At 39.6% G+C, this 44,425-nt stretch carries 43 protein-coding genes and 3 pseudogenes; 19 read left to right on the top strand and 27 right to left on the bottom strand.

Translation table 11 applies throughout. The features are described from left to right. The first annotated feature begins 289 nt into the window (after positions 1 to 289). The 7 genes from CDG59_RS12805 (at position 290) to CDG59_RS12775 (ending at position 5,348) form a co-directional block, all read left to right on the top strand. Positions 290 to 1,174, top strand: a complete 885-nt coding sequence (locus CDG59_RS12805) for a VacJ family lipoprotein (protein ID WP_087545640.1) — start codon at positions 290 to 292, stop codon at positions 1,172 to 1,174. A 131-nt stretch (positions 1,175 to 1,305) separates the two neighbouring features. Continuing rightward, positions 1,306 to 2,274, top strand: coding sequence for an RsbU family protein phosphatase GigA (gene gigA / locus CDG59_RS12800; RefSeq protein WP_034602948.1), 969 nt, complete (start codon positions 1,306 to 1,308; stop codon positions 2,272 to 2,274). Positions 2,275 to 2,376: 102 nt separating this feature from the next. Continuing rightward, complete coding sequence (gene gigB / locus CDG59_RS12795) at positions 2,377 to 2,898, top strand: anti-anti-sigma factor GigB (RefSeq protein WP_004664261.1); 522 nt, start codon at positions 2,377 to 2,379, stop codon at positions 2,896 to 2,898. A gap of 28 nt (positions 2,899 to 2,926) precedes the next feature. Then, positions 2,927 to 3,751, top strand: coding sequence for a carbon-nitrogen hydrolase family protein (locus CDG59_RS12790; protein WP_087545639.1), 825 nt, complete (start codon positions 2,927 to 2,929; stop codon positions 3,749 to 3,751). A gap of 202 nt (positions 3,752 to 3,953) precedes the next feature. Then, complete coding sequence (locus CDG59_RS12785; RefSeq protein ID WP_087545638.1) at positions 3,954 to 4,307, top strand: DUF4951 domain-containing protein; 354 nt, start codon at positions 3,954 to 3,956, stop codon at positions 4,305 to 4,307. A gap of 80 nt (positions 4,308 to 4,387) precedes the next feature. Continuing rightward, a complete protein-coding gene (locus CDG59_RS12780; RefSeq protein ID WP_087545637.1) occupies positions 4,388 to 4,825 on the top strand; it encodes a MarR family winged helix-turn-helix transcriptional regulator in 438 nt (145 codons plus the stop codon). Between the two features lie 88 nt (positions 4,826 to 4,913). Continuing rightward, positions 4,914 to 5,348, top strand: coding sequence for an organic hydroperoxide resistance protein (locus tag CDG59_RS12775; protein WP_046738486.1), 435 nt, complete (start codon positions 4,914 to 4,916; stop codon positions 5,346 to 5,348). Positions 5,349 to 5,413: 65 nt separating this feature from the next. Here CDG59_RS12775 and gspE read toward each other — a convergent pair whose 3' ends face one another. Further along, the gene (gspE, locus tag CDG59_RS12770) at positions 5,414 to 6,904 is read right to left on the bottom strand and encodes a type II secretion system ATPase GspE (RefSeq protein ID WP_005164434.1); all 1,491 of its coding nucleotides are present in this window, start codon (positions 6,902 to 6,904) and stop codon (positions 5,414 to 5,416) included. A 93-nt stretch (positions 6,905 to 6,997) separates the two neighbouring features. On the opposite strand from gspE, the gene CDG59_RS12765 reads away from it, so the two are divergent. Both CDG59_RS12765 and CDG59_RS12760 read left to right on the top strand, forming a co-directional pair. Further along, positions 6,998 to 7,819: a hypothetical protein gene (locus CDG59_RS12765; RefSeq protein WP_087545636.1), complete on the top strand. Its 822-nt coding sequence runs from the start codon at positions 6,998 to 7,000 to the stop codon at positions 7,817 to 7,819. A gap of 9 nt (positions 7,820 to 7,828) precedes the next feature. After that, positions 7,829 to 8,746 carry a mechanosensitive ion channel family protein gene (locus tag CDG59_RS12760; RefSeq protein ID WP_087545635.1) on the top strand — a complete coding sequence of 306 codons (918 nt, stop codon included), beginning with the start codon at positions 7,829 to 7,831 and terminating at the stop codon, positions 8,744 to 8,746. Here the strand turns inward: CDG59_RS12760 and CDG59_RS12755 are convergent. Both CDG59_RS12755 and CDG59_RS15785 read right to left on the bottom strand, forming a co-directional pair. Beyond that, positions 8,747 to 11,026, bottom strand: a pseudogene (locus CDG59_RS12755) (DUF2339 domain-containing protein); the annotation flags it as partial. A gap of 74 nt (positions 11,027 to 11,100) precedes the next feature. Beyond that, positions 11,101 to 11,614, bottom strand: a pseudogene (locus tag CDG59_RS15785) (DUF2339 domain-containing protein); the annotation flags it as partial. Between the two features lie 189 nt (positions 11,615 to 11,803). Here CDG59_RS15785 and polA point away from each other — a divergent pair. Then, complete coding sequence (gene polA, locus CDG59_RS12750) at positions 11,804 to 14,569, top strand: DNA polymerase I (RefSeq protein WP_087545633.1); 2,766 nt, start codon at positions 11,804 to 11,806, stop codon at positions 14,567 to 14,569. Positions 14,570 to 14,629: 60 nt separating this feature from the next. Here the strand turns inward: polA and CDG59_RS12745 are convergent, their stop codons facing one another. Genes CDG59_RS12745 through ppx form a run of 5 tightly spaced genes read right to left on the bottom strand, consistent with a single transcriptional unit; the run spans position 14,630 to position 19,765 of the window. After that, positions 14,630 to 15,199 carry a YggT family protein gene (locus CDG59_RS12745; protein WP_005164419.1) on the bottom strand — a complete coding sequence of 190 codons (570 nt, stop codon included), beginning with the start codon at positions 15,197 to 15,199 and terminating at the stop codon, positions 14,630 to 14,632. Positions 15,200 to 15,215: 16 nt separating this feature from the next. Beyond that, positions 15,216 to 16,055 carry a pyrroline-5-carboxylate reductase gene (gene proC / locus CDG59_RS12740; RefSeq protein ID WP_087545631.1) on the bottom strand — a complete coding sequence of 280 codons (840 nt, stop codon included), beginning with the start codon at positions 16,053 to 16,055 and terminating at the stop codon, positions 15,216 to 15,218. 3 nt (positions 16,056 to 16,058) lie between these two features. Continuing rightward, a complete protein-coding gene (gene tilS / locus CDG59_RS12735) occupies positions 16,059 to 17,450 on the bottom strand; it encodes a tRNA lysidine(34) synthetase TilS (protein WP_087545630.1) in 1,392 nt (463 codons plus the stop codon). Further along, on the bottom strand, positions 17,387 to 18,211 hold the full coding sequence (locus CDG59_RS12730; protein WP_087536611.1) for an acetyl-CoA carboxylase carboxyltransferase subunit alpha: 825 nt from the start codon (positions 18,209 to 18,211) through the stop codon (positions 17,387 to 17,389). Before CDG59_RS12730 ends, tilS begins: the two co-directional genes overlap by 64 nt. 33 nt (positions 18,212 to 18,244) lie before the next feature. Then, entirely contained in the window at positions 18,245 to 19,765 is a 1,521-nt protein-coding gene (gene ppx, locus CDG59_RS12725) for an exopolyphosphatase (RefSeq protein WP_087545629.1), read from the bottom strand. Between the two features lie 273 nt (positions 19,766 to 20,038). Here ppx and trxA point away from each other — a divergent pair, with 273 nt between their 5' ends. From trxA to CDG59_RS12710, 3 genes are all read left to right on the top strand, one after another. Next, the gene (gene trxA / locus CDG59_RS12720; RefSeq protein WP_004675702.1) at positions 20,039 to 20,365 is read left to right on the top strand and encodes a thioredoxin; all 327 of its coding nucleotides are present in this window, start codon (positions 20,039 to 20,041) and stop codon (positions 20,363 to 20,365) included. Positions 20,366 to 20,692: 327 nt separating this feature from the next. Beyond that, complete coding sequence (gene rho, locus CDG59_RS12715; protein ID WP_004664227.1) at positions 20,693 to 21,961, top strand: transcription termination factor Rho; 1,269 nt, start codon at positions 20,693 to 20,695, stop codon at positions 21,959 to 21,961. 393 nt (positions 21,962 to 22,354) lie between these two features. Further along, on the top strand, positions 22,355 to 22,603 hold the full coding sequence (locus CDG59_RS12710; protein ID WP_087545628.1) for a hypothetical protein: 249 nt from the start codon (positions 22,355 to 22,357) through the stop codon (positions 22,601 to 22,603). Between the two features lie 102 nt (positions 22,604 to 22,705). Here the strand turns inward: CDG59_RS12710 and CDG59_RS12705 are convergent, their stop codons facing one another. The 3 genes from CDG59_RS12705 to pheS are packed head-to-tail and all read right to left on the bottom strand — an operon-like array spanning position 22,706 to position 26,394. Continuing rightward, positions 22,706 to 23,002 (bottom strand): integration host factor subunit alpha, encoded by a 297-nt coding sequence (locus CDG59_RS12705; protein ID WP_087545627.1) that lies wholly within the window; start codon positions 23,000 to 23,002, stop codon positions 22,706 to 22,708. Beyond that, the gene (gene pheT / locus CDG59_RS12700; RefSeq protein ID WP_087545625.1) at positions 22,999 to 25,380 is read right to left on the bottom strand and encodes a phenylalanine--tRNA ligase subunit beta; all 2,382 of its coding nucleotides are present in this window, start codon (positions 25,378 to 25,380) and stop codon (positions 22,999 to 23,001) included. Before pheT ends, CDG59_RS12705 begins: the two co-directional genes overlap by 4 nt. Before the next feature lie 33 nt (positions 25,381 to 25,413). Further along, positions 25,414 to 26,394: a phenylalanine--tRNA ligase subunit alpha gene (gene pheS / locus CDG59_RS12695; RefSeq protein WP_005164386.1), complete on the bottom strand. Its 981-nt coding sequence runs from the start codon at positions 26,392 to 26,394 to the stop codon at positions 25,414 to 25,416. A gap of 231 nt (positions 26,395 to 26,625) precedes the next feature. Between pheS and CDG59_RS12690 the strand changes: the two genes are divergently transcribed. Further along, positions 26,626 to 27,627, top strand: a complete 1,002-nt coding sequence (locus CDG59_RS12690) for a hypothetical protein (protein WP_087545624.1) — start codon at positions 26,626 to 26,628, stop codon at positions 27,625 to 27,627. Between the two features lie 53 nt (positions 27,628 to 27,680). Here the strand turns inward: CDG59_RS12690 and CDG59_RS12685 are convergent, their stop codons facing one another. The 3 genes from CDG59_RS12685 to rpmI form a co-directional block, all read right to left on the bottom strand. Then, positions 27,681 to 27,878 carry a hypothetical protein gene (locus CDG59_RS12685; RefSeq protein ID WP_087545622.1) on the bottom strand — a complete coding sequence of 66 codons (198 nt, stop codon included), beginning with the start codon at positions 27,876 to 27,878 and terminating at the stop codon, positions 27,681 to 27,683. A gap of 184 nt (positions 27,879 to 28,062) precedes the next feature. Beyond that, positions 28,063 to 28,422 carry a 50S ribosomal protein L20 gene (rplT, locus tag CDG59_RS12680; protein WP_004675688.1) on the bottom strand — a complete coding sequence of 120 codons (360 nt, stop codon included), beginning with the start codon at positions 28,420 to 28,422 and terminating at the stop codon, positions 28,063 to 28,065. An 11-nt stretch (positions 28,423 to 28,433) separates the two neighbouring features. Further along, positions 28,434 to 28,628 carry a 50S ribosomal protein L35 gene (rpmI, locus tag CDG59_RS12675; RefSeq protein WP_004637967.1) on the bottom strand — a complete coding sequence of 65 codons (195 nt, stop codon included), beginning with the start codon at positions 28,626 to 28,628 and terminating at the stop codon, positions 28,434 to 28,436. Positions 28,629 to 28,864: 236 nt separating this feature from the next. On the opposite strand from rpmI, the gene CDG59_RS12670 reads away from it, so the two are divergent. Beyond that, positions 28,865 to 30,118 (top strand): MFS transporter, encoded by a 1,254-nt coding sequence (locus tag CDG59_RS12670; RefSeq protein WP_087545621.1) that lies wholly within the window; start codon positions 28,865 to 28,867, stop codon positions 30,116 to 30,118. A gap of 32 nt (positions 30,119 to 30,150) precedes the next feature. On the opposite strand, the gene CDG59_RS12665 is transcribed toward CDG59_RS12670, so the two are convergent. Continuing rightward, on the bottom strand, positions 30,151 to 30,576 hold the full coding sequence (locus CDG59_RS12665) for a YqaA family protein (RefSeq protein ID WP_087545620.1): 426 nt from the start codon (positions 30,574 to 30,576) through the stop codon (positions 30,151 to 30,153). 26 nt (positions 30,577 to 30,602) lie between these two features. Continuing rightward, positions 30,603 to 31,220, bottom strand: coding sequence for a glutathione S-transferase N-terminal domain-containing protein (locus tag CDG59_RS12660; RefSeq protein ID WP_087545619.1), 618 nt, complete (start codon positions 31,218 to 31,220; stop codon positions 30,603 to 30,605). A gap of 289 nt (positions 31,221 to 31,509) precedes the next feature. Here CDG59_RS12660 and CDG59_RS12655 point away from each other — a divergent pair, with 289 nt between their 5' ends. Then, on the top strand, positions 31,510 to 31,983 hold the full coding sequence (locus CDG59_RS12655; protein ID WP_087545618.1) for an Hsp20 family protein: 474 nt from the start codon (positions 31,510 to 31,512) through the stop codon (positions 31,981 to 31,983). Between the two features lie 60 nt (positions 31,984 to 32,043). Here the strand turns inward: CDG59_RS12655 and infC are convergent, their stop codons facing one another. Together infC and thrS are read right to left on the bottom strand one after the other, a co-directional pair. After that, positions 32,044 to 32,595 (bottom strand): translation initiation factor IF-3, encoded by a 552-nt coding sequence (gene infC / locus CDG59_RS12650; protein ID WP_081399795.1) that lies wholly within the window; start codon positions 32,593 to 32,595, stop codon positions 32,044 to 32,046. Positions 32,596 to 32,600: 5 nt separating this feature from the next. Continuing rightward, positions 32,601 to 34,523, bottom strand: coding sequence for a threonine--tRNA ligase (gene thrS / locus CDG59_RS12645; RefSeq protein WP_087545616.1), 1,923 nt, complete (start codon positions 34,521 to 34,523; stop codon positions 32,601 to 32,603). A gap of 264 nt (positions 34,524 to 34,787) precedes the next feature. Between thrS and CDG59_RS12640 the strand changes: the two genes are divergently transcribed. Beyond that, complete coding sequence (locus tag CDG59_RS12640; RefSeq protein WP_087545615.1) at positions 34,788 to 36,431, top strand: acyl-CoA synthetase; 1,644 nt, start codon at positions 34,788 to 34,790, stop codon at positions 36,429 to 36,431. A 45-nt stretch (positions 36,432 to 36,476) separates the two neighbouring features. On the opposite strand, the gene yjgA is transcribed toward CDG59_RS12640, so the two are convergent. The 9 genes from yjgA to mazG form a co-directional block, all read right to left on the bottom strand. After that, entirely contained in the window at positions 36,477 to 37,016 is a 540-nt protein-coding gene (gene yjgA / locus CDG59_RS12635) for a ribosome biogenesis factor YjgA (protein WP_005164369.1), read from the bottom strand. Positions 37,017 to 37,018: 2 nt separating this feature from the next. After that, positions 37,019 to 37,288 (bottom strand): HPr family phosphocarrier protein, encoded by a 270-nt coding sequence (locus CDG59_RS12630; protein ID WP_087545614.1) that lies wholly within the window; start codon positions 37,286 to 37,288, stop codon positions 37,019 to 37,021. Next, on the bottom strand, positions 37,285 to 38,136 hold the full coding sequence (gene rapZ / locus CDG59_RS12625; protein ID WP_087545613.1) for an RNase adapter RapZ: 852 nt from the start codon (positions 38,134 to 38,136) through the stop codon (positions 37,285 to 37,287). The genes CDG59_RS12630 and rapZ overlap by 4 nt, the downstream gene beginning before the upstream one ends. A 23-nt stretch (positions 38,137 to 38,159) precedes the next feature. Then, a complete protein-coding gene (gene panC / locus CDG59_RS12620; RefSeq protein ID WP_005164365.1) occupies positions 38,160 to 39,005 on the bottom strand; it encodes a pantoate--beta-alanine ligase in 846 nt (281 codons plus the stop codon). 3 nt (positions 39,006 to 39,008) lie between these two features. Then, the gene (gene panB, locus CDG59_RS12615) at positions 39,009 to 39,818 is read right to left on the bottom strand and encodes a 3-methyl-2-oxobutanoate hydroxymethyltransferase (RefSeq protein ID WP_087545612.1); all 810 of its coding nucleotides are present in this window, start codon (positions 39,816 to 39,818) and stop codon (positions 39,009 to 39,011) included. Positions 39,819 to 39,857: 39 nt separating this feature from the next. Further along, positions 39,858 to 40,346 (bottom strand): 2-amino-4-hydroxy-6-hydroxymethyldihydropteridine diphosphokinase, encoded by a 489-nt coding sequence (gene folK, locus CDG59_RS12610; RefSeq protein WP_087545610.1) that lies wholly within the window; start codon positions 40,344 to 40,346, stop codon positions 39,858 to 39,860. Then, positions 40,343 to 41,797: a polynucleotide adenylyltransferase PcnB gene (pcnB, locus tag CDG59_RS12605; protein ID WP_087545609.1), complete on the bottom strand. Its 1,455-nt coding sequence runs from the start codon at positions 41,795 to 41,797 to the stop codon at positions 40,343 to 40,345. The genes folK and pcnB overlap by 4 nt, the downstream gene beginning before the upstream one ends. Positions 41,798 to 41,936: 139 nt before the next feature. Next, positions 41,937 to 42,365, bottom strand: a complete 429-nt coding sequence (locus CDG59_RS12600; RefSeq protein ID WP_087545608.1) for a ComEA family DNA-binding protein — start codon at positions 42,363 to 42,365, stop codon at positions 41,937 to 41,939. Beyond that, positions 42,334 to 43,140 (bottom strand): nucleoside triphosphate pyrophosphohydrolase, encoded by an 807-nt coding sequence (gene mazG, locus CDG59_RS12595; protein WP_087545607.1) that lies wholly within the window; start codon positions 43,138 to 43,140, stop codon positions 42,334 to 42,336. The genes CDG59_RS12600 and mazG overlap by 32 nt, the downstream gene beginning before the upstream one ends. Before the next feature lie 93 nt (positions 43,141 to 43,233). Between mazG and CDG59_RS12590 the strand changes: the two genes are divergently transcribed. Further along, complete coding sequence (locus tag CDG59_RS12590; RefSeq protein ID WP_087545606.1) at positions 43,234 to 44,007, top strand: SDR family oxidoreductase; 774 nt, start codon at positions 43,234 to 43,236, stop codon at positions 44,005 to 44,007. A gap of 199 nt (positions 44,008 to 44,206) precedes the next feature. Continuing rightward, positions 44,207 to 44,425 (top strand): annotated as a pseudogene (locus tag CDG59_RS15535) (hypothetical protein); the annotation flags it as partial.

Here is a 44,425-nt window from a genome sequence, read left to right as displayed (position 1 = left end):
ACCTAACTAATCTAGCCAAATCCTTGTTTCTCAACAAGTTTTTATCTGCATCACCGCCGATGGATGTGCATTCTACACCATTCCTCTCCCAACACAACCCCCTTCCCTAATCTTTTTATTTAAGTGGACGTTTTTAAACCAAAATCACAATTTTTCTTATATTTTTCGACCGAATTTGTTTTAATAAGAAGAGAACAACTAAACTGTATACCTTATATCTATGTTTTGCGTCATGCAGCGCAATCATTCTAATGACTGTATTTCGCTCTAATGGCGACGAAGGACTTATATGCATTACTCAAATTACATCTTGCTGGGGCTGTTAACTGCTGGGGCATACTCACCTGTATTAGCACAAGAAGTTCAAAACGAGCCATCTATTCAAACAAGCTCTGTGGCAAATACCAACAATCAACAATCGACATCGACGATTCAAGCCATAAAAGATTTAAAACATATCACTAGAAATGATTTAAAGATCAATGCAAACGCTGCCCAACCTGATGCTGTAAAAGATCCTTTACAACCATTGAATAGACAGATCTTTGCTTTAAATGATGCTTTGGATCGTAATTTATTAAAACCTGTTGCAATACAATATGTGGCAAAAGTTCCAGAAGAAGTCCGTACTCCTTATCGCCAATTTAGGAAAAATCTAGGTGAACCTTGGAATGCAGTCAACCAATTAATCCAAGGACGACCAACTCGCGCTGCCAAGACATTAGGTCGTTTCACGATTAATACGCTTACAACACTAGGTTTTGCTGATCCTGCCCGTCGTTTAGGCCTAACCACTGAAGAGGAAAGTTTTGGCGTCACTTTAGGTTACTACGGTGTACCATCAGGTCCTTACGTGATGCTGCCATTTTTTGGTCCAAGCACATTCCGTGACGGTTTTGGTTTAGCAACAGATAGTTTTGGTCGCCCACAAAAATATTTATTAGATGATCAAGAAGGTATTTATTGGTCTACTAATTTATTACAAGCAATTGATGCTCGCTCACAAATTTTGGATATTGAAGAAAGCTTAAAAGGCGATAAATATTCAATGATCCGTGATTTTTACTTACAACGTAAAGCCTTCCAAATCGCTGAAAAGCATGGAGATTCGGCAGATGTTTCATTTGTAAGTGACGAAGATGATAATAACGATCAATCAGGTGATGACAAATAATCTCTTAGGAACTTTAAATGATAGACTTATGTATTAATTTAAAGTTTTAGCAATACTATGTTTTTCATCATATTTCATCTATGATGAATTAAAAAATGATCATACAAATACAAAAGGTCGGCTGTTTATCTATGTATTTTATTCAACCCACACGCTCAATATCTTATTTAGAACAAGCACTAAATGAGTTACCGAGTTTACAAATCATTCATATCGATGATTTAGATTTGTATGATCAAACAATAATTGCTATTGCCGATGTACAAGATTTTTTAAAATACCAATGGAAATTACCTACAATTGTTCTTGCTTTTGAACATGAAGGAACTGCATTAGCTCAAGCATGGGAAATGGGTGCGTTGGCAGGATGGATTTGGAGTGAATTACCCAAAAATCCTGTTCACTCATTGTTTAAAATCGATGCTCAATATAAACGTAATCAAGATAGTAGAGATTTACCTTCCGCCGCAGAACTACAAAAAAGATTATTACCAAACCCGATCGAATTACCAAACTATCAATTTGAATCATTTTTTCAGCCTTCAGCTTACCTGTCAGGAGATTGGTATGATTACTGGAGATTAAATGATGATGAAGTCTTGTTTTATTTAGCAGATGTTTCAGGCCATGGGGTAACAAGTAGTTTACTCACATCTTGGATGGCGGCATTTCATGGCCGATCAAAAACACCTAGTCAATTGATTCAAAAACTAAATGCAATGTTAGTACAAGAAAATATTGAAAAGCATATTACTATGGTGGCGGGAATATTAAACTTAGCAACTCATGAAGTATGTTGGTCTAGCGCTGGTCACTACCCTCCTCCAATTATTTTTGAGCCCAACCAACCACCACAAATCCTTACAACAAGTAGCTTTCCATTAGGTCTTACTGAAGAACTAGAAGTTGAAGAACATTGTTGTACGCTGAGCCGTAATGCTCGTTTTATATTATGTTCTGATGGTGCACTTGAACCATTTGATGGCGGTTTGAATGATCAATTTAATCAATTGGTCGAACATCTTCAGCATGACGCTTTCAAAGCACCAGATCATGTTGCTGACGATATTGCAATATTAAGCATATGTCGAATGAATTAACTCTAAAATCAATATTTTAATTAGATCACAGCATCCAACCACTTGTGTCTAGAATATCACTATGGGATAATTTTATATCCTTTCTCTGAAAATGGCATTTATATGTCAACAGGTCATGTTGAATATGCAAGTTTGAACGGAACGCATATTTTCAAGCTTATTGGCGAAGTGCGCGCTCACTCTTGTATAAGTTTAGACAAGTTACTCAACAAAATTGAACAGCAACAGAATGTTGTCGGTGCAATTGTTGATTTAACTGAAACTACATTTATTGACAGCACAGTCTTGGGTGTACTTGCAAAACTAGGTCTTAAGCTTAAACAAGTTCATCATATTCAAGCTGTTATGCTCTCGACAAATCCAGATATTACAACTTTAGCCAACAGTATGGGGCTAGGTCAGGTATTTGTGATTTTAAATTATTGCGGTGATCCAAACGTATGCACTTTAGAATTAACTGAAGAGCACGTTACACATAGTGCAATGCTCAACACTGTGTTAGATGCGCATAAAACACTAATGCGTTTAAATGAAAACAACCAAAATATGTTTGAGCCACTTGTAAAGCAATTGCAAAAAGAACAAGAGTGTTTATCTCTTGATTCACAAAAACAAAATGCATAATTGCTGAAAACTAAATTGTGATGCTTGTATGACCTTACTTTCTGTTGCACAAATGAACTCTCAAAATGACATTGAAGCAAATTTCATCGTCATTGAGTCATTGATCCAACAAAGTAAGGCTCAAGCTGCTGAGCTTATTGTTTTCCCAGAAAATTTTGTTTGTTTTGCAGCAGGGAAACAACGCGAGACAGCAGCACAATTCGAGAGCATCCAAAAACGATTGGAACAATTGGCTCATCGTTATCAAATCTGGATTATCGCAGGTACCCTCCCTTGCCCGTTTCGTCCTGATGGTTCAATCATTGATGATGGTCGTGTGCGTACTGTCAGTTTATGCATTAGCCCTGAAAGAACTGAAGCGCGTTATGACAAAATCCATTTATTTGACGTTCAGGTCAGTGATGCTGTCGGTGGTTATCAGGAATCAAGATTCTTTGAACCTGGTGATGAAGTTGTAGTTGCCAAAACACCTTTTGGCAATATCGGACTGATGGTGTGTTATGACCTGCGTTTTCCAGAACTCTCGTTGATGTTACGCACCAAAGGAGCAAATATCCTAACCGCTCCTGCCGCATTTACCTACACCACAGGCAAACTGCACTGGCAACTGCTGCTACAGGCACGTGCCATGGATAGCCAATGTTATGTGCTTGGTGCAGCTCAGCAAGGCTGGCATGGTGAACAGCGTCAAACTTGGGGGCATGCAGGAATTACAAATAGCCGAGGGCAACTATTAGAAATGATTACGGTTGAAGGACATGGTTTAATTACATCTTCATTTGACCGAGCAGAACAAAACGATATTCGACTAGCAATGCCATTGATGCAGCATCGCAAACTTATCAATTATTAAAAATAATCGTTTTATCTGAGCATACTTTTGTTCAATTTATCCTCATATGACATCACTTTGACTGTTATAGTCAATTTTCATAAATGTATGTTTTGTAGGATCATGATTTAATAGGCTTTATTTATCATGGTAGAACAAGATCAAATGGTCGTATTCTATACTTGATGTAATATCCTCAATTCATTCGTATTAAGTTTGATTTATGTTTAAAGTAATTTTCATTTTTTTATTTTTTATAGGAGCAATTGCACAACTTCATGCAGCAATCGTTGAAACCAATACCAGTCCACAAAGTGTCTTATCTACACCGCAAAATTTATCATTAAATTCTTTTGGGCAATGGGTAATTGGTTGGGGAACGGGTTCTGAAGGTGCGAGACAAAGATTAGATAATATCCAGCGAGAAGACGTGCTTATTATCAAACAAAAAGGTGCAACTTTAGACATGATTGTTGCTTGGCAACAATATTATGAACAAGAAGCGCTTAATAACCCTAATAATCCAACAGCACGTTATAGGGCGCGTTTGATGAAAAAAATCACTGAGCTTTGGTAATGATTGATATGAAATCTGCGTAACTAATCATAAGCAGATCACGATATACTGATCACATGAATATACTGTTTGAGAAGCGCATGGGTGATGAACATAAGCAATTACTATTAGATAATCAGCTTTGTTTTCTGATTTACTCAACCAACCTTGCCTTAAATCAAGTCTACCGTCAATTGCTCTCTCCTCTCGGATTAACTTACCCTCAATATCTGGTAATGTTAGTGCTTTGGGAAAGGGATCAACTCAGTGTTTCTGAGATCGGTGAAAGATTATTCTTAGAATCTTCCACACTCACTCCATTATTAAAAAAACTTGAAGCCTCACAACTAATTTCACGCAAACGCTCAGTCGAAGATGAAAGACAGGTTATTATTTCTCTTACATCACAAGGTCATACTTTAAAATTACAAGCAGTCGATATTCCATCCAAAATTTCAGAAGCAGCGGCCTGTTCAACCACATCACTTACAGAGCTTAAAGATCAGCTTGCGATATTACGTCACCATCTCACGCAATAGAACCTAAGTTTACAAATCGATAACTTGCATTCCTATATATATCGTGTACGATTTAATTGTACACAATATTTATTCAGGAATAAGAATCATGTCTCTAGAACAAGTCGTTTATCGTGCAAAAGCAAAAGCTACAGGTGGCCGTGATGGTCGTGCAACTTCATCAGACGGTGTCTTAGATGTAAAATTAGGTGTGCCAAAAGAAATGGGCGGTGCTGGTGGTGAGGTGACCAATCCTGAGCAGCTCTTTGCGGCGGGTTATTCAGCATGTTTCTTAGGTGCAATGAAATTTGTTGCAAATCGAGATAAATTTAAAATTACGAAAGATGCTTATGTTGAAGGTGAAGTGGGAATTGGTCCAATTCCAAATGGCTTTGGTATCGAGGTCACTTTAAATGTTTATCTAATTGGTATGGAACAAGCAGAAGCAGAGCAATTGGTTGCTGCTGCACATATCGTTTGCCCTTACTCAAACGCGACTCGTGGCAATATCGATGTGAATTTTAATATCGTAACCACTGAATAATGATTTCAGATTTTACAAAGAAAAACAGCATGGTGATCCATGCTGTTTTTTTACTTATATCGTATTTACACTTCCGCAGCTTCATTCGTCACACGCAATACTTCTTCTAATGTGGTTTTTCCAGCTAACACTTTCAATAAACCATCATCACGAATCGAAGCAGCATGGCGACGCGCATGATTTTCTAATTCAAACTCAGCTGCATTACCATGAATCAAACGGCGCATCGAATCATCTACTGGCACAATTTCATAAATTGCAGTTCGTCCGCTAAAGCCAACATGTGAACATTTTTCACAACCATGCGGTTCAGGTAACTGCATATATTCATCAACTTTGAGATGTTGGAACACTTGTCGCTCAAAATCATCTGCTTTTCGCCAAGTCACACAATGTGGACACAAGGTACGCACTAAACGCTGTGCAATAACACCTATCAAAGAACTTGCCAACAAGAATGGTTCAATCCCCATATCTTTTAAACGTGTTACTGCACCAATCGCGGTATTGGTATGTAGTGTAGAGAGCACCAAGTGCCCTGTTAAAGATGCTTGTACCGCAATTTCAGCAGTTTCAAGATCACGAATCTCACCGACCATTACCACATCTGGATCTTGGCGTAGCATCGCTTTTAATGCACGTGCAAAGGTCATATCAACTTTAGTATTGACCTGCGTTTGACCGATCCCTTCCAATTGATATTCAATCGGATCTTCGGCAGTCAAAATATTACGTGTATTATCATTAAGATCAGACAATGCAGCATATAAGGTTGTCGTTTTACCCGAACCTGTTGGGCCTGTAACTAAAATAATGCCATGTGGGCGATGTACCAATTGCGTTAAACGTTCATAGTCATTTTTCATTAAACCAAGATGAGTCATATTTAAACGCCCAGCTTGCTTGTCTAGTAAACGCATGACCACTCGTTCACCATGCGAAGAAGGTAAAGTCGATACACGCACATCGACCTCACGACCTGCCAAGCGCAGTGAAATACGACCATCCTGAGGAATACGCTTTTCTGCAATATCCAGTTTCGCCATGACTTTAATACGTGACACCAACAACGGCGCAAGTTCACGGCGTGGCTGTACAATTTCACGCAGTTGACCATCGACACGTAAACGTACCGAAAGTTTTTTCTCAAAAGCTTCAATATGAATATCAGATGCGCTGACACGAATCGCTTCAGACAATAAGGCATTAATTAAGCGAACAATTGGTGCATCATCCTCTTGATCCATCAAGTCTTCAGCTTCAGGCACTTGGTCTGCCAAACTTAATAAATCTGGATGATCTTCTAGACCCGCAGCCACTTGTTGTGACTCACCTGTATCCCCTGCATAGCTAGAACTGAGTAAGGCATGGAACTCTTGATCAGTACATAATTGATCGTGAGCCGATTTCCCCAAAATTCGACGTGCTTCCTGCAAAGCAATACGCGCGGTGTCCTTCCGTCGCACAATAAAAATTTGATCACCTTCATAACGTAATAAAACGCCATGTCTTTTGGCAAAACTATAAGGAATTTGTATTTGTTTAAGTATTTGCATTATACAAATAATGATAAAAAAGATGCTTGAGTGTACTCTAAGCAGGTTACAGCGTGAAGTCTGTTTAGCATACTCACACAGGAATTTTGCATCTTGTCTCAAAATAATCAATCTCAAGCTCCACATGCCAACGAATTGAAATGGTGGGGCGAACAACAATTTGAAATTCAACAAGCCAAAGCTTGGCAATTTGGTTCATTATTATTTCGTCTAACACGTGGCATTAAAGAATGGCGATTGGAATATCATCGTCCTCAATCTCAACATGATTACGAACAGCAATGGCAAGTTCTAAATGACACGATTTTTGCAATGCCACAACCTGCAAAAATCGAACGCTACATGTTTCATAACACACAGAGTACATTCCATTTAATGCCGCGTTTAGCAGATCGCTCTGTAGTGATTAAACCCGTTGACCCAATTTATATTCCAGCAGGCCAACGTGGAACCTTATATATCAGTACGCCCCTATGGATTGCAGGTCTGGTTGAGGGATTGACTGAGCCTTTATTTGATATTCCTGTGATTCAACCGAAAGATACTTGGTTCGGGAAAGACCCTCAGCATGGTGAAATCTGTTATGCCACCTCAGTGGATGGTCGTACCGACTTAAATCTGCTCAAACCGCGTGCATTCCGTGCTGTCACCCCGATTGAGTTTCATAATACCAGCCAGCATCAGCTTCGTTTTGACCGTATGAATGTACCCGTTCCTGCTCTTCCCCTTTTCTATAGTGAAAGTACAGGTCGTTTATGGACTTCACAAATCAAAGTCTATTATGAAGGTATGGATCATCCAGCACGTATTCGGATTGAGAATAGAACCCCAACTCAAGCGGGTGAAGTGATTTATGTACATCCTCCTCGTGCGCCTGGAAGTACATTATTCAATATGTTTGATTCATTCTTTTAAGAGGTTGCTATGCCTGATTCGAATATTCCAAAGGATATTGCTAGCAGTCTCGCCAGTATTTTCACCAATATTAACTTCGAACGTTTAAGCGAAATCGTTGTTGCGATTATTTTAGCGTTTATTGGTTTTGTAATCGCAAGACTGGTATCGAATGCCTTTATTCGTACAATTGGAAATCGTTTTAATGCCCATCAACGCTTGCTATGGCGTAGAGGGATTTTTTATTTTATTTTCCTGTTATTTATTATGACCAGCTTAAGAGAGGCTGGATTTAAACTCAGCGTGTTCTTGGGTGCAGCAGGAATTCTGACCGTTGCTTTGGGTTTTGCATCACAAACATCGGCAACCAACTTGATCAGTGGTTTATTTTTGATCGGCGAAGGTTCATTTGAAGTTGGCGATACAATTCAGATTACCTTAATTCGCGGACAAACGATTGAAGGACAAGTCATTTCAATTGACCTGTTGTCGGTGAAACTGCTCACGCTGGATAATGTCTATATCCGCCTGCCCAATGAGCAACTGATCCGAACCCCTGTGATGAACCTGTCCAAATACCCAATACGGCGCATTCCCATCACGCTGGCGATTAATTTCCATGAAGACATTATCAAAGTACGACAAGTACTTTTAGATGTTGCCGCTAAATATCCTTTGGTCATGGATGATCCGAAAGCAACCGTTACTGTAACAGCATTTAGGGAGTCATCGATTGAACTTCTCTTTGCGGTATGGTGTAGACAGGAAAATGCATTGAAAGTTCGCGATGAAATGCAAGAACGTGTACGCAATGGTTTCTTAGAAAATCAAATTGAGATTCCTGTACCTAAAATGGGTTTAATTGACCGTCCTTTACCATTAGAGGATGATGAGGTCGATCAATATGCACATCAGAAAGAACTTAAAAAAGGGCAGAAAGAGAGTTGATTAACCCTCTTTCTGATTTTCCTCAAGCGCAGGTGGTAAAGGTGCAAGATAGGCAATCACAAGCATGATTGCACCTGACCCAATAAATGAAATGACACGAGTCAATGTGCCACTTTGCGATAGATCAAGCAGCAATAATTTAGCGACGACAATTGCCAATAATGCAGCTCCAACAAACCAGATTTGTCGAATATGGCGGCGACTGGAAAACGTCATCAGGATAAATGCCAGAATCACCCATAATAAAGTCAGACTGAGTTGCACATCACCATTTGACCAAATGTCCAACCCCCACAATGGTGTACCCAGATAATGATGCATCGCACGTACCACCACACTACTCAACACCAATAAGCCAATTAAAATAGTGGTGATCTTTACGCCTGCTCTAAGTTCTGGTGGAATCATCATTTGCCGTTGATAAATCGTCCATAACACGGCTGCCAACATAAATAAAGAAGTTGCATCTGTATAGTTTAAAATTGGCAAGAGATAATAATGCTCAGCAGAATAGTAATCTAAGCTAATCAACATTAACCAAATCAGATTTAAACCGATCACAGGTATTTGTACCAAGATTTCAGAATCTTTTCGCATAAAGGCAATATGATAACCAATTGGTAATATTGCCAAACCAACCAATGGTAAGATTGGAAAAATTGCCAGGCCCATACTGGCTGAGCCTAACCATAATAAGGTTGACCATAGACTTAGATGTTTTTTGTAATCCGCAATCGTTGTTAAAATAAATACCAACCCGAATGCAGCAACCATAAAACAACTTTGTTGTAAGATACTCTGCCACTGGTGTTGAGTATAAATTTCAATCGCAAAACTTTCGCCATAGATCAAACATAGTAATCCTCCGATTAAAATTAGTTTGACATTATCCCACTCTAATTTTGATTTAAACTGTATAAACACATTAAATAAAGTGAATAAACCCACTGCAATCGCTAAATAAGGACTCAGTCCATGTTGTTGCCACTGCATCAATTCAACGCCTGCAATCGCTCCTGCATACATGCCCAATGCTAAAAAAATTCCACTGAGCATTCGAGCACTAAAATATTTTTCAACTTGTTGATAATTTAATAAATAGTAAGCTGAAATAAACTGAGCGATTGCATAGATGACTGTACTGAGTATCGGAAAGTGGTCATTTGACCAAACTTGGAAAATGAGTGCCACTGAACTTAACAGCACCAATACAACACCCACATAACGACTTAAACGATAACGTTCAGTTACTCCCCAGACAATTAATGCTGTACCTTGAATCACCCAGCCTGTGGAAGTCCAGTGCGCTCCTTTTGCCAACGGAAAAATCAGGGCAACAAAAACCACTGCAAGAATAAAGAAACTTTTTGCCAAGATAGATAATTGTGGATGCCGACGTTTAATCCATAGATTTAATGCGATATACACAATAGCTAATGCAACAGCTCCCCAAGTTAATGCTTGAGTCGAGTTATGCATTAAATATGCATGCAGGGAAAAACCAAGTACAGGAACACTAAAAATAAGCCCAACATCTAAGATAGGCTGTAAACGTTGACGACTTTGAGGAACTGTCTGATCGATGCTTATATCTTGAGTTTGTGTCCGTAACATTAGTTGGCTATAGCGAATGCTTAACCAAATAAATAAAGCAATATGCAACCATAAAATCATATCCAAGGTGTCAAACTGATATGTTTTTGCATATATCCCAATCGTTGCGCCACCAATAAACATGGTGGCAAAAAATGCGATTTGATGCAAAATTTTCCATGGCTGAATAAAATTAACCGCAGCAACAGCTAAATTAATTACAAAGTAATAGCCAAATAAGAAAATCACGTCAGGATGATTTTGTGGAATCACCAGTGGTGCAAGATATGCCATGCTCAAAGCTAACATTGCTAAATACAAGGCTTGTTGTTTTAAACTGAGATAAACCGTCGCTAATAATAGAATTACAAATAAAATACTCGCTGTACTTAAGCTAGCAATCACGGCGAAGTGATGAGAGAAAATCAAGGTCAAAAAAACGACTGCTAAACCTACGCCTTGTAAAGCTACAGCAAATAATTGGTTTTTCTTTTGTAGTAAATAACCTGCAATGGTCGTGATAACACCAGCAACAGCAATAAAACTCAGTTTCACCCCCAAGCTTAATTGCCAATGCTCGCTAGCAAAGCGTAACAGTAACACCACGCCAACCATTAATATCGCAACTGCAACGCGTAAAATCGGATTGCCATGCATCATCCAATCAAGTGCAGGTTGCCACCATGATACTGTTTGAGTTGTTGCTTGATGCTCAAAATCAACAGGTGACTGACTATTTTGATTTTGTATCGTCTGATCATCAGCTTTCATCCACGCAGGATGTTGTTCAAAAACTGGTGTCTGAGTTTCTGTCTTCTTGGCTTCATCAAGATACCGTTCAATATTTTGGGCGTTGATCTTTTGCTGAGCTAAAGCCTCTATGTCAGTCTCTACATTTGCATATTGTTCTAAATGAGTCAGTCGCGTTTGAAATACACTGATCGTTTGGATTAAACATAGCATGAATACCAATAATGCACCGCCAGCTAACCACATCCACGTATTGGCGTAAGCAAAAAGTGCCACGAGTGCCGCAGCATAAATAATAATTTTTTGCCCATTTATATTCGCTGATTGTGCAAAAAAACTTGGCGCGGCCTGCTCTAGCTGGCGTAAGCGCTGATGAATTTCTGAAATAACGTGCACAATAACAACTGTTAATCCAATTGTTGCAGCAACAATCGCTCCATGCCATTGAAATGCAATTGCGCAAGCAAGCAGCACAGTCAAAGCAACTAAAACGATAATAATTCCCTGTTTATTTTTTTTATACATAGACTTAGATCAATTATGACAGCTTCATTTAAGTTATCTTACTTGATCACTTGATAAGCAGCCATTTTTACATACAAAATACTGCAATTATTTAACGCGACACAGTTTGCCACTGCTCTACAAGACAACAAGGACAGCCACTACTTTTTCACGTAAAATGGCATTTAGTTCATAATAAGGATTTGCATAATGCCACCTTTTGTCTTGGTTGACGGGTCTTATTTTTTATTTCGTGCTTTTCACGCTTTACCGCCATTAACAACCTCTACAGGTTTACACACCAACGCAATCCGTGGCGCAATTTCAGCAATTCAAAAGTTAATGCGTCGTACTCAGCCTACTCATATGGCTGTGATTTTTGATACACCAGAACCAACTTTTCGCCATAAATTATCACCTATTTATAAAGGTGACCGTCCAAGCATGCCAGAGGAACTGTCACAACAGATTCCGTATTTGCATGCCTTAATCAAGGCACAGGGTATTCCACTGTACAGCCTGCCAGGTGCGGAAGCCGATGATATTATTGGCACACTCACTAAACGTGCATTGGCTGAAGGTCACCATGTCTTGATCTCAACAGGTGACAAAGACATGGCACAATTGGTCAATGAGCACGTTAAACTCGAAGATAGTTTTAAAGAACGCGTGTTAGATGAAGCTGGAGTATTAGAAAAATTTGGGGTACATCCACATCAAATTATTGATTATCTCACCCTGATGGGAGATGCTTCTGACGGTATTATGGGAGTGCCAGGTGTCGGCGCAAAAACTGCCGCAAAACTACTGACTGAATATGGTTCATTAAATAATATTATTGCCAATGTTGATCAACTGAAAGGCAAAATCAGCCAAAATATTAAAGACAATTTAGAGAATATTAAGATTGACCATCAACTGGCCAGTATTGTCTGTGATCTAGATTTAGCTTTAGATTGGCATGATTTAAAACTAAGCAATCCAAATGTAGATCAATTACGTGACCTCTATACAGAACTAGAATTCCGTAACCAATTACAATCTTTAGACCATCCTAACAATCCAAATAATTCGGCTTACCAACAAACATCTCAAAGTATTGTCAAAGCCGAACAGAAAGTTGAGCAAGTGATCACTGAGGATCATGCCAACCTTTCTAGTCAAGATGATCAACTCGGAACTGCAACCTATCACACTGTATTAACCCAAGATGCTTGGGATGCTTTATTTCAACGTATGCAGCATGCTGATCATTTTGCCATTGATACTGAAACTACTCATCTAGATTATCGTGTTGCTGAGTTAGTCGGCTTCTCAATCGCATTCGATGCTCATGATGCTTACTATGTACCTGTTGCACATGACTATGAAGGTGCACCTGTTCAACTCAACCGTGAAACATTATTAGCTCAAATCAAGCCAATTTTAGAAAATGAGCAAATCAAAAAAATTGGTCATCACTTAAAATATGATGCGCATATTTTTGCTAATCACGGTATCACAATTCAAGGCTGGTATTTCGATACCATGCTTGCCTCGTATGTACTCAATGCAGCGGCAACCCGTCATGGGATGGATGATGTAGCTCGTGTTTATCTCAGCCATTTGACCACCACTTTTGAACAAATCGCAGGTAAAGGCGTAAAGCAAAAAACCTTTAATCAGATTGAATTAGAAATAGCGGCACATTATGCTGCTGAAGATGCACATGTCACTTATCGTCTTTATGAAGTATTAAAAGCAAAACTTCAAAGCCATCCTGAGCTTGTTCATATTCTACATAACATTGAAATGCCTGTAGCACGCGTGCTTACAGCTATGGAAGAAGATGGAATTAAACTGGATCATCAATTTTTGGATCAACTCAGTGTCGAGTTCTCTGAAACGATTCAAACTTTAGAAAACCAAGCAACTGAATTAGCAGGTGAAGCCTTTAATATCGCATCACCTAAACAAGTGGGTGAAGTCCTATTTGATAAGCTTGGACTCAAAGGTGGTAAGAAAACTGCCACGGGTCAATACAGCACTAGTGAAAGTATTTTAGAGAAAATCGAACATCCTTTAGCTGAAGTCATTTTAGAACATCGTGGATTAGCAAAACTTAAAAATACCTATACTGATCGCTTGATCGAGCAATCACATGACGCAACGCATCGTGTACATACCAGTTATCACCAAGCACTCACGGCAACAGGTCGCTTATCTTCAACTGACCCTAATCTGCAAAATATTCCAATCCGTACGCCAATTGGTCGTCAAATTCGTAAAGCCTTTATTGCCCCTGAAGGTCGTGTGTTACTAGCAGCCGATTATTCGCAAATTGAGCTACGCTTAATGGCACATTTTTCGCAAGATGATGCTTTAGTGCATGCTTTCCAACAAGGCCAAGATGTACACCGCCGTACTGCATCGGAAGTCTTGGGAATTGCGATTGAAGATGTCACTCATGATCAACGTCGACAAGCTAAAGCCGTTAACTTTGGTTTACTTTATGGAATGTCTGAGTTTGGGCTTACTCGTCAACTAGGCTTTACACGCGAAGAATCTCGTAGCTATATTGCACGCTATTTCCAACGCTATCCAGGTGTACTCGACTATATGGAACGTACCCGTCAGATTGCACGTGAACAAGGCTTTGTTGAAACCATTTTAGGTCGTCGTCTTTATACACCCGACATTATGGCAACCAATAAAATGATCAAACAGGCAGCCGAACGCGCAGCAATCAATGCACCATTGCAAGGAAGTGCTGCTGATATCATTAAACTTGCCATGATTGCAGTTGATAAAGTCCTACCAAAAAATCAGGCTAAGCTGTTATTACAAGTTCACGATGAATTGGTATTTGAAGCAGATGTCGCTATTGCAGATGAACTTTCAAAACAAATTGCTGAGGTGATGCAGTCTGTATTAGAAATTTCAGTGCCATTTGTGGTTGAAGTTGGACAAGGTCTTAACTGGGATGCTGCTCACTAAAATAATGTAAATAAAAAAGGGACTGTATCAACTACAGTCCCTTTTTTATTTTGAAGCAGATTAAAGACCTGTTAAAAGAACTTTAGCCGCTTCATTCATTAAGATCTCAGCAATATATAAAGCTAAGAAAGCCAAAATTGGAGATAGGTCAATCATTCCCATATTCGGTAACAGACGACGAAATGGTGCAAGTAAGGGTTCTGCAAGCTCTTGAATCACTTCAATATAAGGTGATCGTGACTGCGTAAACATCACCACCCAACTCAAAATGATGGTTGCAAAAATCAAATAACGACAGAAACGAATTAAATCTTGGATCATTGTCACAAATGTCGTGATCACAAGATACACCGCGCTATGTGGCATTTGTCCTGACAAATACATCAACCCAAAAATTTTCAGTAAGTACAATACCACCAACAAAGCAACTGCGGCTAAATTGACACGCCCTTTGCCTAGAGTAGGAAAAATACGGCTAAAAACATCCACAATCTTGGTCGCTTTCACGGTTGAAAGAACCACAGGATTGTATGGACTGACTGCCGCTAATTGCATTAAAAAACGGAAAAAGATCAATAAAATTGCAACATTGATCAAAACACCAAAAATTAGCGCAGAACTTGCACCCATAATTGTCTTATCCTACTTAAACCGATTTAGTCTTGTCACTCAACTCTTGTGCAAGCTCTTGGCTACGCTTCTGAGCTGCTGCAAGCGCTGCTTGAATATTTTGTGAAATCTGCGCACGATCAAACACTTCTAAAGCTGCTTGCGTTGTACCATTTGGAGAAGTCACATTTTTACGTAATTCTGTTGGAGAATTTGAGCTAGTAATCGCCATTTGTGCCGCACCCAATGCTGTTTGCAGGGTCAATGCCGTCGCGACTTTCTCATCTAAGCCCAAGTTTTTACCTGCACGAATCATACTTTCCATCAAGTAAAAGAAATAGGCTGGACCAGAACCAGAAACTGCTGTTACTGCATCAATTTGCGCTTCATTGTCTACCCAAATGGTTAAACCTGTCGCAGCCAAAATTTGACTGGTTAATTCACGATCTTGAGCATTTACTGCTTCAGATGCATAAATACCATGTGCACCCGTTTGTACCAATGCTGGCGTGTTCGGCATGACACGAACAATACGCTGACTACCGCCAATTAAATCTGAAATCGTTTGAATTTCAGCACCCGCAATAATTGAGATCACGAGTTTATCTGACAATAAACCTTTTAATGGTTGTAATACCGTTGCCAAAACTTGTGGTTTGACCGCCAATACCACAACGTCCGCGTGTTTAACTGCTTCGACATTATCGACTGTGGTTTGAATATTTTTTTCTTCTAAGATGTGACGAATTTGTTCAACTGGATCAGAAACGGTAATGCGGGTCGTCGGTAAACCACGCGAAAGTAGCCCACCAATCAAGGCTTGCGCCATGTTACCACCACCAATAAAACAAATATTTTGATTCAATGTTGTCGCCATGTCCTACTCATCATATGAAAAAGACTGCTGAAAAAAGTCATTGCAGTCAGAAATTAAACTTGGTTGCCAACCGCCCTGCTCTAAATAATCAGATTGCGCCAACCAAAAACCCTTTGGGCTAAAAACCCCAAGCATAACATTATCTACGACCAATATTTGAATTGTATGACGTAACCAAGGCAAAATCTGTGCATCTTGAATGGCTTTTTTCAGTGGCCAATGGCCAACTCGACCATAGAGATGAATTTTTTCCCCTCCTAGGCGTTTCAGCAGCTTTAACTCTCGCCCTAAAAGCTGGGGTGAAAACCCAATCGCTTGAGATTCGATCTTAAACGTTCCAGCCGCAACTTTGATCGTTTCACCCATCTCATATCGCTGTAATAATGCAGGCAGAATGGTAGATTGTTTTTCTGCATATAATTGGTTGTGAGTTAAACGATATAATTTTTTCTGATAGCGAACAAAATAGTGTTGATTGATATGTAAAATTGCCTGAGCATCTGGTTTTGTCAGAATAACCTCTTGTTGTAAGCGTTGTACCATATCGTAGCTTGGGCGATATTGATCCTTACCTTTTATCCAAGCAGACAGCAATTGACGTTTTCGTGCATCAGATAGCTCCAACAGACAAGTTAAATCCAGCTCATTCTCAGTTGCACATAATTTCCAATCACTTTGCAGCACATCATCTAAAATTTCTGCAGCATCTTGCATCAGATAACTCGTTCTTGACACAGCTGACTGCATTTTAGGGAAGCGTTTTTGTAAAACACCCCATAACTCTTCTCGACACCATGCCCGATCATAGTGCGTATCGTGATTGGTTTGATCATTCACATAATCAAAACCCAGTTGCTGTGACCATTGCTCAATTTGCTCACGACTGAGCTCCAGAAACGGACGCCAAATGGTCATCTCTTGACGAATATCAATTTGCTGCATCGCGGCCAAACCATGCACACCTGCTCCGGAAAACAAGCGTAATAATAGCGTTTCCGCTTGATCTTGCTGATGATGCCCAAGTACTAAAATGTCATTCTCAGTTAAATGTCTATGATAAGCTTGATAGCGCGCATCTCGTGCTTGTTGCTCTAGATTACCTGACTCGACGGAGACTTTTTGCAAAACACAAGGAATCTTTAGCGCATCAGCGTGTTTTTGTACTAAATTGCCCCATTCTTCACTCATCGATTGAAGTTGATGATCAATATATATCGCGCGGGTTCGGGTGGGGAAAAGTTCAGACATCAGATACAGCAACAGCATGGAATCCATGCCGCCGCTGCACCCAATTAAGAATTGAGTATCTTTAGAAAAATGCTGTGTTTGTGCTAAGACGCGATACCTAAATTGCTGCTGCCAAACTTCATTAAACGTTGATAACGTGCTTCGCATCGTGCTTGAGCATCCATCGGTTGCAATTCTTCTAAGGCTTGTTTGAGTACATCTTTCAAATCATGCATGACTTTTTCAGGTTGTAAGTGAGCACCCTCACCCTCATCCACCACATACTCAACAATACCTAAAGCTTTCAGCTTGTCGGCAGTTAATGCGAGCGCTTCACTGGCTTGTGCAGCTTTGTCCGCAGTTTTCCATAAAATCGAAGCACAGCCTTCAGGTGAAATGACTGAGTAAATACTATGCGATAGCATAATCACGCGGTCAGCGACACCAATACCAAGTGCCCCGCCAGAACCGCCTTCACCAAGTACAGTCGCAATCACAGGTACTTTTAAACTAGAAAGCTGCGCTAAACTTGTTGCAATTGCTTCTGCTTGACCACGCTCTTCAGCACCAACACCAGGATAAGCTCCCATGGTATCGACAAAAGTAAATACTGGAAGATTAAAACGTTCAGCCATATCAAGTAAACGCTGTGATTTACGATAACCTTCTGGATTACACATACCGAAGTTATGTTGTAATTTTTCACGCGTACTGCGACCACGATGTTGACCAACCACCATCACGGGCTGCCCATCGAAACGAGCTAAACCGCCAATCATAGCACCATCGTCACCATATAAACGGTCACCATGAAGAGCATCAAATTCAGTAAAGATTTCACTGACATAATCTAGAAATTGCGGACGTTCAGGATGTCGTGCAATTTGAACCGTAGCCCAAGACTTGGACTGAGTCGCTTTATTTTTCATAAGTCGTAGATAATCCCTAACAAGGATATATTGTTAATCAACAAAATTGTCTGACTGAATATTTAACTCAATGTCCCAATTCTTAAACTGCACTTGCTCATCATGCAAATCAGCAACCAATAAAGGCCATTGTTTAGCATCGCCAGAAACGCTGAGTTGCCATTGTTGACCATTTACAACACTCAGTTCAATGGCAGGAAGCATCTGATCACTACGACTATGGTTCAGCAAAACAGCGAGACGAAGCAACAAGCAGAGATACAATAAATGACTACCACCAACTTTTAGAACGTCATTTTTTGCATCTGCACGTAACTTACGACGATGATGTGAAACTAAATGAGATAGATGATTTTGATCAATTTGTGAAAAACCGGGAATATCGGAGTGCTGTAATAAATATGCACCATGACGATGGTAGCCACCATGGCTAATTGCTAAACCGATTTCATGCAAATAAGCTGCACGACGCAGTAAGTCACTGTCTTCAGTCGTTAAATTTAAAGCATCCGCGACGCCATCAAATAACTGTTGTGCTGTATTTACGACACGTTCCGCTTGCTTTGGGTCTGCATTATAACGTCCCATTAAGGCTTGCACACTTCGGTCACGAATATCTTCATGTTTGAAGCGACCAAGTAAGTCATACATCACGCCTTCACGTAAAGCACCATCAGAATATGCCAATTTATCAAGCTCTAAAACTTCAAAAATGGCATATAAAATCGCAAGACCTGCTGGCAAAACTGCTCGTCGATCTTCACGTAGACCTTCAAAATCAATTTCAGAAATATGTTTAAATTTGAGCAAACGATCTTTTAACTTATATAAACCTTCACGAGTTAAATTTTCTTGTTCATCGCTCAAACCAAGATTTACAGTAATTTGACGACAAGCTTTGATTGTTCCACTTGAGCCAACAACAGTATCCCAACCTTCTGCTTTATAGGTATTTGCAATCGCAGAGAGTTCTTTACGCGCTGCGACAACAGCTTTATCAAAAGCCTTGCTTGAAATCTCACCATCAGCAAAATAAGCTTTACTGTAAGCGACACAACCCATTTGCAACGATTCAGTGTGTAGCGGTTCAAACTCTTCGCCAATGATGAACTCTGTTGAACCACCACCAATATCAATCACTAAACGTCGACCACCATTGGCCATCGTGTGTGAAACGCCTAAATAAATCAGACGTGCTTCTTCACGTCCAGCAATAATCTCAATGGGTTTTGGTAAAATTTCAGCTGCTTTTTGAATAAATTCATGACCATTTTTTGCTTGTCTTAAAGCATTTGTCGCCACAATTCTTAGACGATTTGCTTGAACAGAGCTTAAACGACCTACAAAACGAGCCAAACACGCAAGTCCACGCTGTTGCGCAGCTTCAGTTAAATTTTTATTTTCATCCAGCCCAGCTGCTAATTGTACTTTTTCTGACATTGAAGCAACTTTTTTCACTTCACCGTGATCAACACGAGCAATCGCCAAGTGGAAACTATTCGACCCCATATCAATTGCAGCAAGTAACTCTTCATCAATCAGAAAATCAGACATTATTCATATAAACCTATGCTCAATTCACGCATTAGAGTAATTCACACGCCAATAATTTTAAAGTCATTTTAAGCAATAATAGGTGCGTATTTTCGCTTTTAAGCTATAAATGATTGTAGAAGCCGATAATCAACATCGTGAGCATCCATTAGACTTTTCATTTTGAAACTTGAATAATCAGAACAAACCCTTACATTGAGTAAAGTAGCAATGTAATATTCATGCTGATGATGAACGAATTTGCACTTTATTTATTAAATTTGGAGTAACCTTATGTCTGCGACTATTGTTAATACAACTGATGAAAACTTCCAAGCAGATGTTTTAGATGCTGAAACTCCTGTACTTGTTGACTTCTGGGCTGGCTGGTGTGCACCATGTAAAGCTATTGCACCAGTGCTAGAAGACCTTTCAAATGAATATGCAGGGAAAGTCAAAATCGTTAAAGTTGACGTGACTGCATGTGAAGACACTGCCGTGAAATACAACATCCGTAATATTCCAGCATTATTAATGTTTAAAAATGGCGAAGTTGTTGCGCAACAAGTCGGTGCAGCACCTCGTTCTAAACTTGCAGCATTTATTGATCAAAATATCTAATGAGATTTTGACCGTATAAGTAAGAGAAATACGTCTAAATCAAGCGACGTATTTCTCAGTAAAAATTGACAAATTTCTTAGTTTCGCTTATATTCTTGGATCAAGAAGCTTTGAATGGAATCTACTTCATCGCGTTTCTTACAAGACACAAACATAAGATCGCCGCTCGGCAATAATAATTGTTTTCACATTTCTCTCTGAAACAATGAACCAGACTACTGAATTGTGGTTGTGTAACTATACAATTACATCAGCATGTATGTATGCGGTCGATTTTTTTATTCTTTCCAAACACTCCTCCACTTATTCCATTCTGTCTGACCACTTATGAACTTAACTGAACTCAAGAAAAAACCCATTGGCGAACTCATTAAAATTGCGGAGTTTATGGGCCTTGAAGGCATGGCACGTAACCGTAAACAAGATATTATTTTTGCCATTTTAAAACGCCATGCCATGAATGGCGAAGAAATTTTTGGTGATGGTGTTCTCGAAATTCTTTCAGATGGTTTTGGCTTTTTACGCTCTGCTGCTGGTTCATATTTAGCAGGACCAGATGATATCTATGTCAGCCCATCACAAATTCGCCGTTTTAACTTACGCACAGGCGATACCATTACAGGTACTATTCGTCCACCAAAAGAAGGCGAACGTTACTTTGCATTACTCAAAGTTAATCAAATTAACTATGACACACCTGAGAACTCGCGTAATAAAATTTTATTCGAGAACTTAACGCCTCTCTTCCCAACAGAACAACTGATTATGGAATTGGGCAATGGTACAACTGAAGATCTCACAGCTCGTGTGGTCGATTTGGTTGCTCCGATTGGTAAAGGTCAACGTTCTATTATTGTTGCACCGCCTAAAGCGGGTAAAACAATGCTATTACAAAACATTGCTCAATCCATTGTGCGTAATAATCCTGAAGTGTTCTTAATCGTACTTTTGATTGACGAACGTCCTGAAGAAGTTACAGAAATGGAACGTACTGTTCGCGGTGAAGTTGTGGCATCAACATTTGATGAAGCACCTGCTCGCCATGTTCAGGTTGCAGAAATGGTGATTGAGAAAGCAAAACGTTTAGTTGAGCATAAAAAAGACGTTGTGATTTTACTTGACTCAATTACTCGTCTTGCCCGCGCCTACAACACTGTGATCCCATCATCAGGTAAGGTATTAACCGGTGGTGTGGATGCTCATGCATTAGAACGCCCTAAACGTTTCTTCGGTGCTGCGCGTAACATCGAAGAAGGTGGTTCTCTAACCATCATTTCAACTGCTTTGATCGAAACAGGCAGTAAAATGGATGATGTAATTTACGAAGAATTTAAAGGTACAGGTAACCAAGAAATTACGCTTGATCGCCGTATCGCAGAGAAACGAGTATTCCCTGCAATGAATATCAAAAAATCTGGAACTCGTCGTGAAGAGCGCCTAATGAGCGAAGAAAATCTACGTAAAGTTTGGATTTTACGCAAATTGCTTCACCCTATGGATGAACTTGCTGCAATGGAATTCTTATTAGATCGTATGAAGGAAACCAAAACTAATGATGACTTCTTTGATCAAATGAAACGTAAAGCATCGACATAAGATAAGTGCATAAAAAAAGGCTGCCTTTATGGTAGCCTTTTTTATTTGGTTGACAAACTTACATAATATTTACAGATTATTTTAAAATTCCAATAAAACAATAAACCTTTGTTTTTAATAAATTTAAAATTAATTTCAATGATAAAAACAATAAAATACCGATTTTAATTTTAATTTCCATAGTTTTTTTCTATCAAAAAATAACCAAATTCTGCCCATTTTTGTCGTTTTGTTGGACAGAACAGTAGTAATTCATGATCTGCTTTGATAGGATAGCAGCAGACCAGTTAGGCTGCTCCCTGCGTTGTTACCTAAAGCGTTTAGGAATAATAAAAGCACAAACAGACTAACTCTAGGTTTTTTTTAATCTCACAATTTTATGAGAGTGATGCCATGTTATTCAAAAAATTCGCTGTTGCTGCTGCTATTGCTACTACTTTAGCTTTCGTTGGTTGCTCTAAGAAAGAAGAAGCTCCTGCTGCTGATGCTAACGCTGCTGCGTCTGAAGCTGTAGCTGCTGCTTCTGAAGCGACTACTGCTGTTGAAGCTGCTGCTTCTGACGTTGCTGCTGCTGCTTCTGACGTTGCTGCTGCTGCTTCTGACGTTGCTGCTGAAGCTGCTCCAGCTTCTGCTGCTCAATAATCTAATATTTTTAGATTATCAAAAAGAGAACCATTATAGGTTCTCTTTTTTTACGCCTAGATTTTTAATCAAATAAAAATATCGCTATAAAAAAAAAGCAGATCAATCGATCTGCTCATTTCCAACGCGCTGTCTAAATTTTTGACCCGCTCTAAACGTAACCACTCGGCGGGCAGAAATCGGGATTTCTTCACCCGTTTTTGGATTGCGTCCTGGACGCTCACGTTTATCACGTAATTCAAAATTACCGAAACCAGAAAGTTTGACTTGTTCACCCGTAATTAATGCTTGGCTGATCTCATCAAAAAACAACTCAACCATCTGTTTTGCTTCACGGCGATTTAAGCTAGTAAGCTCACTTAAATGGTCCGCCATCTCTGCTTTTGTTAATGCTGTCATGAGGCCCTCAATGTCGCTTGGTAAGTGTCTTCCAACACTTGAATAATGTTATCCATACCAGATTTAATTTCAGCATCTTCAAGCGTACGTGCTGGATGTTGCCACAACACTGCAAAAGCTAAAGAGCGCTTGCCTTGTTCAACCCCTTGACCCGTATACACATCGAACAACCATGTTGAGTCGAGTAACTCACCACCAGTCTGCTCAATTAAGCGCTGAATATCTCTAACCTCAATCTTATCAGAGATTAAAAGCGCAATATCACGTCTAACCGATGGAAAACGTGATAATTCTGTAAAATTAGATACATAAGATTGCAAAACAGCCTGCTGATCCAGTTCTGCCACCCATGTTGTGCTCAAATCGAGTTCATTTTCCAGTGACGGGTGTAAACGCCCCAAGTAACCAATCGACTGTCCATCCACCACAATTTCCGCAGATTGACCTGGATGCAGCCATGCACGCTCAGTACGGACAAATTCAGCCTTTACACGCCCCGCAGCCAGAATTTCTTCCACCTCACCCTTGAAATCAAAGAAATCCATTACCTGTGGTTTTGCATGCCAAGATTCTGGTACACGTGAACCAACCGCAATCAAGGTCAGAGTCGGAATCTGTTTCAGGTCATGAATACTTTGTGCATTTTGATAATCAAAACGTAAGCCCAGTTCAAAGAAACGGACACGCTGCTGCTGACGGTTTAAATTGTACTGGACACAAGGAATCAGGCTGGATAATAAAGTACTACGCATTGCAGCCAAGTCACTTGAAATTGGGTTGGCAAGCATTAATGGCTGTACGTTTGGATTCAATTGCTTCTCAAGTTTTGCATCGGCAAAGCTAAAACTAATCGCTTCTTGGTAACCCAAAGCTGCAATAGTTTGACGTAATTGAGCGATTTCAAAACGATCTTGATATTTCTCCAATGTCACATTAATTTTTGGCAAACTGATTTGAATATTGTCATAGCCGTGAATACGTGCAACTTCTTCAATCAAGTCTTGATAAATTGCCATATCATAGCGATGTGATGGTGGAACTACGCTCCACTCACCTTCAGCTTTGCTTTCAACCACACAGCCCAACCGTGTTAACGCATCCGCAATAAAATCACCAGCAACTTGATAGCCCAACAACTGGTCTACTTGCGCTTGTTGTAATGCAATCGCTTCACGTTTTGGCAATAAAGCCTCTTGCTCAGCAATCGTAATTGGACCAAATTCTCCACCAGCAAAGGCTTGAATCAGCTCAGAAGCACGGTGCATAGCAATCATCGGCAATTCAAAGTCAACGCCACGTTCGTAGCGCTGTGATGAGTCAGTATGCAAACCGAAACGACGAGCACGCCCTGCAATAGCTAAAGGCGCAAAGAACGCACTTTCGAGGAAGATATCTTGAGTCTCATCAGTTACCGATGAATCCAGCCCGCCCATAATGCCTGCCATTGCCAATACTTTCTGATCATCTGCAATAACCATGATGTCATCTTGCAGTTCAACTTCTTGATCATTGAGCAAAGTCAGTTTTTCTTGTGGCTGCGCTTGGCGCACTTGAATCGAACCTTCGATTTTTGCCAAATCAAAGGCATGCATCGGTTGACCAAGCTCGAGTAATACATAGTTAGTAATATCCACCAAAATACTATGCGTACGAATGCCTGAGCGTGCCAATGCCTGTTCCATCCATTCCGGTGTCGGCGCTTTGACATTGACATTTTTGATAATACGACCCAAATAACGTGGTGTACCTTCAGTGCTAATATTGACCACTTTCTCGTCAGTAATCGTTGCTGCAATAGCCTGAATCTTCGGTTCATTCACTTCAAGCTGGTTAATGACTGCAATTTCACGGGCAATACCACGAATGCTAAAACAGTCACCACGGTTTGGCGTGATACTGATGTCAATCACATTGTCATCAAGTTTTAAATAGTCTCGGATATTGATTCCCACTGGTGCATCAGCAGGCAACTCTAACAAACCATCAATTTTGTCTTCTAAATCAATTTCAGAAGCACCACAGAGCATACCTTGTGATTCAACACCACGGAGCTTGCCTTTTTTAATTTTGAAATCACCTGGCAATACTGCACCGATCATTGCAACAGGAGCTTTCATGCCCACACGAACATTTGGCGCACCACAGACAATCTGTAAGGCTTCACCTGATCCAATATTCACTGTTGTGACACGTAAACGATCCGCATCTGGATGTTGTTCAACCGTAAGGACTTCACCAACAACCACACCAGTAAACGGTTTTGCAACAGGTGCTAACTCATCAACTTCTAAACCCAACATGGTCAATTGATCAGACAATGTATCGCTATCAATTGCTGGATTTACCCAGCTGCGTAACCAATTTTCACTAATTTTCATTTGTATAAACCTTCTTTAATCCTGAAAAACTGTTTAGGCAAATTGGCGTAAGAAACGCACGTCATTTTGGTAGAACATACGCAAATCATTGATGCCATAACGCAACATTGCAAAACGTTCTACCCCTAGACCAAAGGCAAAGCCTTTGTATTTATCAGGATCAATTCCTGCGGCACGCAATACATTTGGATGCACCATGCCACAGCCTAAAACTTCTAACCAACGACCACGTTCATCCATAATATCCACTTCTGCACTTGGCTCTGTAAATGGAAAGTAAGATGGACGGAAACGTACTTTTAAATCTTTTTCAAAGAACTCATTGAGTAGGTTAATCAATAAACCTTTTAACTCAGCAAAGCTGGTATTTTCAGCAACGTACAAACCTTCGATCTGATGGAACATTGGCGAATGGGTTTGATCTGAGTCACAACGATAAACACGGCCAGGACACACGATACGAATTGGCGGCTGACTGGTTTCCATGGTTCGAATTTGCACGCCCGAAGTATGGGTACGAAGCAAATGGGTTGCATCAAAGTAGAAAGTGTCATGCATCGCACGGGCTGGGTGATGTCCCGGAATATTTAAGGCTTCAAAGTTGTGATAATCATCTTCAACTTCTGGACCATGTGCTATTTGGAAACCTGCTTTAGTAAAGAATTGGCAAATACGCTCTTGTACTTGAGTAACAGGATGAATACTTCCCATGCGCTGACCGCGGCCTGGTAAAGTAATATCAATGGTTTCACTTGCTAATTTTTTTGCAAGTTCAGCTTGTTGTAATGTCTGTTGACGCTCAGTCAAAGCCGTATTGATTGCTTCACGCACAGCGTGAATCGCAGCACCTTGTACTTTTCGCTCTTCAGGATCCATTTTTCCAAGTGCTTTAGACTGCTCTGCGAGCTGGCTTTTCTTCCCTGTAAATTGCACACGAACTTGATCGAGTGCAGCAAGGTCTTGAGCCGCTGCAATGGCAGCAAGCGCTTCAGTGGTCAGGGCTTCCAGTGACATAGTAACTCTCAAAGCAACAAAATATAGAAATATAATAAAACGCTATAGTTTATCAGCTTTTTACCAGTTTGATGAAAATAAACAGCGGTTTAAATAGCGTACTTTTGAAAATATAGATGCAAAAATATAACAACAAGATACCTAAGCAGATCAACTAAAATTTCTGAAAAATTACTCAACAATTGAATAAAATGTATAAGATACCGATATCGTCAATGAGAAAGAATAACGATGGCGCTTGATCAAATCTGGAAACAACAGCTTACACTAGTGACTTATGGCAATGAATATTTAGAAGGAAATCTCAATTTTAGCCGTTGGGTTGAACATCCGATTTTCAATCAAAATCGACTGATTTTTAGAGACTTACTGTCTCAACACCTGTTGGCACAACATTTCCAGATTTGGCTTGAAGGCTTAAAAAAACAAGGTGTTAAAAAACTCAGCCTACATTTATCTAGCGTACTGAATGATGAGCAAAATCCAAATGCTAACGTAGAGCTGCTTCCCTTTGCGCATTTTATTGTGAGCCATCAAGGCAATAAAAAAACCGCATGGATCTGTGGCCATGAACTGGCTGAATGGGATAACAGTGATCAAGCCTTTGATGTGCCGGCATCTCAACAAACAACACTCCGCCAAGAAGTATTTTGGCGTTATGAGTTGAATCATAAATTCGCTAAAAAAATTGATGCTGACTTACAGAAGGTAAATTGGAATCAGGTTGCCGTTGTCTTGGAGAAAGAACTGTTCGATAGTAAATATGCTGAACATTTTCCAGAACCAGAACAACAAGATTTGCCTTTTTATGGTTATGAAGCTGATCTTACACATCTTTCTAGCAAACAATTAGCATTGATTCCAACAGATTATCCAGCGGATTGTGCACATCGATTATTACATCGCACACAAGCATTAACTGATTATTTAGAACAACAAAGAAAGCATCCTTATACGGCTACAGGTGAGTTATTTAGCCCTGAAGAACAGATTAATCTCCGTAATTTTTCACAAAAAACGGATGACTTATTTGCCAAGCTGATTGTAAAAACCGCAAATCACTACCAAACGGCTCAACTTACGGCAGAAGAACCTGAAATCATTGACCGAACCATGGAAATTCCACATCAGATTGATAAGTCCCACCATCATAAAGTAGGTGCGTCTGGCGTGATTAAATTGATTATTCTCACGGTGATTATCTGTATCTGCGCTTACTATTTTGGCCTGTAACTATAAGCAATAAAACTACCTGCCTACACGCAATCTGGTTTTTCTTTTATTGATCAGAAAGTTGGTTTAATTTTTATAATCACCTTATGCCCGCCATCATGCTGATTGACAATGTGATGTACATTTTCAATTTCACCCTCAACTTCAGCGTCTGGCCCATAAAAAATTTGGATGGTATCACCCTTTCTTGGCAAAATCGTCAGTTCTGTTTCAAATGCGCCTTGCTGTAATCCATCTACACTCACGAGCATATCTTTAACCCCTATCCTTTTTTATTTACTGTAAAAAGATTCGAGGCTAAATGTCCAATCATACGTGTTAGAGTTGTGTAAGCTCTATTGATGTTTGGTCTATGTTTTATTCTTTAAGTTTAATCCAGTTTATCTGAAAAATAAAAAAGACCGCTAAAAAGCGGCCTTCTTTGAATCTCTAAGCTTATGCAGCTAATGCGCCTTTAGCTTTTTCAGCTAAAGCAGCAAATGCAACTGCATCATGCATAGCGATGTCAGCTAATACGCGACGGTCGATGATCACTTGAGCTTTTTTCAAGCCATCGATCATACGGCTGTAAGACAAACCGTTAAGACGAGCACCAGCATTGATACGCGCAATCCATAAAGCACGGAATTGACGTTTCTTTTGACGGCGGTCACGGTAAGCATATTGGCCAGCTTTGATTACTGCTTGGAACGCTACGCGGTAAACGCGTGAACGAGCACCATAGTAACCTTTAGCGCGAGCAAGAATTTTTTTGTGACGGCGATGAGCCTGTACACCACGTTTTACACGAGCCATTTATAATCTCCTTAGATGTATGGGCACATAGCACGAACTGATGCAACGTCACTTACGTGAACCATTACACAACCGCGCAATTGACGGATACGCTTAGCAGATTTTTTGGTCAAAATGTGGCGCTTGAATGCTTGTTTGCGCTTGAAACCGTTTGCAGTCGCTTTAAAGCGTTTAGCTGCACCACGGCGAGTTTTTAACTTAGCCATAGTAACCTCTTTTGGGCACCTGTTCGGCTCGTTTGCACTATTGCAAATCGACCTGCAGGTAAGGAAGGCAGTATCATATAGCATCTGCCTTTAAAACAAAAGTAAAATGCTCATTTTTTAACAGCAACTACTTTATTTTTCTCAAACGTTATTTTCCATAATTAATTCTCAAATTATGAGAAAAATCCACAAAATCAGCGCCTATAATAGAATCAAATTATTAAATCTTTATTCTTATGAATATTCAGAATGATGCATTCGCCGCGTTACGGTATCGAGATTTCTCTATTGTGACCTTGAATCAATTTTGCTTAACACTGGCAATTTTAATTCAGGAAATTATTGTTGCTTATTCACTCTATCAAATCACTCGTGATCCCCTAACCTTGGGTTTTATTGGTTTGGCTGAAGCAATCCCATTTATCACGCTTTCTTTATGGGGTGGTTATTTTGCAGATAAACTGAATAAACAAAGCATTATGAAGGTCTGTTTATTCTTTTCCATTCCTTTACCTTTGGTTCTTTGGGGCTTATTCCATTTCCATGGCTTAGAAAAAATTGGTATTAGCACACTTTCTTGGGGCATTTATGCTGTCATATTTGCCTTAGGTACTATTCGGGGTTTTTACAATCCATCAGCAACCTCACTCAAACCCTTTTTAATTCCACGCGAGCTGTATGCAAATGGTGCCACTTGGACCACGATCGGCTGGCAAAGTGGTGTGATTATTGGGCCAATGTTGGGTGGTTTTATGTTGGCATTTCTGGGACGCGAAACGAGCCTTTTTGCAGTATCAACATTATTGGCAATCTGCTTTATTTTGATTAATTGCTTACAGAAACGAACATTCCCCAAAATGGAAACTGAGAATGTCTTACAAAGCCTAACCGATGGTTTCCGCTTTATTTGGAAAACCAAAATTGTTTTATGGGCAATCTCACTAGACTTGGTATCGGTACTCTTTGGCGGTGTGATTGCATTATTGCCCATTTTTGCCGAAGAAATCTTAAAGGTCGACCCTGAAGGTTTAGGTTATCTACGCGCCGCCCCTTCGATCGGCGCACTGATTACTATGATTGTCCTGACCAAATTCCCACCAATGCACCACGCTTGGCGGAATATGTTGTTGGCTGTCGCTGGCTTTGGTATTTTTACCATTCTGTTCGCCTTTTCAAACAATATATGGCTATCACTATTTGCCTTAGCCATGACTGGTGCTTATGACAGTGTTTCTGTCGTAGTTCGTCAAACTGTGCTACAAATTTTCCCACCTGAAAATATGCGAGGTCGAGTGGCTGCGGTAAATGGAATGTTCGTTTCATCGAGTAATGAACTCGGGGCTTTTGAATCAGGTCTGGCAGCCAAATATCTCGGAACAATCACTGCGACCATATTTGGTGGTTGTATGACGCTTGCAGTTGTAACTTACTGTTGGTTGAAAACCAGCGATTTATTTAAAGTCGATATTACTAAAGGTACTGATCATTAAAGGTTTTAGGGAAAGTCAAACTTTCCCTTTTTTCAAAAAACTCCAACATATAACACATACAACGTTAAATAACGCCCACCTTTGGCGATGGTGACAATCAATAAAAATCGCCAAAAATTTTCTTTCATCAATCCCGCAATCAAAGTAATCGGATCACCAATCACAGGTGTCCAACTCAGTAGCAGCGAATAAAAACCATATTTATGATAAATCTGTTGAGCCTGCTCTAAATGCCGCCCAGAAACAGGAAACCATTTTTTATCTTTAAAATGTTCAATTTTCAGTCCTAACCACCAGTTCACACATGAACCCAAGACATTTCCAATGGTTGCAACCAAGATCAGATAAAGTGGATTGGAAAGCCCTTGTATCAATAAGGTTATTAATACTGCTTCCGACTGTAAAGGTAATAATGTCGCAGCCCCAAAAGCAGATATAAACAACAACCAATAACTCATGAGGCAAACTTAAACACAGTAAAATATTAGACTTGGATCGATAAAGCTTTTTGTATCGCAGAACGCGCTGTTAAGCGTTCAATATAGTCTTGCACATATGGATAATCTTCAAGCTGAATGCCTTGCCATTCATAACGCAATGCCCAAGGCAAGATTGCCATATCGGCAATTGAATACTCACCCGCCACAAACTTTTGACCAATCAATTGCTTATTTAAAACAGTGTAAAGGCGCTTAGTCTCATTGATATAACGATCAATTGCATAAGGAATACGTTCAGGTGCAAATTTATTAAAATGATGATTTTGCCCTAGCATTGGACCAAACCCACCCATTTGCCACATTAACCATTGTTCCACCTCAACTCGCTCTTGTTCATCCGTAGGATAGAATAATCCAGTCTTCCGACCTAAATATTGTAGGATCGCACCTGATTCAAATACAGAAATCGGTTCACCTCGCGGTCCATTTTGATCAACAATCGCTGGAATTTTATTATTAGGAGAGATTCTTAAGAAGTCTGGTTGGAACTGATCATTTTCCAAAATATTAATTGGAAAAATTTGATAATCCAAGCCCATTTCCTCAAGTGCAATGGTTATTTTATGTCCATTGGGTGTTCCCCAATAATAAAGATCAATCATTTTAAAATTATTCTCCATACACCGTAGATAGTGGCTCTTTACACACCTTAATAGATTTAAAAAGAAACAACAAGTTCTGCAAATTAAAAATAATTTTTTATAATTATCAATTATATATAAAATTTATTTAAAAAAATAGATCTTTAACTTGAATTTTTTAAACCCAAACATATATTAATTATTGTGTTAGAAATGACGATTTTTAACATTCTGTCGATGTTTATACATGGCAGGTTTAAGTTTTATCTTCTTATTTTTAAAACTTTGCTGACCTCAGGAGGTTCTAATCATGAGTAATCTAAATCTTCATCCTTTATTTCGTCGTAGCATTGGATTTGACCGTTTAAATGATTTTATTGACTACGCCATGCAAAGTGATACACCCAATTACCCTCCATATAACATAGAGAAATCTGGTGAAAACCGTTATCGCATTGTGGTGGCTACCGCAGGTTTTAGCCTAGAGGAATTAGGACTGAGTCTAGAAAATCAGCTTCTTACCATTTCAGGTAAACCTGAGGTTGTTCAGAAAGAAACAACTGAATATCTGCATAAAGGAATCGCGCGTCGTGCCTTTAAATTGTCTTTACGCTTAGATGAACATATTGAAGTTCAACAAGCTGATTATGAGAATGGTTTATTGGTTATTGAGTTGGAACGAATCATACCAGAAGAGAAACTTCCACGCGAAATCCCAATTGGTAAGAAAAAACTTTTACTTGATCAGCCTGATTCTACAGAAAAAACTGTAAGTACTCAGTAATTATGCTTTAAATCAAAAAAGCCCTGCTATTCGAGCAGGGCTTTTTTGATGATTGGATGATTACTTTTTCTTTTTCGGACCAAGTAACATGCCCATCTGACGACCTTCCATCTTCGGCGCTTGTTCAACTACGCCAAACTCAGCAACGTCAGCTTCAATTTTTTGCAATTGAGCCAAACCAAGCTGTTGATGTGCCATCTCACGACCACGGAAACGCAAGGTAATTTTCACCTTATTCCCTTCTTCAAGGAAACGTAAAATTGCACGCAATTTTACTTGGTAATCACCTACGTCCGTTGCAGGACGTAACTTGATTTCTTTCACTTGCACTTGATGCTGTTTTTTCTTCGCATCTTTTTGCTTTTGCTTTAAGTCAAATAAGTGCTTGTTGTAGTCCATGATTTTACAAACAGGCGGTTCTGCATTAGCAACAATCTCAACAAGGTCAAGATTAGCTTCCTCAGCAGCACGTAATGCTTCAGTTAATGAAACAACACCTTTTTGTTCTCCATCTGCAGCGACGAGGCGTACTTCTTTCGCACGGATCTCTTCGTTAATTGCAGGACGGTTACTTTTAGCACCTTGTTGCTGGTTACGGTCAGGCTGTTTAATCTTTATTACTCCACAATGTACCGGCCACGTTCGGCAACGGCAGATTTCACTAGGTCAATAAATGCATCTACTGACATAGTACCTAAATTTTTTCCTGAGCGAGTACGCACATTAACAGTACCTTCTTCAACTTCTCGATCACCGAGAACTAAAAGGTAAGGAATACGCTCTAGGGTACGCTCACGAATCTTAAATCCGATTTTTTCATTTCTCAAGTCTGAAATGACACGAAGGCCATTTTCTTTGAATTTTGCGACCACTTGCTCACATGCTTCTGCTTGTGCATCGGTAATATTCATTACACACGCTTGCACAGGTGCAAGCCAAGGTGGCATGAAACCAGCATAATGTTCAATTAGTATACCAATAAATCGCTCAAAACTACCAAGAATTGCACGATGCAACATGACTGGCTGATCACGATCATTGTCTTCAGTGACATAAGACGCATCTAAGCGAATTGGTAAGTTGAAGTCACATTGAATCGTACCGCACTGCCATACACGGCCTAAGCAATCTTTCAATGAAAATTCAATTTTCGGACCATAGAATGCACCTTCACCAGGTTGCAAATCCCAAGCCAAGCCTGCGTTATCTAAAGCATCCGCCAAAGATTTTTCAGCCAAATCCCAAAGTGCATCATCACCGACACGTTTTTCAGGACGTGTAGAAAGTTTCATTTGCACTTCTTCAAAGCCGAAGTCTTTATAAACATCTAAAGTCAGCTTAATAAAGTCAGCAACTTCTTGACCAATTTGTTCTTTGGTACAGAAAATATGTGCATCATCTTGGGTAAATCCACGAACACGCATAATCCCGTGTAAAGAACCTGATGGCTCATTACGATGACAAGAACCAAACTCAGCCAAACGAATTGGTAAATCACGGTAAGATTTCAAACCTTGGTTAAACACTTGTACATGACAAGGACAGTTCATTGGCTTAACAGCATAGTTACGACTCTCTGAATGAGTCGTAAACATGTTATCTGCGTAGTTGGCTGCATGACCAGATTTTTCCCAAAGCGTAAAATCGACGATTTGCGGCGTTTTAATCTCTAGGTAGCCATTGTCTTGCTGAACTTTACGCATGTATTGCTCAAGCACTTGGTAGATTGTCCAACCATTTGGATGCCAGAACACCATACCCGGTGCTTCTTCTTGCATATGGAATAAATCTAAAGCTTTACCGATTTTACGATGGTCACGCTTTTCCGCTTCTTCAATACGTTTGATATATGAAGCTAACTGTTTTTTATCAGCCCAAGCCGTACCATAAATACGTTGAAGCTGTTCATTCTTCGCATCACCACGCCAGTAAGCACCAGAGATTTTTGTGAGCTTGAATGATTTTAAGAATTTAGTGTTTGGTACGTGCGGACCACGGCACATATCCAAATAATCTTGATGGTAGTACAAGCCCATTTGTGTTTCATTCGGCATGTCTGCGATCAAGCGCAATTTGTATTCTTCGCCACGTGCTGTGAATTCTGCAATCACCTCATCACGTGGTGTCATTTTTTTGATGACATCATAATCTTGATCGATGAGCTTTTTCATACGCTCTTCAATCGCTGCCATATCATCTAAAGTAAAAGGACGTGGCATCCAGATGTCATAGTAGAAACCTTCTTCAATGACTGGACCAATTACCATTTTTGCTTCTGGAAACAGCTGCTTAACAGCGTGACCAACGAGATGTGCGCAAGAGTGACGAATAATTTCTACGCCTTCTTCATCTTTAGGCGTAATAATTTGCACAGTTGCATCTTCGGTAATCAAGTCTGAAGCATCGACTAGACGATCATTAACACGACCTGCTACGGTATTTTTCGCAAGACCCGGACCAATGCTTAATGCAACGTCCATCACAGATACGGTTTGATCAAACTGTTTTTGATCGCCATTTGGCAAAGTGATAATTGGCATAATAAAATCCTTAAGGAGTGATGCCCTATACGAAGGAGCATATCACCGCGAGATTATGTATTGAGGCGAACCTCAAAAGATAAAAAACGGCGGATAAAAAAGTATTCAAGATTTTACACAGGTTTAGTTGAGGATGAAACCTTTGAATCATAAAAACCTAGATTGATTAAGCTTCATCTCCGACTAAAGCCTAAATGATTTAGACTGAATGACACACTATGTTGATATAGATATAAATGAAAAAAACACAAATGGAGCAAACACATGGTTAGTGCATATGATGAATTACCGAGAACCCCTGCAAATTTCGTTGCTTTATCACCTTTACGTTATTTAGAACGTGCTGCTTATATTTATCCATACCAAGCCGCCATTATTCATGGGGAACATCAAATCACATGGCAACAAAGCTATCAACGTTGTCGCCAGTTTGCACATCAGCTCACTCAGTTAGGAATTCAAAAGAATGATACCGTTTCGGTACTCTTGCCGAATGTACCTGCAATGATTGAAGCACATTTCGCTGTACCAATGGCAGGTGCAGTACTCAATACGCTGAATACTCGTCTCGATGCCAAAACCATTGCTTTTATGTTGGCTCATGCAGAATCAAAAGTTCTTTTGGTCGATCCAGAATTCAGATCACTTGCTGAAGAAGCATTAACGCTGATCTCTCAAGATATTATTGTGATTGATGTATTTGATCAGGAATACGAAGGTGAGCAAATTGCACTTGGGCAATATGAATATGAATCGTGGTTAGCTGAAGGCAATCCTGAATTTGAATGGCTACTTCCACAAGATGAATGGGATGCGATTAGTCTGAATTACACTTCAGGCACCACAGGCAATCCAAAAGGTGTGGTTTATCACCATCGTGGTGCTTATCTCAATGCGGCCAGTAATATTTTGGCATGTGGTATGAAACCTCGTGCGGTTTATCTATGGACACTACCACTATTTCACTGTAATGGTTGGTGTTTTGCATGGTCAATTGCAGCTAGTGGCGGCACCAATATTTGCTTACGTCGAGTTGATCCAGTTTTAATTTTTAAATATATCGCTGAACACAAAGTCGATTATTTCTGCGGTGCGCCAATTGTCTTATCCATGCTCATCAATACTCCAGCAGAACAAAAAACAGCTTTCAACCACCATGTTGAAGTCATGGTTGCTGGAGCTGCCCCGCCCGTTGCGATTATTGAAGGTATGCGCCATATTGGAATTAATGTTAATCATGTCTATGGTTTGACAGAAACCTATGGCCCATCGGCATTATGTGCTTCGCAAGCAGGATGGAGTGACTTATCTATTCAAGAACAGGCTCAACTTCATTCACGCCAAGGTGTTCCTTATCCACTCCAAGACAGTATGCGAGTACTTGATCCTGAAACGATGCAACCCGTACCGAATGATGGACAAACCATGGGCGAAATTATGTTCCGTGGTAATATCGTGATGAAAGGTTATCTCAAAAATCCACAAGCGACTGAAGAAGCTTTTAAAGGTGGTTGGTTTCATACAGGAGATCTAGCCGTTTGCCATCCTGATGGTTATGCCAAAATTACTGATCGCTCTAAAGATATTATCATTTCAGGTGGCGAAAATATTTCATCGCTCGAAGTCGAAGATGTACTTTACCGCCACCCTGCTGTACTCACCGCCGCAGTGGTCGCAAAACCTGATGAACGTTGGCAAGAAGTGCCTTGTGCATTTATTGAGTTGAAGCAAGGTGCATCTGCTTCCGCAGAAGAAATTATTGCACATTGCCAAAAAGAACTGGCTCGCTTTAAAGTTCCCAAAGATGTCGTGATTACTGAGATTCCAAAAACATCAACAGGCAAATTACAAAAATTTATTTTAAGAGAGTGGGCAAAAGAACGAGCTAGCGTTTCGTTTGAGAATTAATGCCTAAAAATAAAAAGAAGTTTCAACTGAAACTTCTTTTTGGCTTTAACCTTGATCAGATAACAAGGCGACTTGCTGTACATAGTTCACAAATTTGAGCTTGGATGCGGCAAGTTCTTCTTCACTCACCTGCTGTTTGATATCACGATGAATGCGTAAAACATGCTGACGCAAAGTATGGCGTTCAGAAGCATTAAACACTTTACTAAACTCATTAATGATTGGATCACCTTGATCAATCATTCGATCTACCCAACGCATCAATTGCATTTGTTTTTTAGCACCTTGTTGCGGTGTCAAATAAGATAAAATCGTGGTTTCATTTTCATTACGCAATAACTTACCAACACGTTGAAACTGACGACGACGTGCTTCAAATGAACTGATCTTCTGCACTTCAAGTAATGCATCAATCAAACGCTCATCGACAGGAAGCTTTTGAATTTGTTTTGGATTGAGTTGAGCCAATTGCTCACCTAAAGCAGCCATACGTTGCACAGCTTTTTTTTGCTCGGTTCTACTCGCACGTCCTTCTAATGACTCAAAATCTTCATCTGTATAACGTTGTTGGGTACCACGTGCCACGATTACTCTGCCTCATAAAATTTTGCTGCAAACAGCGTTTGAATTTCTTCCAGTGCTTTTTCTTCATCAGCACCATCAATCACCAATCTTAATGTTGTGCCTTTACCAGCACCCAACATCAACAATGACATAATATTTTTTGCATCAACCAATTTATCACCCTTGCCGATTTGTATCGAAGAGCTAAATTTGGTTGTGACTTCAATCAGTTTACCAGATGCACGCGCATGTAAGCCGAGTTTATTAATTACATCAATTGTTGTGTCTATCATGACCAGTGCTTCATTTCTCTATGTAAGATTTGGACAGTCCATTTTGCCTTAAGAGCCTGTTTGAGTCTATCCACGATATAAACTGAACGATGTTGCCCACCTGTACATCCCACTGAAATGGTCATGTAATGTCGATGCCCTTCCGCAAAAGCTGGCAACCATTTTTCCAAGAAGTTATAAATATCGGTAAACATTTCATTGGTTTGCTGATTGCTTTCTAAAAAACGGCAGACGGGATCATCCAACCCAGAAAGACGACGCAACTCTAAATCCCAATGCGGATTAGGTAAATGACGCACATCAAATACATAATCGGCATCAAGCGGAATGCCATGTTTATAGCCAAAGGATTGTAGAATCACAATCAACTTGTCTGACTGCCCCAGTTTGGTCAGCAGGATATGCTTTAAATCATGGACACTTTTATCTGTGGTATCAATATGCACGGTGGAACGAAACTGGATCGGTATCAGCAACTGTTTTTCTTCCTGTATGCACTGCAACAGGCTATTAAAACGATTTGCTAAGGGATGTGGTCTACGCGAAGAACTAAACCGTGCAACTAAGTCCTGATCTTGCGTGGTTAAATAAATGACATCCACGGTACCATGTTTTTTTAATTGTTCAAAAACATGATCGAACTCTTGCATATCGGCACGAGTACTCCGAATATCCACACCTAATGCCAACTGCTCTAAATTATTTTCATGATCCAGTTTAGCTACAATTTCAGGCAATAATGCCAAAGGTAAATTATCTATACAATAATAGCCCAAATCTTCAAGCACCTGTAATGCAGATGATTTTCCTGAACCTGACTGTCCTGTCACGATAAGAATACGCTTCATCGCATATCGCCCTTTAATTTATTTTATGTTTTGAAATTAATGTGTAAATTATCAATCAAACGTGTTGAACCCAATTTAGCCGCAATAAATAAAACTAAATCACGATCAAACTCTTCAATTGGTTGCAAATTAGGTTGACGAGCTTCTACATAATCCACAACAAATCCAGCTTGTGTCAATTCCGTTGAGATATTTGCTAACACTTGCGAAAGTGATTGCCCCTCTCCCAATCCAACCTCAGCTTGTTTTAACAACTGATAAATTTTTGGCGCAATACTTCTTTGCTCTTCAGACAAATAACCATTGCGTGAACTTAAAGCCAAACCATCTGCTGCTCGTACAATTGGTACGCCGATGACTTCTAATGGAATATTTAAATCCTGCACCAACTGACGAATTACAGCCAATTGTTGATAATCTTTTTCTCCAAAAAAAGCATAATCAGGTTGTACAATATTGAATAGTTTAGTAACAACAACCGCCACGCCATCAAAATGACCTGGACGCGATTGACCACATAAATCATTGGTAATTTGACTAACACTAATATTGGTTAAACGAGGCTGCTTGCCATACATTTGATCGACAGAAGGGGCAAAAATAATGTCACACCCTACATCTGCCAACAAACGACTATCTTGTTCTAAGGTACGAGGATAGCTATCAAAATCTTCACCCGCACCAAACTGGATTGGGTTAACAAAAATACTCACCACCACGACATCACAGATTTTTTTTGCAGCACGCACCAAAGTCAAATGACCTTCATGCAAATTCCCCATAGTTGGCACAAAACCAATTAATTTTTTTGTTGTTCTTGCCGGTGCTAATGATGCGGTTAAGCCTTGTATTGTTGTTTCTGTTTTCATGAGTTAGAGCTCAACTTGAAAAGTGTGTTCTTTCGCTGGAAATGATTGATTTTGAACAGCAGCATGATACGATTTAAACGCATCTATAATTGCGGTTTCGCCCGCTTGTTCTTTCATAAAATTACGCACAAAACGCGCAACGCGACCAAAAGTTAAACCAAGCATGTCTTGTACCACCAAAACTTGTCCATCAGTTTCATTGCCTGCACCAATACCAATCACTGGAGTATTAGGAAATAGTTCAGCAATTTCCTTGCCTAACTGAGCTGGAACACACTCTAATAATAATACCGCAGCACCTGCATCAACCACAGCTTGGCAATCCGCAATTAATTGATCTGCTGCTTCACGCGTTCGTGCTTGAAGTTTATAGCCGCCGAATACGTGTACTGATTGTGGCGTTAAACCCAAATGCACACAGACAGGAATACCATTACGTGTCAAAACTTGGACTAATTTACTTAACCAAGCACCGCCTTCAATCTTGACCATTTGTGCGCCTACTTGCATCACGGCTTTGGCATTTTTTAGACCATCTTCAAGCGTTGCATAACTCATAAATGGTAGATCAGTCATAATTAAGGCGTGCGAATTACCACGACGTACAGCTGCTGTATGATAAGCCATATCTTCAACTGTCACAGGAAGTGTGGAATCTCTTCCTTGAATCGCCATTCCTAGAGAATCACCAATTAAAATTGTATCAATTTCAGCCAATTCCATCGCTTTAGCCATACTTGCATCGTAACAAGTAAGACATGAGAACTTACGTCCATCAGCTTTAAATTTTCTTAAGTCACTTAGACTAATCATGATGATATCCTCTGCAGGCATTTCCAGAACGAAACAATCTTACGCAGTTGCCCAAGATTGATCTGCGATTACAGTTAAGTTTGCTTGCTGCACTAGTTCTAAATCTTTTAATGAGTGCCCATTTAAGTGTAAATGAGCATCTAAATCTAATAAGGGAAGGATCACAAAATCACGCTCTAAAATACCAATATGTGGTACGGTCAAACGTTCATTTTGAATCTGCTCTTGACCATAAATCAATAGATCCAAATCAAGCGTGCGCTCTCCCCATCGCCTTAAACGAATACGACCTGCTTCTTGCTCAAATTGTTGTAATTGGTCTAATAAGGCAAGTGCTTCAAGTGTCGTGTCCAATTGAACAACGGCATTTAGATAATTTGGCTGGTCCTGAGGACCCATCGGCGGACTTTGATAAAGCCTTGAAACTTTTACCGAACCTAAACTAGCCAACTTCACAACAGCTTCGCTAAGAATCTGTTGTGAATCGCCTAAGTTACTGCCTAAACCGATATAGGTACGAATAGTCATTGCGTCGGTCCAAAAACCACTTGGCTGAGATCACGTTGTACACGCTTACGCTTAAGGATCGGATGATCTGCATTGATTTGTCCTGAAACGGCAGTCGCTTTTTCAATAAAACGGCTAGTTGATTCATCTGCTCTAACACGTTCTTTCTTGGCACGGCGGCTTCTAGGCTCAGGGACATTGACCAAAGGCTCAATCTCAGTGGTCTTTGGCTCATCAACTTCAACTGTCTTACGGCGTGTTTTACTACGTTGACGGTTGTATTGACGAATTGCGACTTCTTTTTGATCGATTGACATTTCTTGGTAAGCTTCCCACCAAATACCCATGCCTTCGGTACTGCTATCACCTGATTTCTCACGTAACAACAAGAAGTCAAAGCCTGCACGAAAACGTGCATGTCCAGCTAAAGCTTCAATTTGCTGTGGTTTTGGATTGAGCAAACGGGTTTGCATTTCCCATACTTCACGAATAAAAGTTTCAGCAAAACGAGGAATAATGGTACGTGTGGCTTGACGTTTCAATACATCTAAACCAGCTTGGGCACGTGCTTCAGCAGGAACAACACCTTTATTTAAATAAAAATCACAACGCTCTAAGAAAGGCTTCCATAACAATACTGCATAAAAAAATGCGGGATTAATGGTCTTACCAATTTGAATTCGTTGATCAGTATTTTTAGCTGCACGTTCGATGAAAGCTGTTAGATTTGGAGGAATTTCAGCAAATAATTGCTTCCAAACACCAAACTCAATCAGCATCGGCAAAACGCGTGCAAGATGTCCCATCGTAAATAATTTTTGAGACTCATCGTATAATCGATGAGGTGAAACGTCACGCAACAGTTGGGTCATTTCAACATCAAAAACATCAAGAATGGATTGATCAATTTGGAAGTTAAGTTTCGCAGCAAAACGTAAAGCACGTAACATCCGAACGGGATCTTCTTCAAATCGCTGGGCAGGCTCACCTAGAAAACGCAAAGTACGCGTTTTAATATCATCAACTGCATGACAAAAATCTAGCACGATCGCTTGGCGCGGTTGATAATACAAAGTATTAATTGAGAAATCTCGACGCGCAAAATCTTGCTCAATTGTTCCCCAATTATTATCTCGCAAGATCATACCAGAAGCACTGGTGACTGCTTTTTTGGGAGGAGCGCGGAAAGTTGCGACTTCAATCAGTTCGCGACCAGAATAAACATGTGCTAATTCGAAACGTCGACCAATAATTCGGCAACGTCGACCAAAAACTTCTTTCACTTGTGCTGGTGTTGCATTGGTGACAGCATCAAAATCCTTAGGATTAAGACCTAACATCATATCGCGAACACCGCCGCCCACAATATATGCCTCATAGCCCGCTTTCGTTAGGCTATCGATTACATCTAATATTGAAGAAGGGAGTTGGGCTGTGGACAAACCACATTTTGACGCACGCAAAGTTTGCAAAAGACACTGTCTCCTACGTCAGGACGTAAATAACAATTTGTCGCTAATCATAGCTCTAACACACTCAAAGGGCAATTTATTCTGTTGAAGTTTCAACAGATCAGTGTGTTTTAATTGCAATATCATCTTTATTTTTATCCTATAATGCTAAGCGTGCTTTATTTTTTTCAAGTAATTTTGGACCAATTCCTTTGACATTGACCAACTCATCTACCGTTTTAAAACCACCATTCTTTTGGCGATATTCCACAATAGCCTGAGCCTTTTTCTCACCAACGCCATTTAAAGTCTGTAACTGCTGTAAATTTGCTTGGTTCAAACTAATCTTATCGCCCTGAATATTGGTAGAGGATGAAACTTGCTGGGAGCTTTTCTGTGGCGTAGGTCTTGATAAATAATAATTATTGTTAGGCTGCTTCGCTAATTGCTGATCACGTGCTTGTTGTTGAGCTTTCCATTTTTCATAGGATTGATCAAATGGCTGTGCACTCACATAAACAAAGCAGCTTAAAAATATAAAAATAAATAGAACAAAGTTATGTTTGCTGCGTGGTTGCGGCAAATTCATTGGATTTCCCCTGAAGTTTTAAGTGTCGTTTTGCTTGCTCCCAGAGTTCATCCATTTCTGCCAAACTCATTTCTTGCAAGTCTTTATTTTGTCTTTGTGCTTGTTGTTCAATATATGCAAATCGGCTTCTAAATTTATGAATCGTTGCCAATAATGCAGTCTCACTCGACACGCCAATTTTACGTCCTATGTTAATTAAAGAAAATAGGCAATCTCCAAATTCTTCTTGTATTTCATCAGTTTTTTGAGTTTTTATTGCCTGTTGTAATTCCTCTAATTCCTCATTTAACTTTCCATAAGCATCTTCAACTGTTTCAAAATCAAAACCTAGCTGCGCTGCTTTTTTTTGAATCTCATGTGCCTGTACCAATGCTGGCGCATGTTTCACGTCATCTAGTCGAGATTGAGCCTTACCTTGTTTTTCTTGTTGCTTAATTTGTTTCCATAGTTCACTGACTTGTTCTGGATCTAAATTTTGATATTTTTCAGCTTGAAATACATGTGGATGACGACGAATTAATTTTTCACTAATTGCATCTACCACATCATGAAAGTTAAATGCGCCTTGTTCACTATACATCTGAGATTGGAACACGACCTGCAATAACAAATCGCCTAACTCATTACGAATTTCATTTAGATCGCCCTCTCGAATCGCAGCTTCTACCTCATAAGCCTCTTCGATCGCATAACGTGTCAAACTATTTGGTGTTTGTTGTTGATCCCATGGACACTTTTGTCTTAATTCGTGCATGATTTCTAATAACTTTTCCATGAATTCCTCCAAATACACCAAAATGTTGCAGCTTGAACCTGCTTATGCGTAATATACGCCGATTAAAGAAATATGATAAAGCAAGGGAAAGCAATGCAACATAGCGTATTTATTAGCGGTGCAGCACAAGGAATTGGTGCTGAGATTGCACGTATCTTTCATCGTCATGGTTACAAAGTCGGTATTTATGATATTAATGATGAGCAAGCGCTTCGTTTAGCCAACGAACTTGGTGAAAATGCTAAAGCGGGTTATTTAGATGTCAGTAACTTTCGTCAGTGGAAAATAGCACTACAAGATTTTAAAAATTGGGCAGGCGAACTGAATATTTTAATTAACAACGCTGGAATCTTATACTCTGGTGCATTTGAAGAGACGTCAATTCAATCCCATCATAGCACTGTGGATATCAATATCAAAGGAGTTCTGAATGGTTGCCATGCTGGGTTACCCCATCTAGAAAAAGCGAGTTTTGCCCGTGTAATTAATCTTTCTTCAGCTTCAGCAATTTATGGACAAGCTGATTTAGCCTCATATTCAGCAAGTAAGTTTGCTGTTCGTGGTTTAACAGAAGCCTTAGATGTAGAGTGGCAAAAATATAATATTCGTGTACTCGATGTAATGCCTTTATTTGTACAAACCAATATGGTGAAGAATATGGATGCGGGTAGTATTCAAAATATTGGCGTTGATTTAACCCCCGCTGATGTAGCAAAACAAGTATTACATCTAGCACAACAAAAAGATCATGCCCTGATCCCGACCCATACTCCTGTAGGTATCAAAACTAAGCTGATGTATCAATTGTCGAGTATTAGCCCACAGTTTTTAAATCGGCTGACTAATATTTTTCTATCAAAAAGATAAATTAAAAGATTCATTCAAATAATATTTGAATGAATCAAAATAAATATTATGTTTCAAAAACTTATACTAATAAAAAAATCTTTTACTTTATAAAATAAAAATATTTATTAAATATCTCCTTAAATCCCTGTTAATTATTTATAACTTTTTGTATATTTGCATAATTTTTGATACATTTTGTATTTTTACAGGGGTTTATATGTCATCTTTATTATTAAAACCAAAGCTTTCACTCTTATTCATCAGTTGCATAAGTTTATCGATTTCTGGTTTAACAACTCAAGCACATGCTGGTTTATTTGATAACTATACGGATACGGCTCAGAATTTTCGTTCATCATTAGACTTCCTTCATAAATCATTTTTCAATCAATTTAATTGTTTATCTTTCACCCAATCTAAATTGTATATGCCAGCA

This window comes from Acinetobacter sp. WCHA29, assembly GCF_002165335.1.
GTDB lineage: Bacteria > Pseudomonadota > Gammaproteobacteria > Pseudomonadales > Moraxellaceae > Acinetobacter.
This window is presented reverse-complemented; position numbering and strand designations above follow the sequence as displayed.

Coding starts and splice junctions, on each gene's coding strand:
- rpmI (WP_004637967.1), bottom strand. CDS start 28,628: ATGGCTAAGTTAAAAACTCGCCGTGGTGCAGCTAAACGCTTTAAAGCG.
- CDG59_RS12710 (WP_087545628.1), top strand. CDS start 22,355: ATGTTATTCAAAAAATTCGCTGTTGCTGCTGCTATTGCTACTACTTTA.
- polA (WP_087545633.1), top strand. CDS start 11,804: ATGCCACCTTTTGTCTTGGTTGACGGGTCTTATTTTTTATTTCGTGCT.
- panB (WP_087545612.1), bottom strand. CDS start 39,818: ATGATTAGTCTAAGTGACTTAAGAAAATTTAAAGCTGATGGACGTAAG.
- tilS (WP_087545630.1), bottom strand. CDS start 17,450: ATGCGAAGCACGTTATCAACGTTTAATGAAGTTTGGCAGCAGCAATTT.
- pheS (WP_005164386.1), bottom strand. CDS start 26,394: ATGTCACTGGAAGCCCTGACCACTGAAGCGCTTGCTGCCATTGCAGCG.
- rho (WP_004664227.1), top strand. CDS start 20,693: ATGAACTTAACTGAACTCAAGAAAAAACCCATTGGCGAACTCATTAAA.
- mazG (WP_087545607.1), bottom strand. CDS start 43,140: ATGGAAAAGTTATTAGAAATCATGCACGAATTAAGACAAAAGTGTCCA.
- CDG59_RS12705 (WP_087545627.1), bottom strand. CDS start 23,002: ATGACAGCATTAACAAAAGCAGAGATGGCGGACCATTTAAGTGAGCTT.
- ppx (WP_087545629.1), bottom strand. CDS start 19,765: ATGTCTGATTTTCTGATTGATGAAGAGTTACTTGCTGCAATTGATATG.
- CDG59_RS12805 (WP_087545640.1), top strand. CDS start 290: ATGCATTACTCAAATTACATCTTGCTGGGGCTGTTAACTGCTGGGGCA.
- trxA (WP_004675702.1), top strand. CDS start 20,039: ATGTCTGCGACTATTGTTAATACAACTGATGAAAACTTCCAAGCAGAT.
- rplT (WP_004675688.1), bottom strand. CDS start 28,422: ATGGCTCGTGTAAAACGTGGTGTACAGGCTCATCGCCGTCACAAAAAA.
- CDG59_RS12630 (WP_087545614.1), bottom strand. CDS start 37,288: ATGATAGACACAACAATTGATGTAATTAATAAACTCGGCTTACATGCG.
- CDG59_RS12780 (WP_087545637.1), top strand. CDS start 4,388: ATGGGTGATGAACATAAGCAATTACTATTAGATAATCAGCTTTGTTTT.
- CDG59_RS12730 (WP_087536611.1), bottom strand. CDS start 18,211: ATGAAAAATAAAGCGACTCAGTCCAAGTCTTGGGCTACGGTTCAAATT.
- CDG59_RS12655 (WP_087545618.1), top strand. CDS start 31,510: ATGAGTAATCTAAATCTTCATCCTTTATTTCGTCGTAGCATTGGATTT.
- CDG59_RS12600 (WP_087545608.1), bottom strand. CDS start 42,365: ATGAATTTGCCGCAACCACGCAGCAAACATAACTTTGTTCTATTTATT.
- CDG59_RS12685 (WP_087545622.1), bottom strand. CDS start 27,878: ATGCTCGTGAGTGTAGATGGATTACAGCAAGGCGCATTTGAAACAGAA.
- CDG59_RS12760 (WP_087545635.1), top strand. CDS start 7,829: ATGCCTGATTCGAATATTCCAAAGGATATTGCTAGCAGTCTCGCCAGT.
- gigB (WP_004664261.1), top strand. CDS start 2,377: ATGTCAACAGGTCATGTTGAATATGCAAGTTTGAACGGAACGCATATT.
- rapZ (WP_087545613.1), bottom strand. CDS start 38,136: ATGAAGCGTATTCTTATCGTGACAGGACAGTCAGGTTCAGGAAAATCA.
- proC (WP_087545631.1), bottom strand. CDS start 16,055: ATGGCGACAACATTGAATCAAAATATTTGTTTTATTGGTGGTGGTAAC.
- CDG59_RS12665 (WP_087545620.1), bottom strand. CDS start 30,576: ATGAGTTATTGGTTGTTGTTTATATCTGCTTTTGGGGCTGCGACATTA.
- gigA (WP_034602948.1), top strand. CDS start 1,306: ATGTATTTTATTCAACCCACACGCTCAATATCTTATTTAGAACAAGCA.
- panC (WP_005164365.1), bottom strand. CDS start 39,005: ATGAAAACAGAAACAACAATACAAGGCTTAACCGCATCATTAGCACCG.
- CDG59_RS12690 (WP_087545624.1), top strand. CDS start 26,626: ATGGCGCTTGATCAAATCTGGAAACAACAGCTTACACTAGTGACTTAT.
- CDG59_RS12660 (WP_087545619.1), bottom strand. CDS start 31,220: ATGATTGATCTTTATTATTGGGGAACACCCAATGGACATAAAATAACC.
- pheT (WP_087545625.1), bottom strand. CDS start 25,380: ATGAAAATTAGTGAAAATTGGTTACGCAGCTGGGTAAATCCAGCAATT.
- CDG59_RS12640 (WP_087545615.1), top strand. CDS start 34,788: ATGGTTAGTGCATATGATGAATTACCGAGAACCCCTGCAAATTTCGTT.
- CDG59_RS12670 (WP_087545621.1), top strand. CDS start 28,865: ATGAATATTCAGAATGATGCATTCGCCGCGTTACGGTATCGAGATTTC.
- CDG59_RS12775 (WP_046738486.1), top strand. CDS start 4,914: ATGTCTCTAGAACAAGTCGTTTATCGTGCAAAAGCAAAAGCTACAGGT.
- CDG59_RS12785 (WP_087545638.1), top strand. CDS start 3,954: ATGTTTAAAGTAATTTTCATTTTTTTATTTTTTATAGGAGCAATTGCA.
- CDG59_RS12790 (WP_087545639.1), top strand. CDS start 2,927: ATGACCTTACTTTCTGTTGCACAAATGAACTCTCAAAATGACATTGAA.
- CDG59_RS12745 (WP_005164419.1), bottom strand. CDS start 15,199: ATGGGTGCAAGTTCTGCGCTAATTTTTGGTGTTTTGATCAATGTTGCA.
- CDG59_RS12590 (WP_087545606.1), top strand. CDS start 43,234: ATGCAACATAGCGTATTTATTAGCGGTGCAGCACAAGGAATTGGTGCT.
- gspE (WP_005164434.1), bottom strand. CDS start 6,904: ATGCAAATACTTAAACAAATACAAATTCCTTATAGTTTTGCCAAAAGA.
- thrS (WP_087545616.1), bottom strand. CDS start 34,523: ATGCCAATTATCACTTTGCCAAATGGCGATCAAAAACAGTTTGATCAA.
- folK (WP_087545610.1), bottom strand. CDS start 40,346: ATGACTATTCGTACCTATATCGGTTTAGGCAGTAACTTAGGCGATTCA.